We start from the raw sequence: 57,312 nt of genomic DNA, 5'->3' as shown, positions 1-57,312 counted from the left end.
CCGTGACCTCGACGAAGTATGAGGGCAGGGGGAGAGTATACCGGATTATCCGCGAGACTGCATGATTTATCGTACCCTCTCATGAGCGTTTTTGGTTTTCTGGACAAGATAAGACTACCCGTATTGTGCGGGTTGGTCAAAGATTATAGCCTGTGCTGGCGCTGAAGACGGTGGTCCGAACCGATGGTTATCATACTCTCATCCGCGGATTGGTTACCGCCTGACCATATTCGATGTGGGCTCGCCTCTCTCTAAGGCCGGATATTTATCCCAGGGTACGCCGAGGGTTCCCCTATCAATGGCCGCCATCTCCAGCGTCCTACACAGGCAGAATGTCTGATGGATCAGGCCGGAAGGGGTGTTTTGCGGGCGATGTCCCAGATGAATCCGGCCAATTCACGGGCAATGGCCGCCAGTATCCGTGGCTGCGGCTTTCCCAGGCGTGCCAGATGACGGAAGCGGGCACACAGGCGGGTCTGCGCCTTCCAGCCAATGTCGCGGATCTGCTGAGGCAAGTGTTGCGAGCGCTTGAGATATGGCTGCCCTTCCTTGGGCGGATGCCGATATGACCAACCCGCCTCGACCAGCATGGTCCGGGCCAGAGCGTTTCCGGCCTTGGTCAGGCGTCCGCGCCTTGTGCTGGAGCCGCTGGAATGCTCGCTGGGGACGAGGCCAAGCCAGGCCATCAACTGGCGTGGATTTTCGAACCGCGCGATATCCCCTATTTCGGCAACAACTGTCGCAGCAATAATGGTGTTCACCCCGCGCAGCGCCAGAAGAGCATCGACGACAGGACCAAAATGCCAGTCCTTGATTGCGGCCTCGATTGTTCGGTCCAAGGTTGCAACTCTCGCTTCAATCTGAGCGATCACGCGCTTCATCTCTTCGAAGGTAAGTTGCTGGTGCGCAAAGCGAAACCGCCGCAATTCAGCCAGCCAACGCCGGTGACGTAGGGTCCAATAGCTGCCAGTTTGATATCGCAACCCATGGCGCAGCAGGAAGCTCAGTAACTGCTGCTTGGCCACTTTCAGAGCCTCCATCGCCTGGTGACGGGCGCGGATCAAATCCCGCATCGCCTCCTGCTCTTCGTCGGGCGTCCAGATCGGGCTCAGCTCCCCTGCACGCCACAATCGTGCTAGCATTTCGGCATCGCGACGATCTGTCTTGATCCGGTCGCCCGCCTTGCGCGGGATCATCGCAGGGGCAACAACCGCGCACTCGAACCCAAGCTTTGTCAAATGGCGATAAAGGCCATAGCCACATGGCCCGGCCTCGTAGCAAAAACTGACAATGCTGCCAGAAACTGTGAGACTTCGGGTCAGGCGAATCACAGACTCTGCGGTGTTCGGAATAATCCCGAAAAACCGCAGTTCCCCGTCGCGGCAATCCTCTGCGATAGCCACCGCAATCGTGTCAGCGTGGACATCCAGGCCAACATAAACCATTCTGTTCATGTGCGTTCCTCCTGCGAACAGTTCGTAGCTCGTCAAGAAGACCATGCGGATGACGCCCGCGCAAATCGCTCATCTGGTCTCAGTCGAGTAAGCGGTAATGAACCTCTGTCGGCTTGCAGTCCGCCCCGTTGATCGGGATCATGTCCTGAGGGCAGGTAGACATGACCACGACGCAGTCAATTGCAGCGCGCAGCGTAACAAAGTCTCCCGGTTTGCTGAGTGGCTCGCCCCAGATGATCTTGCCATCGGAGCCGACCGGGATGTTCATCCACAGGTTCAGCGGAGCCGGGCAGTCGGGCGCGCGAAGACCCAGCTGCGCCAAGGCAGCATGCAGATTGTCAGTACAATTGTCATGATACTCCCGGCACCCTAGCATGGCATAGCGGTGCACATCGCAGGCTGCGATGATGGTGTCATGGCGCCCGGGTGAGGTGTCCTCTTCCAGAAGCAGGATCGGCCGCCGTCGGTTTGTCGTCAGTGCATCACCTTTTGCAGGAAAGATGCCCTGGAGCGTTCCGTGCAGATGCTCCATCGACATGAATTCGGACAGGTCATCGGCATTGAAGCACCAAGTGTCCACAACCTGTTGGCCGTGTGTATTGATGATTTGAATGGCTTTTCCTTTGGCAACGCAAACTGCTCGGCCGCGTCGTGCAGGTACCACTTGAAGATCTGTTGTCACGTTTTGCATCCTCTGCCATCGGCGTCGTCATTGTTTCGGTCGGCAAAGTGTCGCGTCCGATGTAGGGATGGTCAAGACACAACCGGGATCCTTGGTCATCGTAGCGAAACGTTTTGCTCCCCATTTTGTTGACGGCCAGTGCCAACAGGGCCTCGTCATGTAGCCAGTCTTTTCGCCTTCAAGTCGGCGAAGGTCTCGCCCGTCTCTGCGAGGACGGCATTCGCGCCGGTGAATTTCTGCCAGCGCTCGATGGCGACATCTACATAGGCCGGGTTCAATTCGATCCCGAAGCACACCCGGCCGATGGTTTCCGCCGCGATCAGCGTGGTGCCCGATCCCATGAAGGGTTCATACACGGCTTGGCCCGGGCTGGAATTGTTCAGCATAGGGCGGCGCATGCATTCCACCGGCTTTTGCGTGCCGTGCACGGTGGTCGCGTCTTGGTCCTTGCCGGAAATGTGCCACAGGGTGGTCTGCTTGCGGTCCCCCGCCCAATGGCCCTTGCCGGTCTTCTTCACGGCATACCAACAAGGTTCATGCTGCCAATGGTAATCGCCGCGGCTGAGCACAAGCCGGTCCTTGGCCCATATGATCTGCGACCTGACGGCGAAACCTGCCGCCACCAAGCTCTCGGCCACGGTGGTGGCATGGAGCGCGCCATGCCAGACATAGGCCACGTCGCCGGGGAACAACGCCCACGCTTCCCGCCAATCGGCACGGTCGTCGTTCAGCACCTTGCCGATGCGTTTGGTCTTGGCCGCGCCCGCCTGGTTGCGCCAGGAGGGGTCATATTCCACGCCATAAGGCGGGTCGGTCACCATGAGGAGCGGCTTCAGATCGCCAAGCAACCGCCCTACGACGTCCGAGGACGTGCTGTCACCGCAGATCAGCCGGTGCGACGCCAGCTGCCAAAGGTCACCCGCCAACGACACCGGCGTGATCGGCGGTTCCGGAATGTCGTCCTCGCCCTCGACGGCACCGCCGTCCACCTGATCAGGATCACGCAACAGGGCGTCCAAATCCTCGTCGGTGATGCCAAGCAGTGACAGGTCGAAATCTTCGGCCAGCAGCCCCGCGATCTCGTCGCGCAGCATCGCCTCATCCCATTCGCCCAACTCGGTCAGCTTGTTGTCGGCGATCCGGTAGGCCCGGCGTTCAGCCTCGTCGAGGTGGCTGAGCCGGATCACCGGCACATCCTTCAGTCCGAGCATGGACGCCGCCAACACCCGACCGTGCCCTGCGATCAGCTCACCATCGTCCGCCACCATGCAGGGCACCGTCCAGCCGAACTTCGCCATGCTGGCGGCGATCTTGGCCACCTGATCGGTGCCGTGGATCTTGGCATTGCGGGCATAGGGGCGCAGCCGATCAATCGACCAGGTCTCGATCTGGCTTGGCGCAAAGACGAGGTCCATCGGCGATTCTCATTTGGGGCAGGCGGACGTGCCGAAGCGCGCTGGGCGATGCCAACGGCTGAAACGGGATCCGCGATATGGTAAAAACGAAAGCGCCCGCGAGGGCTATCCTCCGGGCGCAATTCTTCGATTATCAAGGGGTAGATCAAGGGGGGCAGCTTTGTCAACGAGAATTTTGCCTTAGACTCAAGGCGTTGTCGTCAGTGCAGGCTGTCGCGCCGCAAGGGAGCTTCGCATTACTGTGCTGTATAACCGCCATCGACCAGATGATACGATCCGGTGATGAAGCTGGCGCGGTCCGAAAGTAGGAAGACGATCAGCGCCGCGACTTCCTCGGAGCGTCCAAGCCGGTTCAGTGCGTGCTTGCCCTCAAGGAGCTTCAGCGTCGCTTCATCAAGCGCATCTGCCACGAGCGGCGTTCGGATGAAGCCCGGCCCCACCGAATTGACACGGACGCCACCGGCTGCATGCTCGAGTGCTGCGCTCTTGGTCGCGCCAAGAACACCATGCTTGGCGCTGACATAGGCACTAGAATTGGCAAAGCCCACAGAGCCGAGGATCGACGCCACGTTGACGACTGCGCCACCTCCCGCCTTCTCGATCTCTGGAATGGCAAAACGCATGCCATAGAAAACGCCGGAAAGGTTGATGTCGATTTCTGACATTGCGACGGGGGATCAGCACGCCCTGCTGGCCAGTCAGACCCACAGCCTTGCAGGTGTCGAAGAAGCCCTCGATCTTTTCGTTGACCCCGCCAATCGGCTGAACCTCGCCCATCTGGTTGATCGACCCGGTGATGGCTAGAGACTGCGAGATCGGTATTCCCGCAAGTGCCGACAACAGCGCACAAAGCTCGGCGGCCGAGGCGCTGTCGCCTTCGACCCCGCCATAGGTCTGCTCGAACACCAGGCTGGCCCAAAGGGAAAGTGGCACGTCGCCCGCGTAATGCGTGGCAAGGTAGGAAGACAGGATCAGCACGCCCTTGGAGTGGATCGGCCCGCCCAGCTTTACTTCGCGTTCGATGTCGATGACCTTGCCGGTGCCCATCCGCACCCGGGCCGTAATGCGCACCGGCAGGCCGAAGCTGAACATACCGCTGCTGGTGACGGTCAGGCCATTGACCTGACCGACCGTGCTGCCCGAGGTGGCCACGATCAGCGTGCCTTGGTGGATCATCTCTTGCAGCCGCTCGCGCACCCTGTCGACGCGATGCTCTGCCGCCGCGCGGGCGGCGGCGATCTGGTGGGCGTCAATGACGGGCTCGCCGCTGGATGCGGTCAGAAAGTCAGCCTCGCGCAACAGATCCCAAAGCGCCCCGATCCGCAGCGACATCCGGCCCTGATCGTCGGCCGCCCGGGCCGCGGCGTCGATCAGCGCTGCAACCCCGTCGCGGCTGACCGGCCGAAGGCTGTTGCGCTTGCAGGCCCCGGCGACCATGCGGGCGAACAGCCCGACGCTTTCTGCGGTTCGGGGCATGTCGTCGCTGAAATCGGCGGCGAGTTTGAAAAACCGGCTGAAGTCGGGTTCATAAAGGGTCAGAAGCAGCTGCACCATCGCGTCGCCGACCAGCACCACCCGCACTTGCAGCGGGATCGGCTCTGGCTCCAGCGTGCTGGTCGAAATCAGGCTCAGCATCTCGGCGAACGAGGTGATCCGGATCGCTCGGGTTTCCAGGCAGCGCTTCAGCGCCTCCCAGGCCATAGGTTCGCCAAGGACGCGCAGCGCATCAAGGATCAGATAGCCGCCATTCGCCCGGTGCAGCGCGCCTGACCGGATCAGGGTGAAATCCGTGACCAGCGCGCCCATCGTTGAAATGTGGTCCACCTTGCCGACCAGATTCGACAGCGAAGGCAGCGGCTCGGTGATGATCGGCACCCCGGCCGTTGTCGCGGGATCGTTGGACACCATCACATTGACGGCGTAGCGGTGAAAGGTCGGCTCGTCATGAATGCGGACCCTGGCTGCTGGAAAGGGCCCCTCTTGCTGGCCGTTGCCTTCCCGCAAGAATATCTCTGCATTCTCGATCAGGTCGGTCCGCAAGGCGGCCAGGTACGGCTTGAGCGCCTCGATGGCTCCGAAGGCCTGCAGCGCACCCTCAAGGGCTTCGTCCACCGCCTGCTCGGCCATTTCTGCATTCAGCAAGGCAACAGCCGCCCGGTGGTCCTTTTCCAGCCGCGGAATCGACTTGAGGTATTTCTCAAGATCCTTCTCGGTCAGGCTGACTGCGTCTTCGATTGCCTTGCGGTCTGCGTCCGACAGGCTGGCAAAGTCATCCGGCTTGATCACCTCGCCGTGGCGCAGGCCGGCGATCGCAAAGCCCATCGGCGTGCGCATGATCGTCACGTTGCGGTCTTGTGACTTCTTCACCACCTTTTCAAAGGCATCCTGCTTGCGTGTGGAAAGCCGCTGCTCGAACGCGTTTCGGCGGGTCTGGTATTGCTCGGACTCGAAAAGCGCGGGGATGTCGGTGGCAAGGTCGTCCACCAGTGCTTCCAATGCCTTTTGCAGGGGCCGTGCTGTGCCAGGCGGCAAGGCAATGGCCTTTGGACGATCCGGGTTGGCGAAATCGTTCACATAAACCCAATCGGGCGGAACTGGCCGCCCGGCCGCCTCGACCTCAAGCAGGGTCTGCACGGCGGAATGCCTGCCTGCGCCGACTGGACCCAGGACAAACAGGTTGAAATCCGCATGTGCGATACTGGCCGCAAGTTTGATCGCGCCCAAGGCACGTTCTTGGCCGATCAACCCCGGCAGCGGCTCAAGGGTTGAGGTGTCGTCGAAATCCAGCAGCGCGGGGTCACAACAAAGTTGCAGATCCGCCACCGTCAGCAGCAAGGGCGCTGACACTGTTTCCTGGTCAGCCGCGCGGTCACTTGATTTTCGGGCCATTCCAGATGCCTTTGCTATTTTTTCTCGCCCAAACCCGCGTGTGGCCTGATCCCAAGGTCAGAGCCGCCTGATGGCAAGTCTAGTGAAGCGCCGATCAGGCGACATTGACCTTGATCAACGGGGAAGGGCCCAACCTTGAGCAAACCTTTGCAACCGCGCGACCGTCAACGGCAGCGTCAGTCTGCCTGGCCGCGATCAGGGGCGCCGCCAGATCGGCAGACCTGACCCAAAGGTTAGCGCGCATCGGTTGATACCGGTCAAGGCAGAGGCCGCCAAAACGATGGAATGTGCAGAGTGGACCCGTCAGCGAGGCAAGGAATCCGATATGTCCAAAACCATTGGCGACGCGCAAAGCGAGGTGATCGACTTCCTGCAGTCAGGCAGGGCATTTGCCGCCCCCGGCCCCGTTGAACACGTTCAGACCCATTGTGCGCATGTCTTCCTTTGTGGCGATGTTGCGCTGAAGATCAAACGTGCCGTCCGTTATGACTACCTTGACCAGTCCACGCCGGACCTTCGCCATGCCCTGCTGAACCGCGAGTTGTCGCTGAACAGGCCAACCGCACCGATGATCTACCGCGACGTGGTTCCGGTCACGCGGGCCTTGGATGGCGGGCTTGAACTGAACGGGGCCGGGCCAGCGGTGGAGTGGGCGTTGCGGATGCGCCGGTTTGCTGCCGATTGTGAAATGACGGCGGTCGCCGCCAGCGGCAGGTTGACCGACGCGGTGGCCGAGGCGCTGGGGCAGGCAGTCCGGCAATTCCACGCCACCTGTCCGGTGCTGCAAGACCGGGGGGATGATCTCATCCGCGACATTCTTGCCGAACTGGGGCGTGTGCTGACCCCGCTTGCGGAGGACGTCGGTGGCGGTCTGGTCGGTGCCTTTCTGGATCGGTCGCGGCAACATCTGTCCACCTTGGCCCCGATCTTGCGGGACTGCGCGGCGCAAGGTCACGTCAAGCGGGTGCACGGTGATCTGCATCTGCGCAACCTGTTGCTGATCGAAGAGCAGCCGGTGCTGTTCGACGCGCTCGAGTTCGACGAACGTCTGGCCACCTGCGACGTGCTTTACGATCTTGCGTTCCTGCTGATGGACCTTTGCCATCGTGGCCTTGTGCGGCAGGCCAACATCGCGATGACCTCCTATCTGTTGGCGGCAAAGGGGGCCGAAGACACCGGGCTGTCGGCGCTGCCGTTGTTCCTGTCCGTGCGCGCTGCCATTCGGGCGATGGTGCTTTTGCAGACCGATCAGGCAACTGGCCAAACCGGGGCGTCCAGTGATGAGGCCCGGCTCTATCTGACGCAGGCGGTCGGGTATCTTCACTGGGCAAGGCCGGTGCTGATTGTCGTGGGCGGGCTTTCCGGCACCGGAAAGACGGTTCTTTCGCGCGATCTGGCCGCGGCCATCGGGGCCTGCCCGGGGGCCGTGCATCTGCGCACCGACACCGAACGCAAGGCTGAGGCAGCCCGTGTCGATTATGCGCCAACCGCGCGCGGGGCGATCTATGACCGGATGCTGGCCCGCGCCGACACCATGCTGACGGCGGGCCGAAGCGTCATTCTGGACGGCACCTTTCTGGATCAGGCACAGCGCGGTGCTGCCGAGGAGCTTGCCGCGCGCCTTGGCGTCGGGTTTTGCGGACTTTGGCTGACGGCCCCGCAGCCCGTTCTGATCCAGCGGGTGACGTTGCGCCGGGGCGATGCATCGGATGCCGATGCCGCCGTGGTGATGGCGCAAGCCGCTACGGCGCAGTCGGTGGATGTCACTGGGCGCTGGGTAAGTCTCGACGCCAACGGCACAGGCGAAAAAACAAGGGCCGCAGCACACGCGGCCCTTGAAAGCGTCCTTGGCACTGTTGGGGATGGGACAGTGAAAGCCTAGGCCGCTTTTACCTTGATCTTGCGCTCATTCTCGATTGCGGCTGCGGACTTGGGCAAGGTGACCTTCAGCACCCCCTTGTCAAACCGGGCCTCGATCTTGTCGGCATCGACATTGGCGGGCACGCGGAAGGATCGCTGGAAAGACCCGAAGCTGCGTTCGCGCAGGTGATAATCGTCGTCATCCTCGACGCGTTCGGACGACTTTTCCCCCTTGATCGTTACCATGCCATTCGACAGCTTGACCTCGATCTGGTCCTCGCTCAGGCCCGGCAGCTCGGCCTGCAACTCGTAGCCGCCGTTACGCTCGACCAGATCGACCGCCGGTATAGCCACGCCAAACGCGGGCCAGGCACTCGGGGGGATGGTGGGCTTGCGCGACCACGCATGACGAAGGTCCGGCCATTCGAAATCGGTCATCAAGCGGTCGATCTGATGGCGCAACGCGCGCAGCGGCTCCCAATCCGGCATCGGCGCGCCGACAGCAGGGGCCGGTTCGCGCTTTACCTCAATCTCGGTTTTCTTTTCGGACATCTGAGTTCCTCCAATTGGCGGTTTCAAACTGGAATCATCTGGCCACAAACTGGCGTACAGGTCATTGACTGGCGTCAATGGCCAGGCTCAGCTTCCGCAGTTGCAGACCGCACTGCCAGAGGCTGGCCCCATAAGGTCGTCCAGACGGCTGCGCCGCTCGACAATCCCGCGGACCATCCTGTCAAGGCCGCCCTCGATCTGGCCAAGCGCCATCAACTGCTTCAGATCAAGAATTCTGAAATGCGAAGGATCCTTGATCTCGATGACACCGCTTTCGGACAGTTTGCGGTTGATCCTGCAAATCGTTTCGACGGTCGTTCCCAGAAGGTCTGCGATATCGGCCCGAGGCAATTGCATCGAGAGGATCGTGGTGCCATCGGGAAGCGGGTCACAAGGCATGAACCGGGTGGACATCGCCAGAAAAGCGGCGAACCTTTCATCAGGGCTCAGCGCACCCAGTGACCAGGTCAGCCAGTGCAACCGATCAAGCTGATCCTGCTTCTGGCGAAACAGCTCGGCACGCAGCTCGTCGTTCCCGTTCAGGATTGCATCGAACGCCCGCCGGTCAATGCGGCACAAACCGCTTTGCGTCACGGTTTCGACGCTGACCCCTTCCCGAAACTCGCCTTCAAAGCCGACGACTTCTCCGGGCAGGAAAAGTGACAGGATCTGCCGCCGTCCATCATAAGCATGGCATTGCAGCCGCAGGATGCCGGACCTGATGAACCAGATATCCCTACTGGGGGCGCCCCCCACAATCACTTCACTGTCGGCTGCCCGGTCTTCGCGATGTCTTGCATTGCCGCACAGCATCGAGGTTCCGGTCGGCAGGCTGCATCTCACCCGTCTTGCTGTCTGTCGCATGTCAGCCAAGACAGAAGCAACGGTACCCTCACCCGAGTGGTCCGTCACAGTGGACTGGTATTCCATCACGCATCCCCAGTTCTACAAGCACTGACGCAGCAGGACATGGCAGGCCCACCACGTCGAAACTGCATTCGACGAATCAGCAAGCGAGCACAGACAGAGAATCGTCCGAACCTGCCAAATCAAGCGTAAGCATGTGAGCCTGTGGCGCATTGATCGACGTCAACGATAACCGATGACTACTGTATTATGGTTAAACATCAGTCTCAGGAACGGTGCATTTCCCGCGGCTACGCATCAATCCGCAGTAGAGGGTTCGGAAATGCCCAACCAAAAACAAGCTGATCTTTCCCTGAAGGCCAGCATCGGCCAAAGCAACGGTTTGCTGGAAAAGCTACTGGAGGTTTTGCCGCAAGAGGTGACCGCAAGGCTGTTGGAACTTGCGACGCTGCGGGATGTCGAACTGGGCGAGATCGTTGTCGAACGCGGCGTGCATTCCGAAGAGATCGGCTATGTGCTGAACGGAATGCTGTCGATGGTCCAGAACCTGGAGGACGGCAAGAAGCACATCATCGGACTTCTTGTGCCGACCGACATTTATGGCCGAATATTCGATGGGGCGTCCAACTACCGGATCGAGGCTTTGACCCCGGTCCGGACGCTGTCCTTTCCGCGCGGGCTCTTCGAGCAAGTTCTACGCGAGAACCCAGACGCTGAACGGCTGTTTCTTGTGCATCTACTGGACGAAATGGACGCCGCAAGGGAATGGCTGTTGCTGATCAGCGGCCGCAAGGCTGTCAATCGTCTGGCATCTTTCCTGACGATCCTGCTGCGGCGATCACAGTTCAAGAAGGATGGCAATCCCATGCTGGTGCATGTCCCCTTGGCACGCAAGGGTCTGGCGCATTATCTGGGGGCCAGACCGGAAACCCTAAGCCGTGCCTTTCACGAGTTTGGACGCAAGGGTATCTTGCGGATCGTTGACCCCTATCATTTCGAGATCATTGACAGACCGGCATTGTTGGCCGCCGCAGGGGAAGATCTGACGCTTCAGAACGAACCGGGCCGCATCAGGTAGCGCGCTTTGCGACCATCGCGGCTTCGGTCACCCCGACGCCAGCACCGCAGGAAAGCGATGCCGATGCTGTCTGTCAAAACCTGAAAAGCAGCGACTTCCGCCCGAACGGCAGTCTATTCCTGAATCGACTGGATATAGAGCGCAAGTTCCAGAACCCGGCCGCGCACGATTGCTTCAGTTCCGAGGATCGCGCCTTCACCGTTCGCTGCTGCGCGATACCGGTTCCCGAATACTGGCATGGGGTTTCCGTGCCCTCGTATCACCGCACGTCCGTCAATCGACTGGATCACCTTGAGCAATGGAAAGGTGCCATCATTGCGTTTCGCGATTCCAGTAAGGTCCGGGACACGATCCTTGAACATCGTTGCGATCTCGCCATTGCCGTCGGCCTTCTCGCCGTGACACGCCGCGCAGGCGACAAGATATTCCTCTCGCCCGGCCGCGTACTCATCGGATGCATCCTGAGCCAGAACAGCGGTCGCACACAGCACACCGGTCGCAGCCAAAATCCAAGATCTGAACATGGTTCTTCCTTTCCCGAAACGTTAGCCACATCCAACGATATGGTTGATTCAGATTAGGTCCTGCTCCGGGCTTCGCATTGACGAAGCGCAACGGGACAACGCTCTTCCGACCTCATCAGAAGTTGACGTTCGTCAATGCCGACGACCGGTAGCCGCGTCAGCATGAGCCAGTTCGCCAAGTTCCGGAGGAAGTCATGCCGACAGCGCCCTTTGCACGTTTTCTGCGCCGTCTGATCCGACGCGGGAACCTTGCGGTGATCATTGGATCTGGCCCCGAGATGGCATTTGGCAACGGCGAGGGGTCAAAGGTCACGCTTCATATCAAGGATGCCGCCGCAGTGCGCCGACTGATGCTAGACCCTGAACTTGCGTTGGGGGAAAGCTACATGGACGGCTCGCTTTCCATTGACGGGGATGATCTGCAAGGTTTGCTTGCGATAGTCGTCCGCAACTACGGGAATGGGGGTGACCTGCCCGCCGCAGCGCGCGTCCTTGCCGGGCTGCGCCGCATCCGCAGGCGGCTGGATCAGTCCAATCCCGAAACCGACGCCCGCCGCAATGTCATGCATCACTATGACCTGACACCGGCGATCTATGATCTGTTTCTAGATGCAGACCGCCAGTATTCCTGCGCCTATTTCGCCGACCCCAGCATGTCTCTGGAGGCGGCGCAGGCTGCCAAGAAGGCGCATATCGCCCGCAAGCTGCTGATCTCGCCGGGGATGCGGGTGCTGGATATCGGCTGTGGCTGGGGCGGGCTTGCACTGACGCTGGCCCGTGACTACGGCGCGCAGGTAACCGGCATCACCCTGTCGCAAGAGCAGCTCGCCATCGCGCGCGACCGTGCCAAAGCCGAAGGTCTGACGGATCGGGTTTCTTTTGAGTTGATCGACTATCGGGCCATGACCGGGCAGTTTGACCGGATCGTGTCGGTCGGCATGTTCGAACACGTCGGAGCCCCGAACTTCGCCGCCTACTTCACCATCGTTCGCGACTGCCTGCGTGAAGATGGCGTGGCGCTGATCCACACCATCGGGCGCACGGCACCGCCGAACGCAACAAACCCGTGGATCGCCAAGTACATCTTTCCGGGCGGCTATGTGCCGTCACTGTCCGAAGTGGCCGAAGCGATCCAGGACGCTGGTCTGAGGATTGGCGATATCGAGTGTCTGCGTCTGCACTACGCCCAGACGCTGCGGTGCTGGTTCGACCGGTTCACTGCCAAGGCGGACACTGCCGCTGCCTTGAAGGATCAGCGCTTTGTCCGGATGTGGCGTTATTATCTGGCGGCATCAGAACAGACGTTCCGGCATGGCCCGCAGGACGTGTTCCAGTTCCAGCTTTGCCGCAGGCCCGATGCCGTCCCGATCACGCGCGATTATCTGTACACTCCTTTGGTGCAAAGTCTGGCCAAGGCGGCAGAATGAACGCTCCGGCCCTTGTCCCTACAAAGGGATATCATCGTAGCGCCGCCCCTTTGGCTTGGCCGTAAGCCCCGCCGCAGTCGCCTTGGTCATCAGATCAAGCATCTTTGCCGCCTCATCGGCGTATTGCTTCTGCGCGGCCGTAAAGAACGCGGCCTGGATCTTCCGCATTTCCTCCAGACTGGTGCAGGCCAGCATCGCTTGCTGCGTCTCGATATCCTGTTGCATGCGGTCCCAGACAAACCGAACCGCTTCGGTTCCCATGTCCACCCAGGCCTGAACAGCAGCCGAACCGGCCGCCATGGGAAGGCCGATCCCAGCCATGCCTGACTGCGGGGTTCCGGTCGGCGCGTCGGTCTTTTCCTTCTTTGCGGGCATTTCGTTTCCCTTCCTTTGGTGTTGCGAGCAGGGTCAAGTGCGTGTCCATGAATGGTACACGTTGGCAGCGCTACGATCCAAGACAACTGGTTTGCTGTCGTCCGACGTCGTTCAACGGCTTAGCCCGGTGGGATCAAGAACCGGGCTGATCGCCTGCCCGTTGTGCATCCGGGCCAGGCATTGCCCGATCATGGGCGCCACGCTGATCTGGCAAAGCCGTGGGCCCGGGGCAGGGGGCGTGATCGGCCCTGTCGTGTCCGTGACGGTCAGCGAGGTGATTGCAGCGCCAAGCAGCCGCGTCATGGCCGCCCCGTCCAACAAGGCATGCGTCGCCATCAACCGCACCGAGCGTGCCCCCCGCAGGCGGCAAGCCTCGGCCGCGCGCAGCATCGTCTCGCCACTTTCGATCATGTCATCCACGATCCAGACATCGTGATCGGCCACCTCTCCGGCAAAAAGCTCTCCACTTGTAACGCCCCCGGACCGGTGCTTTTCGACCACGGCAAAGCCCGCAGGCCTGTTGCAAACCAGTTCCACGGATTGCCGCAGCCGCTCGGCCCGTTTTGCGCCGCCAAGATCGGGCGACAGGATGGTGACGGGGGCATCGCCCGCGCGATCCATCACCGCAGCCGAGAACAGCCGAACTGTGTCAAGATTGATGGTCCGGCAGCGAAATCCGTTCTGAAAGGCCGCAAGGTTGTGCACATCGACCGTGATCAGCGTGTCCGTGCCGACGGCTTCGAACAGTTGCGCCACATAGCGCGAACTGACCGGATCACGCGCCTTGGTGACCCGGTCCTTGCGGGCATAGGGCAGGCATGGCACCACGGCGGTCACCCGCACCGCGCCGTGATCGCGGCAGGCGGCGATGAAGAACAGCATCCTGACAAGGTGATCGTTCACCGACAGCCCGCCCGTCGCATGCAGGGCCGCGATGACAAAAACATCACCGCCACGGACGCTGACCAGAGGCCGCAGCTTGTGCTGCCCGCCCTTGAAGTCGCGCGTCTCTACCGCACACAGGGGGTGGCCAGCGACCTGCGCAATGTCGCCGCCCAGTGGAAGATGAGGGGTAAGATCGAAAATCAGCATGACAGCTGGTCTGGCACGCCCCGCAAAGTGGTTCATTGACGGTCGTCAATGCTGGCCCGCTGGCTGAAGCAGAGACTGCGTGGTGCGTCGGGCACTGGCTTGTCGTTGGGCAGCCTTGTGCCGCCCGTCAGAGCGCCATTCACATAAGGGGGCTTCAGATGAAAACCACCGGCATCACCACAATCGACCATGCGCCGCAGGTCGTGGCTGAATGGCTGAACCAGCTGCAAGAGGATCTGGGGTGGCCAGACCGCAGCCGGGCCTACCTTCTGCTGCGCGAGACGCTTCATGCGGTCCGCGATTTCCTGACCGTGGACGAGGCAGCCGATCTTGCCGCCCAGTTGCCGCTCTTGATCCGTGGCATCTTCTTCGACGGCTGGATTCCGGCAAAGACGCCCGCCAAACTGCGGACAGTGGACGATTTCCTTGATCGGGTAAGCAAGGCCTTTTCAGGCGACCCTCTGGCCGAACCCGCTGTGGCGGTCGCTTCCGTTTTTTCGGTTTTGCGTCGGCAGATCAGCCGGGGAGAGTATCGTCAGGTCGCGTGGGCCATGCGAAAACCCTTGCGCGATCTGTGGATGTGATGACCGCCCCGGCAAGCTGCGCCAAGGGGGTTACGCTGGGCGACAAGGTGGCGTTCCTGACCCAAATGCCGGGTGTCGTTCAGGTCATCGAGACGCATATGGCCTTTGTGTTCCTGACCGCTGACTTTGCTTTCAAGCTGAAGAAGCCCGTCAGATTCGGATATTTTGACCACCGCACTCTGGCCGCCCGCGCCACCGCCTGCGCTGAAGAGGTGCGGCTGAACCGGGCGCTGGCGGGGGATGTCTATCTGGGCACTTTGTGCCTGGTGCAGGCACAGGCGGGCCTTGCCCTCTGGGGCGATGGTCCGGTGGTCGACTGGCTTGTCCAGATGCGACGGTTGCCCGCAGACCGCATGCTTGATGCGCTGATCACGGCCCGGCAGCAATCACCGTCGGAAGCCGAGCTTGCAGCCGTGGTTGCACATCTGGCGCAGTTCTATCGCCAGCAACAGACGGCGCCCGTGCCAGCGGGCCTCTACCTTGCCCACCTGCAACGAGAGCAGGCGATCAACTCGGAAAACCTGCACCGGATGGCTGGGTTCTTGCCGGATATCCCGCTGGCTCTGGTCACCACGGATTTGCAGAATCGGATCGCGCGACTGGGCGCCGAAATCGTGGCGCGCGAAAAAGCCGGGCTGGTAGTCGAAGGGCACGGGGATCTGCGGCCCGAACATGCGTGCCTGACCGCGCCGCCGGTGATCTTCGACCGGGTGGAAACCGCGCTGGAGTTGCGGGTGATCGATATCTTCGACGAAGTGGGCTACCTTGCCGCTGAATGCACGCTTCTGGGCCGGCCTGATCTTGGCCTTTGCCTGATGCGCGGGCTGGTGGAAGCAGGCTTTGCGCCCCCCTCGCAGGATCTTCAGACCACCTTTGCCATGTTCCGGCTGGTCACGCGGGCACGGCTGGCGCTGGATCATCTGCGCGATCCCGACCCGCGCACCCCTGACAAATGGCCTGCAAAAGCACGGATCTACCTGACCGAAGCCAGCCGCCTGTCAGGGTGCGCGCCCGGTCACGGCGGACCCTGATCCTGCCGCGGCAAGGATGGCGCGCACGTCCTCATCGCAAAGCTGCGGAAAGTGGGTGTAGTGCTTGCCAACTGCGGTGAATGCGACGGGCGCCGACAGGCAGACCACCTCGTCGGCAAGCTGCGCCATCTGGTCCAGCGTGTCGGGCGCAGCAACTGGTGCCGCGACAACGACGCGCAGCGGGTGATCGGCCCGGACCGCCGCAATGGCCGCCCGCATCGTGGCTCCGGTGGCGATGCCGTCATCAACAACGATCACCACCTTGCCGCGTAACGCCCCCGGCTGCAGACGCGTCCCCCAAAGTTCGCGGCGGCGCGCCAGTTCCGCCCGTTCCGGTGCCGCCTGCGCCTCGATCGTTGCGGCATCAATGCCGTAAAGGCTTACCAGTTCGGCATTCAGGACCCTTGTCTGCCCTTCTGGGCCTGCGATGGCACCCAAGGCCAGTTCTGGGTTCCCCGGCATCCCGATCTTGCGCACAAGGACAATGTCCAGCGGGGCCTTCAGGTCCCGCGCCACCTCATCCGCCACCGGCAAGCCGCCGCGCGGCAGGCCCAGAATGATCGTATCGGGCCCGGCAAGATGCCCAAGCGCGCGCGCCAGTTCACGTCCCGCTGCCCGTCGATCAGGAAATGTCGGACCCATTCTCCAACTCTCGTGAAATCGCCTCTGCCAACTCTTGCGCCGAATGGTGCAGCAGGTTCTTCGGCACCTCGCGGATCACCAGGCCCGCCAGCGTCTGCGGCATCATCTGGCGCAGGTGCCCCAGCATGTCATGCTCGGCAAAGATCGCCAGCCTGTCGAAGTCGCCAGCGCGGCGGTGGCTTTCCAGCAATGAGATGACCTGTCGGATGAACTCCTTCTGGTCTTCGGCAACCGGATCGCTGGCATATTCGATGGCAGACCTGCGACCGCCGCCCATCGATTGGAATGAGCGCCCGGGCTTGTCTGACATGATTTCGCGCAGGTTGCGGGCTTCGGATCGCAAGACCAGTTCTGCAGGTGTGTCATGATCGCGGGTAGAAAGGCCGCGCAAGATCCGACAACGTGCGCCATTGATCACCAAAGCCCATGTCTTGGAAACGTCCTTTTCCATGATGTTTCTCTGCTCCGACCCCAGATGTCCCGTATAGGTTGGCATGGCCCCCTCGGTGGGTGCATTGATCGCGGTCAAGAGCATGACGCCATAGATGCAACATCCTGGCTCTGCCCGTGGTCCCTTCGGCAGCACGCCTTTGCCGATCTGATCGGGCTGGATCAGTTAGGGTGCAGCACTTGGCGAGGGATGTTGCTGACGTTCCATTTCAGTCAAGCCATCTCGTGCGCGTACAGACCGCGTGAAAGCGTGGCTGCCGATCCTCGCCCCCTGAAAGGCCGGATGGTGTTCATGTCGATTGCCAAATCCAGACCCGCGGGCCTTGCAAACCCCGATTTACCGATCGACCAGCTGTTTGAGGCCGTGCCCCCAACCCAAAGGCTTCAGACCCCTGGCAGGACCGTGCAATCATTGGCGTCAAGCGTCTGGACCGGATCATCTGGACCGCAGGTCTCGCCGCTGACCGGATATGTGCTCTCGGCACAACCCGCGACCCAAAGCGTCATCATGACGAGCGTAAGCTGCAGAAATCGTTTCATGATCCTGGTTTCCATTCCGTGACCAACTGCCATGCGCGCAGTCAGGCTCGCTCAGAACCGCGCGCATTTCATTGACGGCCATCAAGCGTCTGAACGAAGCGTCGCCATGCAATCCTTCTCAGCCCTTGATGACCTGTGTCAACGACAGACGCAGTCCCGCGCCCAAGACTGTGCCTGAAGTGCCGACTCGGGGTGCCCTGGTTGATCTGGGCGCTTTGGGGCAGTCGCAGCGACCTTTCATTGGCGCACCGAGAGGGAAGATGACCTACGCAGTTATCAGGAAAGCAGTTCAGCAAACGGGCGTCAGCCAAATTCCGACCGGCTGGGATGCCGCCCGTTCGCGGCTGCAGGGCCTGCCGGGTGGCGGGTTGAACATCGCGCATGAGGCAGTGGACCGGCACGTCGCAGCGGGCCATGGCGCGCAAGCTGCGCTGATCTGGCTGGGGCGCGAAGGCGCGCGGCGGGTCATGACCTACGCCGATCTGGCCGCCGATGCCGCCCGCTTTGCGCAGGTGCTGGGCGCCCACGGCATCGGGCCGGGGGAACGGATGTTCCTGCTCTCGGGTCGGGTGCCCGAGCTTTACGCCGCCACGCTGGGCGCCCTGAAGGCAGGCGTGGTGGTCAGCCCGCTTTTCGCCGCTTTCGGGCCGGAACCGGTGCGGGCGCGCATGGAGATCGGCGGGGCAAGCGTGCTGGTCACCACCGAGGCGCAGTATCGCCACAAGGTCGCCGATTGGCGGGCGGGGATGCCGTCGCTGAAGCTGGTGCTGATCATCGGCGACGCTGCACCGGAAGGCTGCGTGGCGCTGGGCCCGGCGATGGCCGCCGCCCCCGCCACCTTTGACACCCACCCGACCTTGTCCGAGGACATGGCACTTTTGCACTTCACCTCGGGCACCACCGGGCTGCCGAAGGGCGTGGTGCATGTGCAGGAAGCCGTGGTTGCCCATGCCGAAACCGGGCGGCTGGCGCTGGATCTGCACCCTGGCGACATCTACTGGTGCACCGCCGATCCCGGTTGGGTGACGGGGATGAGCTATGGCATCATCTCGCCCCTGTGCAACCGCGTGACGATGGTGGTCGACGAGGCCGAGTTCGACCTTGACCGCTGGTATGGCATCCTTGAGCGGGAAAGGGTGCAGGTCTGGTACACCGCCCCAACCGCGATCCGCATGATGATGCGCGCGGGGGATGCGGCGGCCAAGGGCCATGATTTCAGCGCGTTGCGGTTCCTGGCCTCAGTGGGGGAACCCCTGAACGCGGAATGCGTGATCTGGGGTCAACAGGTCTTCGGCCTGCCGTTCCACGACAATTGGTGGCAGTCCGAAACCGGCGGCATCATGATTGCCAATACGGCGGACATGGAAATCAAGCCCGGCGCGATGGGCAAGCCCTTGCCCGGGATCAAGGCGGGGATCGTGTCACGTGACGGCGACACGGCAACCGAACAACCCGACGGAACGATTGGCGAGCTGGCGCTGCGGCCCGGCTGGCCGTCGATGATGCGGGCCTATCTGGGCCAGCCAGAACGCTATGCCAAATGCTTTGTCGGCGGCTGGTATCTGACCGGCGACCTCGCGATGCGCGACAGTGACGGGTATTACTGGTTCGTCGGGCGGGCGGATGACCTGATCAAATCCTCGGGCCACCTGATTGGCCCGTTCGAGGTGGAAAGCGCATTGATCGAACACCCCGCAGTGGCCGAGGCCGCGGTGATCGGCATCCCGGACAAAACTGCGGGCGAGGTGGTCAAGGCCTTCGTCACCCTGAAGGCCGGGTATGAGGCAGGTGAGGCTCTGGAGCGCGAATTGCGGGGCCATGCCCGCAAACGCCTTGGCCCCGCCGTCGCCCCGCGCGAAATCGTGTTCCGCGACAGCCTGCCCCGGACGCGGTCGGGCAAGATCATGCGGCGGCTTTTGCGCGCCCGCGAACTCGGTTTGCCAGAGGGCGATCTCTCGACGCTGGAAGGGGATGCGAAATGACCAAGGTCAGGCTGGACCACGCCCATGTCAGTGGTCTCTTGCGCGGAATGATCCGCATCCGGCGCTTTGAAGAAAAGTGCTATGAGCTTTACACGCAGGAAAAGATCCGCGGCTTTCTGCATCTTTACGATGGCGAAGAGGCGGTCGCGGTCGGCATCGCAGCGGCGCTGGAGCAGCGCGATCGCGTTGTCTCGACCTACCGCGAACACGGCCATGCGTTGGCGCGTGGGCTAAGCATGGAATCCGCACTGGCCGAGATGTATGGCAAGGCCACCGGCTGCGCAGGCGGGCGCGGCGGGTCGATGCATCTTTTCGATGCAGAGACGAATCTTTACGGCGGCAATGCCATCGTCGGCGGCGGCCTGCCGCTGGCGGCGGGCCTGGGTCTGGGTGACGTGATGCAGGGCCAGGACCGGGTCACGGCCTGTTTCTTCGGCGATGGCGCGCTGGCCGAGGGTGAGTTTCACGAGGCGATGAATCTGACCGCGCTGTGGAAGCTGCCGGTTCTTTTCGTGCTGGAAAACAACCTTTACGCCATGGGCACGGCGGTGGCGCGGGTTCAGGCCAACACCGACTTTGCAACGCGCGCCGCCAGCTATGGCATGCCCGCCGAAAGCGTGGACGGCAACGACGTGGTGGCGGTCGAGGCAGCGGCCCGGCGGCTGGTCGAGGCGATCCGCACCGGTGGCGGGCCGCAATTTCTGGAATGTCGCACCTACCGCACTCGCCCCCATTCGATGTTCGACGCCGAGAAATACCGCGAAAAGGCTGAAGTTGCCGAATGGCGCAAGAAAAGCCCGATCACCCGGTTCCAAGGCTGGCTTCTGGACAACAACCTGCTGCATCAGGATGAGGTCGACGCCATCGAGTTGGAGGTCGAGGCGCAGCTGAGAAACGCCGCCGCCGCCTGCGAACAGGCCCCTTGGGAACCGGTGGAGGATCTGACCCGCCATCTGGTCGCTGCCAATCGGCCCGCGCCGCCCGTCACATTGGCCCCCAATACCCTGACCGACAGCACCTACCGCGACTGCTGTCGGGCGGCGATCACCGAGGCGATGCTGAAGGACGACCGCGTCTTCATGATGGGCGAGGATATCGGCGCCTATGGCGGCTGTTATGCGGTCTCGATGGGTCTGCTCAAGGAATTCGGCCCTGACCGCATCCGCGACACGCCGCTGTCCGAATCCGCCTTCACCGGGGCGGGGATCGGGGCGGCGTTGGTCGGCATGCGCCCTATCGTCGAGATCATGACGGTGAACTTCTCGCTGCTGGCGCTGGACCAGATCCTGAACACCGCCGCCACCATCTGCCACATGTCCGCCGGGCAGTTCGGCGTGCCCCTTGTGATCCGCATGGCCACCGGCGCCGGGCGGCAACTGGCAGCCCAGCATTCCCATTCGCTCGAGGCGTTCTTTGCCCATATCCCCGGCCTGCGGGTCGTGGCCCCTGCCACGCTTGAGGATGCGCGGGGCATGCTGGCGACCGCGCTGGAAGACCCCGACCCGGTGATCATTCTGGAACATGTCATGCTGTACAACATGACCGGCAAGATCGCCGCCAACGCGGGCGCGGTGGACATCGACCATGCGGTGATCCGGCGACCGGGGCGCGAGGTGACGCTGATTTCGTGGTCGAATGCCCTGTGGAAAGCGCTTGAGGCTGCCGAGGCGCTGGCGAAAGAGGGGATCGAGGCCGAGGTGATCGACCTGCGCAGCCTGCGTCCGCTGGACGACGCAACCATCATGGCCTCGGTCGACCGCACCCGACGCGCGGTGATCGTGGATGAGGGTTGGCGCACCGGCTCGCTGTCCGCCGAAATCGCGGCGCGCGTGCAAGAGGCGTGTTTCTGGCACCTTGATGCGCCGGTTGCGCGCGTTTGCGCCGTCGAAGTGCCGGTGCCATACCCCAAGCATCTGGAAACCGCCGCCCTGCCGCAGGTCGCCGACATCATTGCAGCGGTCCAGGCGCTGCCGGGGGTGATGGCATGAGCATCTTCACCATGCCCTCCCTCGGTGCCGACATGGAGGAAGGCAAGCTGATCGAATGGCTGGTCAAACCGGGCGACCGGGTGGCGAAGGGCGACATCGTCGCGGTGGTCGAGACCCAGAAGGGTGCCATCGAGATCGAGGTCTTCGAGGCGGGCGTGATCGCTGCCCTGCTGGCCGCGCCGGGTGAGACCCTGCCGGTGGGCGCACCGCTGGCGCGGCTTGGCGAAGCCGATGAAGGCGTTCCCCCGACCGCCGCCCCGCCCCGGCCAGATGCCCCCAAAGCTGCCGGGCCGCCCGTGGCTGAAGTGGCAGGGAAACCCGTCGCCGAACCGGTTGCCGCAGCATTGCCGGTTGGCGGCGCACCCCTGCTTGCCTCGCCCGCGGCGCGCGCCCGTGCGGCAGAATTGGGGCTGAAACTTGGCGCCGTTCACGGATCAGGGCCGGGCGGTGCGGTTCTGTTGGCCGACGTCGAACGTGCAGCCATAGCCCGGCCAGCGCCCACTGCGTCGGGAATGGACAGCCGCCCGAAGGGCAAGCCCGGCCTCGACATGGTCGAGATGCGGCGGGCTATCGCAACCGCCATGACTCGCTCGAAACGCGAGATCCCGCATTACTACCTTTGCCATGAGATTGACCTGCAATCCGCACAGGACTGGCTGACGGCCCATAACGCGGACCGCGTTCCCGACCAGCGGCGGCTGATGGGCGCGCTGCTGGTCCGTGCCACAGTCAGGGCGCTTGCCAAGGTGCCAGAGTTGAACGGTCGCTTCGAGGCCGAGCCCTATGCCCCCTCGGCCGCCATCCACTGCGGGCTGGCTGTTGCGCTGCGGGGCGGCGGGCTTATCGCCCCCGCGATCCTTAATACCCAGGACATGGACCTTGATGCGATCATGACCGCCATGCGCGACATGGTCGCCCGTACCCGCACCGGTCGTCTGCGCAACAGCGAGATTACCCAAGGCACGATCACCGTCTCATCCTTGGGCGAGACCGGGGTGGATGCCTTGGTTGGCGTGATCTACCCGCCGCAGGTGGCGCTGGTGGGCTTTGGCGCCCCGCGCCTGAAACCGGTGGTTTTCAAGGGCGCGGTCCAGCCCCGTCTTGCTGTAACGGTCAGCCTTGCGGCTGACCACCGGATAAGCGACGGCCGCCGCGGCGCGCAGTTTCTGGCCGAGATCGACCGCTTTTTGCAGGAGCCCGAGAGCCAATGACCCCGTCCGATCTTCGCGCAGCCTTCCTTGACGAGCTGACCACCATCGCTCCTGATCTTGACGCAGAAAGCATCGGGGACGATGATCGCTTGCGCGATGACCTAGGGTTGGACTCCATCGACTTTCTGAACCTTGTCAGTGCATTGCACGAAAGATTCGGCCTGCCGATCCCCGAGGCGGATTATCCAAGGCTGGCCACCCCCGCAAAGGCCGTGGCCTATCTGGCCGAAATGCTTGCGCTCTGATCGCCACAGGAAGAAAACGCCCATGGACCGCAACCAGCAACTCCACCTGTGGTATTTCGTGGCGGCCTTCATGGGCCTTCTCCTGGTGCAGACCTGGCTGTCGCAGGCCACTGTCACCGAACGTATCCCCTACAGCACCTTCCTGGAGTATCTGGAAGCCGACCGCGTTGCCGAGGTCACCGTTCGGGCTGAACAGATCGAAGGGCGCTATCTTGATCCGATCAACGGCCACACGCATTTCATCACCAATATCGTTCCCCCCGAACTGACCGAGCGGCTGGAACAGTCAAAGGTGGAATTTGACGGGACGGTGCAGAACACCTTCCTGTCGATGCTGTTGTCCTGGCTTGTGCCAATGCTGCTGATCTTCGCGCTGTGGAGTTTCTTTTTGCGCGGGGCGATCGAAAAGCAGGGGATGGGCGGGATGATGAGCGTCGGCAAATCCCGTGCCAAGGTCTATGTCGAACGCAATACCGGTGTCACCTTCGACGATGTGGCAGGGGTCGACGAGGCCAAGGCCGAGCTGAAAGAGATCGTCGATTTCCTGAAGGAACCGAAGAAGTTCGGCCGCCTGGGCGCGCATATCCCCAAGGGCATCCTGTTGACCGGCCCGCCTGGCACCGGCAAGACGCTGTTCGCCCGTGCGGTCGCGGGCGAGGCTAGGGTGCCGTTCTTCTCGATCTCGGGCAGCGAATTCGTTGAGATGTTCGTGGGCGTCGGTGCCGCGCGGGTGCGCGACCTTTTCGATCAGGCGCGAAAGGCTGCACCCTGCATCATCTTCATTGATGAGCTGGATGCCCTTGGGCGTCGGCGCGGTATCGGTGGCCTTGGTGGCGGGCATGACGAGAAAGAGCAGACACTGAACCAGCTTCTGTCGGAACTGGATGGCTTTGATCCGCGTGAAGGGATCGTTCTTCTGGCCGCGACCAACCGGCCCGAGATCCTTGACCCCGCCTTGATGCGGGCCGGTCGCTTTGACCGGCAGGTCGTTGTGGACCGCCCCGACAAGGCCGGCCGCGCCGCCATCCTGCGCCTGCATCTGCGCAAGGTGAAGGTAGGCCCTGGTCTTGATATCGATGAGGTGGCGGGCATGACCCCGGGTTTCACCGGGGCGGAACTGGCCAATCTGGTGAATGAGGCCGCGATCCATGCCACCCGGCGAGAGGGCGAAGCCGTCACCATTGCCGACGTCACCTCTGCCCTTGAACGGGTGGTTGCGGGGATGGAACGCAAGGGGCGGCTGCTGAACGCGCGCGAGCGTGAAACCGTCGCATGGCACGAGATGGGCCACGCACTTGCCGCAGCGCAACTGCCGGGAGCCGATCCGGTGCGCAAGGTTTCGATCATCCCGCGCACCATCGGGGCGCTGGGCTATACCATAACAAGACCGACCGAGGATCGTTTTCTGATCACCCGGTCAGAGCTGGAAAACCGCATGGTGATGTTGCTGGCGGGCCGCGCGGCAGAGCAGATCCGCTTTGACGAAATGTCCACCGGGGCCGCTGATGATCTGGTGCGCGCCACCGACATCGCCAAACAGATCGTCACCCGATTCGGTATGCACGAGGTGCTGGGGCAGACGGTTCTGGAACCCGACCGCGGCGGGTTTCTGGGCGAGGACCGGGTCAGTTTCACCCCGCGCGACCACTCCGAGGCGACAGCCCGGGAAGTCGATCTCGCGGTGCGCGGGTTGCTGGACGCTGCCTATCAGCGGGCGATTGCCCTGTTGACGGCAGCCCACGCCGACCTTGAGGCCGGGGCCCGGCTTCTGATGGACCGCGAGACGATCACGCCGGCTGATTTCCCACCTCTTGAGCCGCAGAAGGCGCGCGCCGCTTGAAACGCAAGCGCACTTGGCCACATCCCGGGCCGCATGTGGCGACCATCGCATGAATTCAACTGTGGACGAGCAACCTTAGACGGCCACCGGCGACGCGGCTGACCTGTGCTGTCTGATTGCGCGATGCGCGTGGTTCAGGGTGTGGCGTCTGTTTTGAATCCATTATCTGTGGATCCTCCCCCGGTCGACCGTTGGCGTATCCCCAGGGGGCGTTGACGGTCATCAATGCGCCCACTGGCCCGGCGTCCGATCCTGTTGGCGGATGGCCAGACTTCAGGGGCACGGGACTTGCCGTGGTTCCAGTTGATGATGGCCTCGCACGACAAGCCAGTGGTGCTTGGGCCTGTTTCAGAAAGGGGAAAGCGATGTTCGGATTTCGAAAACTGACTGCGGTTGCGGCGTTGCTGGGCAGTGTATTTGCAAGTGGTGCCTGGGCCGAAGGCACGGTTGAAGTGCTGCACTGGTGGACTTCGGGCGGCGAAGCCAAGGCGGTGGGAGAATTGAAGAGCGCGTTTGAGGCGCAGGGCGGCATCTGGATCGATTCACCGATTGCGGGGGGCGGCGGCGACGCTGCGATGACGGCCCTGCGGGCGCGCGTGGTTGCCGGCAACCCGCCGACGGCAGTGCAGCTGAAGGGCCCCGGCATCCAGGAATGGGCCGGCGAGGGTGCGTTGAACGATGTGCAAGCCGTGGCGACGGCCGAAAACTGGGACAGCGTGCTGCCGCCGGTTCTGGCCGAGATCATGAAATACGACGGCAAGTACGTTGCAGCACCCGTGAACATCCATCGGGTGGACTGGATCTGGGCCAGCCCGGTGGCGCTGGAAAAGGCTGGCATCACCGAGATGCCGACGACGTGGGAAGAGTTCAACGCCGCCGCCGAAAAGCTGGAAGCGGCGGGTCTGGTGGCCTTGGCCCACGGCGGCCAGCCCTGGCAGGACGCCACCGTTTTCGAGGATGTGGTCCTTGGGGTCGGCGGCCCCGACTTCTACCGCAAGGCGCTGGTGGAACTTGACCCTGCGGCCTTGACCTCGGACACGATGGTGGCTGCCTTCGACCAGCTTCGCACCCTGCGCGGCTTTGTGGATGACGGCTTTTCCGGGCGCGACTGGAACCTTGCCACCGCCATGGTGATCCGTGGCGAGGCGGGCTTCCAGATCATGGGCGACTGGGCCAAGGGTGAGTTTCTTGCCGCCAGTCTGGTGCCGGGAAAGGACTTCTACTGCATCCCCACCCCGGGCGATGGGTTCGTCCTGAACTCGGACAGCTTCACCTTCTTCAAGGTTGCGGGCGACGAGAACCTGAAAGGTCAGCAGGTGTTGGCCAGCCTGATCATGTCTCCTGTGTTCCAGAAGACCTTCAACCTTGCCAAGGGGTCAATCCCCGCACGGACGGACGTCGCACTGGACGACTTCGACGATTGCGCCAAGCGGTCGCATGAGGATCTCTTGAAGGCCACCGAGGCTGGCGCGCTGGTGCCATCGATGGCGCATGAAATGGCCATCCCGCGGTCGGTCCGGGGCGAGATTCTGGATGTGGTGACCAAGTTCTTCAACTCGGACATGTCGTCGAAGGATGCCACGACTGCACTGGCTGACGCGGTTGCGCGCGCGATGTGACAAGGCAAGACTCCGGGGCCGTTCAGCGGCCCCGGGGATGCCACCGGATGGCAAGGAATGTCAGCATGGGCAGCAAGTTGGGGCGCGCGCTTGAACGGCGGTTGCCGCTGATTGTGGTTTCGCCGCTTTTCGCGGCAAGCCTTGTCTTCGTATATGGTTTCATCCTCTGGACGGTGTGGATCTCGTTCACGAAATCGCGAGTTTTGCCGACCTACGACTTCGCCGGACTTCTGCAGTACGAACGGCTGTGGAGCACCCCGCGCTGGCATGTGGCCCTGTCCAATCTGGTGATCTTCTGGGCGCTGTTCGTCGTCCTGTGCCTGGTCATCGGGACGCTTCTTGCCATCCTTCTGGACCAGCGCATCCGCATCGAGGGCGTGATCCGCACGATCTACCTCTACCCTATGGCATTGTCGTTCGTGGTGACGGGAACGGTGTGGAAGTGGATGCTGAACCCCGGCCTCGGGTTGGAACATGTGATGCAGCAGGCCGGGTTTGAGGGTTTCCGCTTCGACTGGCTCGTGAACCCAGATTTCGCGATCTACACCGTGGTGGTTGCCGGGGTCTGGCAATCCTCGGGCTACGCGATGGCGCTGTTTCTGGCGGGTCTGCGGTCGGTCGATGATGAACTGCTGAAGGCCGCCGCGATTGATGGCGCCGGGCCCTTGCGTATCTACCTGCGGATCGTGCTGCCGATGCTGCGGCCGGTGCTGATGTCGGTGGTGATCATCCTCAGCCACCTTGCGATCAAAAGTTTCGATCTGGTGGTCGCGCTGACCGGGGGCGGGCCCGGCTATGCCACCGACATGCCCGCGACTTTCATGTATGCCTTCGCGTTTCAGCGCAGCGAGTTAGGCCTTGCCGCCGCAAGTGCCGTGATGATGCTGATGACCGTGATCGCGATCATCGTGCCCTATCTTTATTCCGAGCTGCGGCGCAGATGAAACAGGCATCCGGCATCGTCAGGCCGAAGGGCTGGTGGCAAACCCTGCAGCGGCTGTTTCTGTTCGCTGTGCTTGGCCTCTTCTGCATCTACTACCTTGTGCCGCTGTTCGTGATGGTTTCAACCTCGCTGAAGTCGCTGGCCGAGATCCGCGAAGGCACGCTGCTGGCCCCACCCCGCGCGATCAACGGCGAGGCTTGGGCCAAGGCGTGGAGCACGGCCTGCGTCGGTGTGCGCTGCAACGGCCTGGCGCCCTATTTCATGAACTCGGTGCTGATGGTGGTGCCGGCGGTCCTGATCTCGACCTTCCTTGGCGCGCTGAACGGCTATGCCCTGACCAAATGGCGGTTCCGCGGTGCGGATATGATCTTTGCGCTGATGCTGTTCGGCGCATTCATCCCGTTTCAGGTGATCTTGTTGCCGATGGCCCGCACCCTTGGCGAACTTGGGCTTGCCGGCACGATCCCCGGGCTTGTCTTCGTCCACACCGTCTACGGGTTGGCCTTTACCACACTGTTCTTCCGCAACTTCTTCATCGGCGTGTCAGATGGCATCGTGCAGGCAGCCCAGATTGACGGAGCAGGGTTCTTCGGCATCTTCTTCCGCATCGTCCTGCCCATGTCGATCCCCGCCATCGTGGTCACGGTGATCTGGCAATTCACCCAGATCTGGAACGACTTTCTCTTCGGCATCGCCTTCACCGTCGGCGAAAGCAACCCGGTGACCGTGGCGCTGAACAACGTCGTCAACACGTCGACCGGGGTGAAGGAATACAACGTCGACATGGCCGCCGCGATCATCGCAGCGCTGCCGACGCTGGCCGTCTATGTGCTGGCGGGTGCGTGGTTCGTGCGCGGCCTGTCTGCCGGAGCGGTGAAGGGATAACAGATGGCGGGAATTTCCTTGAAAGGCGTGCGCAAGAACTTTGGGGCGACCGAGGTGATCAAGGGCATCGACCTTGACATCGAACAGGGTGAATTCGTCGTGCTTGTCGGCCCGTCTGGTTGCGGCAAGTCCACGCTTTTGAACCTGATCGCCGGGCTTGAAACCCTTAGCGCCGGTGACATCCTGATTGGCGGGCGCACGGTCAACGACGTGCCGCCGCGTGACCGTGACATTGCGATGGTCTTTCAGTCCTACGCGCTTTACCCGACCAAGACCGTGCGCGACAATATCACCTTCGGCATGGAAACGCGCGGGGTACCAAAGGCGGCGCAGGCGGCAGCGCTGAAGGAATTCGCGGGGCTTTTGCAGATCGACCACCTGCTGGACCGCAAGCCGGGGCAACTGTCGGGCGGCCAGCGCCAACGGGTGGCGATGGGGCGCGCGCTGGTCCGCAAGCCCGAGGTGTTCCTGTTCGACGAACCCCTGTCGAACCTTGACGCCAAGCTACGTATCGAGATGCGGACCGAGATCAAGAAGCTGCACCAGCGCCTTGGCAAGACCGTGGTCTATGTGACCCACGACCAGATCGAGGCGATGACGCTGGCCTCGCGCATCGCGGTGATGGACGAAGGTCATATCCGACAGCTGGCCGACCCCGAAACCGTTTACGAAGACCCGGTTGACCTGTTCGTGGCAGGTTTCATGGGGTCGCCCCCGATGAACATGCTGGCCGGTCGGCTGGTCCGCGACGGCGGCATGGCCGTCCTTTGCGATGATGGCCCAAGCCAGATCCGCTTTCCGCTGCCCGACCGGATCGCGGGCCGCGTGGCCGGGTCCGAAGGGCGCGACGTCGTCCTTGGCCTGCGCCCCGAGACGATCTTTGCCGCTGGTACCCAGCTTCCCGGCCCGGACCGGTTTCTGTTCGAACGCCCAGTGGTGGTGGACGAACCGACAGGGCCAGACACGATGATCGTCTTCGAAATCGGCGGACAAGACCTGATCGCCAGAGTCCGGCCAAAAGACGCACGGCCGCCCGGGGCACCCTTCCGCTTCGAGGTTGAGATGGACCGCGCCAAGCTGTTCGACGCCAGGACCGGACTAAGGCTGTAAAGTGGGCGCAACCTGCATTGGCTGGCCACACGGCGCACATCCGCAAAAAGGTATCTGCCAGCAGGGCCAATCAGGCGATTTTGGTGGCCGCAGGTCATCTGACCATTCTGGCACACGCCCCTTATGGGGCGGGGGCGACATCCACCGCGAAGGGGCCCTTTTCCCCGTCCTGTTCGCGGAACCGCAGCCGCGCGCCCAAGGCAAGGTCGTCCCAGGCGCCGGTTACAAGACCGTCCTTCTGGAAATAGACCTCGCGTCCGTCGTCGGCGCGCACGAAACCATATCCCAACTCCGGCTCAAGCTCGACGATCTCGCCGTGCAGGATGACCGGGTGATGTTTCACCTCTTGCCCGCCCATGATCCTGCTGGTTTCCTTGATCCGCTTTTCCAGTGCCGTGAATGTTGCATTCACCGCCAGGATGATATCGTCCGCAGCATGGCCGTGGCGCACGATGCGCGCCACGTCAAGATCCGGGCCCGGTACGTCAAGATGCAGACGGACATCAAAGCCCCGGGCGGCGTGCCTTGGCTTTTGCGGGGCATCCAGTGTGATGCGCAGCCCCACCGCCTCGGGACAAAACCGTTCGACCGCTTCGATACGCTTGTGGATGATTTCTTCGACAGCCTCTGACCGCGGGACATTGCGCCAGCTGATAATGGGTTCGCGCTGCATCATTTGTTCCGGGCTTCAGGGGTGATGGTCGGCAACGGCGTTGACGACCTCGCCCAGCAGTTGCCGTGGCATGGCGCCGGCGATGTCTCCAAGGCTCAGCATCCCGACCAGCCGCTTCCTTTCGTCGATCACCGGCAGGCGGCGGATCTTCTTTTGCTCCATCATGTGAAGGGCATCCTCGACGGTTTGGCTGGTCAGGCACCAGACGATACCCGGCGTCATGACCTGTTCGACCGTGGTGTTGCCTGGATCGCGCCCTTCGCCGAGCACCCGCAGTGCCAGATCGCGATCGGTGACCATGCCGATCAGGCGGTCGTTGTGGCCCACCGGCAGCGCGCCGATGTCGCCCTCTTTCATCCGGCGCGCAACCTCGGCGACCGGTGTGTTTGCCTCGACCCATTCAGCGGGGGCATGCATGATCCTGGCGATTTCCATCTGACGTCCTTTCGTTGCTTGCATCTTCATCCGCTCATCCCGTTCGGATCGAGGGCCGATGCGGTGGTCTGCCTGCCATGAACCAAGGCCAGACGCTGGCCGGTCATCGGTGCGACGCTAAGCGTTCAGATCCTTTGGATGTGCGTATGGTGCTGACGTTGCGCCACCCGGGCACTGCCGTCATTGATGAACGTCAACAAGCCGGACATCAGCGGCACGTCGCGGGCACCAACGTGGGCGCGGTGACAGGGCACCCCGCCAAAGTCGGGTTTGTGCAGCATTCGGCTTCAACCCTGCGCCCGTCCGGTGGGACTGACCAAGAGAGCCTCGCATTCTGCCTCGCGGCCGCGCACGACGCGCTGACCCGCCAGTGGGCCGCGCGTTTCGGTCACGATGGTGCAGCTTCCTTCCGGCTGGCCGTCCTTGCGGAAATACACCACCAGCCAATCCTGGGTCTTGCCCAGTTCATGCGCGCACGCCGTGTTCGACCACATCAGCGTCAGGTGCCAGTCGTCGCGCCGGGCGTGCATCACCGGTAGCCAGGCCTTCACCTCGGGGTTGAAGCGCTTTGGGGCGATCAGTCGCAACTGCCCCGCGGCGGCCTTTGCGCGATAAATCCGGTCTGCGTCAAGCAATAGGCTGACCGGTGGCGGCGTGACAGGCCCCAGGCCGCGCCGTGCAGTTCTGATGCGGCCAAGGCGTTCGTTGACCTGCGACAGGATCAACTGCCTGCGGCGGCGACCAATGCCGGGAATGGGACGCCCACCGGGTTGCAGGGCGATTTCCAACTCTTCCAGCGTCTCGATATCCTCGTCATCGGCCAGACGCCTGGCAAGGATGGTGCCGATGCCGGGAAGGGTCATGAACAGCTGTGCGGGTGCTGCGTCGCCTCGCAGGCGGTCAAGCTGCGACCAGCGGCCCAGGGTCAGCATCTCGGCAATGGCAGCCGCGATTCCGCGTCCGATCTTTGGTTGGGCGATCAGGCCCGCAACACCTTCGCGCGCAAAGATGTCGCGCAGCGCGACGGGCAACGCGCCGACATGATCGGCCGCCTCCTGAAAGGCGCGGACGCGGAAAGCGTCGTCGCCCTGATGTTCCAGCAAGGCGGCATACTCCTGCAACCGCGCCGCGATGTCGGCGTTTTCGAGGATTGGTCCCTGTACGGCTGTGTCATCCATCTTGTGTCCGATGTCCCGACGAAGGGCCGCTACGGAAGGGCAAGCAGGACGGGAGTGCCCTGCCGTTCGACTTCGATCAGGATCGGATCGTCGGGGGCGGCTGCGGTCACGGCATCGCGGAACTGGTCGATCCGGTCCACCTTGGTGCTGCCCACGGCAATGATGCGATCCCCCACCATCAGGCCCGCGCGGGCGGCACCGCTGGCCGGTTCGACGGCTGCGACCATGCTCCCGCGCTGATCCTCGGCAAGCGCCAGCCCTTGCAGGCGTGACGGCTCGGCTTCCCCGCTGGTTCTCAGGCGTTGCTGTGTCAGCGTCTGGTCCTTGGCTGCCAGAACGGCCTCTACCATCATCCGCTTGCCGTCGCGGGCGATGTCCAGCGTGATCTTCTGATCCGGTGATCGCAGGCCGATCTGATAGCGCAGGGCCGCCGGATCGGTGACCACCACCCCGTCCAGCGCAACGATCACGTCGCGGGGACGCAAGCCAGCCGCCTCGGCAGGGCCACCCGGCATGACCTGCGCCACCAGCGCGCCGCCCGGGGCGTCGAGGTCAAGCGCGCGCGCCAAGCCCGGCGTCACGTCCTGAATGAAGACACCCAACTGACCGCGCCGCACCTGCCCGTCGCGCACCAACTGGTCGGCAATCGCCATTGCCATATCCACAGGAATGGCAAAGCCGATCCCGGCCGATCCCTGTGACGGGGTCAGAATGGCGGTGTTGATCCCGACCAACTCTCCCGCCAGATTGACCAGCGCCCCGCCCGAGTTTCCGGGGTTGATCGACGCATCGGTCTGGATGAAATTCTCATACCCCTCGATCCCCAGGCCCCGGCGACCAAGGGCGCTGACAATACCCAGTGTGACCGTCTGCTCCAGCCCGAACGGGTTGCCGATTGCCACGACATAGTCCCCGACCCGCAAAGAGGACGACTGACCGATCGGGATCTCGACCAGCCCCTCTGGCGCAATGCGCAGCGCGGCCACGTCGGTTTCCGGATCGACCCCCACCACCTTTGCATCCCGTTCGGTGCCATCCATCAGCCGGACCGTGATCTGCTCGGCATTCGCCACGACATGGGCATTGGTCAGCAGCAAGCCTTCGGCCGCATCGACGATCACGCCGGACCCGGCCGCCTGGAAAGGTTGCTCAGCTGGCGGAAGCTGTCCGAAGCCCTCGAAGAACTGACGAAAGAACGGGTCAGCCAGCAACGGCGTGGTGTCAGACTGACTGGTGCCCGTGACCGCGATGCTGACGACCGAGGGAACGGCCCGCTCGACCATTGGCGCCAGTGTGGGGGGCGCGAAAAGGCTGGTTTCGGCGGCAATGGGGGGCGTTTGGGCCGCCACGACAAGCAGCAGGGAAAGGACGTGAAAAAACCGGATGCTTGTCATGCTAGGTCACTCCTTCAAGCGATGCCGTCAGGGCAGCTGCCCGGCGGCCATGGGTGCAAGGGCGGTCGTCATCGGGCGTGTCCTGATTGCGCCGCCCGGAAATCTGGCGGCGGCTGATCGAAGGGCAGCTCTGTCGGGATCGCAGGTTCGTTTTCGGGCGGGAAATCTGCGGGGGATTCAGGTGGCGTGACGGGTGGGGTCTCTGACGGGGTGTCGCCTGGCGCCTCAGAGGGGCTATTGCCGGGCACCTCGGTTGGTGGGCGTCCCATCTCATGGGCCGGGAAGAAGTGACGCAGAGGCGGTGTGGGGTTGGATGGCTGCAAGGCTGTTGACCCAATCAATGATTGCAGACGCACCTTCAGTGCAATTGCGCGCCCGTGCATTGATGGCGATCAATGAAGCCCCGCAAGTGGCGCGCAGAATGGTCGCGCATCTTGCAAAAGGACTGTGCCATGCGAGCTTCATTCCGCGCCGTAATGCTGCTTGGGGCGGCCTCCTGGGCGACAGCCAGCGTCCCCCCGCTTGGGGCCGAGACGGCGCTGCAGACGAACGGCACCGACACCTTCATCGCGGTCTCTTCCGGCATGCCGGAATTGCAGGCCCCGGGCGATATCTTCGCCTCGGGCGGGGCGGTGGTGACCAAAGGGCGCGTGGTGGGCGATGCCCATGTGGCGGGCTTCAACCTTGATCTGGAAGCAGAGGTGGCGGGCGATCTTTACGCCGCCGGTGCCACTGCGACGCTTCGAGCGCCGGTGGGCGGTGATCTGTCGATGATGGGCTTTTCCTTGCGCACCGCTGGCACCGCCATCACCAAAGGCAACGCCCGGATGCTGGGCAGCACGATCACGATTGATGGCCCCGTCGGCGGTGCGCTGGCCGCGACCGGCGGCGAGATAACCTTGAACGCCGCCATCACCGGGGATGCCCTGTTGCAGGGCGGCAGCATCACCTTTGGCCCCATGGCGCGCATCGCGGGCAAGCTGACCTACTCCGCCCCCGAAGCCGTGACCATCCCGCCCGAGGTCATTCCCGCCGCGCGGGTGACCTATCACCCGACCCCGCCCCTGATGGACCAGTTCGAGCACATGCGCGATTGGGGCGACGGCTGGGCCGGCCGCGACATGCCCGCACTTCCCGGCACGTTTGCCATCGCGACGGCGTTCTTTGTCACGCTGGGGTTTCTGATCCTGCTGGGTGGGGTGCTTCTGGCGCTGGCCCCGCAGCGGGTCGAGGCGCTGCGTCGGGCGGGAACCTTGCGACCCGGGCTGATGGTACTGCTTGGCGTGCTGGGCATCGCCACACTGCTGGGGATGGTGCCCGTTGCGGCAATGACGGTGATCGGCCTGCCCTTCGTACCGATCGTGCTGCTGGCAATCCTGCTGGTCTGGACGCTTGGCTATGTGTTCGGGGCCTATGTGGTGGCGTTGCGTTTGTATCTGGCCTTTGGCGAGCAGAAAGATCCGGGACTGGGGCTTCGGATCGCACTGCTTGGCTGCGGCGTGCTGGTATTCTCGCTGCTGAACTTTGTGCCGGTGGTGGGCTGGATGGTGAACTTCGTGTTGGTGCTATTCGGCATCGGAGCTCTGTCGAGTGGCGTGTTGCGCGTTCTTGCGGCCCGCATCCTGCACAAACCGGCGGCAATCGAACCTCGGCCCCCAACCGTTGCAGTCGGTTGAAGTGAGGGTAGCCGGAGCAAAATCAACCAGACGCTTTTGCAGCCAAGTTGCATCTGCAGGAACTTCTTCAGGCGCACGACCCAAAGCTTTGGCGACACGGCGCAGCCCGGATTGAATATCCCGCCTGCGATCGTGAGAGAGATCGGAATGCTGCGCGGCCTGCGCCATAACTTCAGAGAACATCGGCGTGCCAACTCGAACGAAGGCCGTCTGCAGTCGTTTAGGGTCTATTTTTGACATCGGGAAATCTACCTCTGGTCAGTGTTGGTCTCGGGTGGACAGGACCGGACACAGCGTCCGATTCGGGAAGAGTGTAGCACAGAAAATCAGACACTTACGGAGATGGGGTATTCCCGACACATGCGTAACGCGTTGAATTATATAGACATTGATGGTCAGGAGAGATCACAGCCGCTGTGCGCGGCGATAGATTGCATGCGCGCCTTGGGTGACGCGAAGCAGGCGGCCGCCGGGGCCAACCCGCAGCGCTTGCAGCAACCCCACATCAATCGCGCGGCGCACCGTCTTCTCAGAACAAGCGTCCAAGAGTGCCACCTGTGCGACCGTCAAGAGGGTGTCGAGTGTGTCAGTCTTCGTTGAGGAATTTGCGGACATCTTGGGTCTCTCCTATTGCTGTTTGATTATTGGGCAGAGCTTCACGGGCAGCCTGACGTGCGAACAACTGGACCAGCGCACGAAATGCTGGGGGCAAATCGGGCTTTGGAACGACAGACGGGGCAGGGTGATTTGGCTGGTCAACGTTAATGTGCGGACGCATTGCGATCCACCCATGAAACCAGGATATTGAGTTGATTAAGGCCGTTCAACCGAAACAGGTTCCTGCGATTTGGATCCTGAGAAAGCCGACTTGCGCTATTTGCGGATGACTGACCGCAGTTGCTTGGAGCATCCATGATATGGCTTTCGCCAATCTACCTTATCGATCCATGCTCCGAATTTGTTCCGGTAAACTAGTGATCCTATGGGTTGTGGGTGTGCGTCGCCTTGACGGTGATCGCGGTGTTTACTGGTGCTCAGCGGCTCAGGTCATCCAACGATACGGTGAATTTGTGGCTCACACCGGCTTCGATGACGAGTTCACGGCGCAGATTTTTGCCGATGGTGCCCTTGATCTCGTAGCGAAAATGACCGTGTTCGAGCCCATCGTGAATGAGGCGCTCAATGCAATCAAACAAACGCCGTAGCTCTGAGCTGACGCTATCGCCACGTACCGCGTGATCATTAGGCGGAGTCATCGCCGTCTCCTCAAATTTTGCCGAAAGGTTTGAACAAGTCAGGCGGAACGGAACGTCGTTGCGAAGTGGAGCGGACATTTTATTCATCACCTTGATCGAAAAGGCGCTGAGAAATGATGAGGATCTCTGTCTGGGTGATAGTGCGCAAGACGCGCATTCCCCGTCCGGCAGCTACACTGCTGCCAGAGTCGGAGGAAACGCTGCGGGTCTCCAATTCTTTAATCCTCTCCAAACCTTCCAACGTCCTCGGGCGCATTGAATAAAGTTCTTCGATCTCCGCTGCACCAGCAAGGTCGAGATATTCAGTTGAAAATATAGGCAGCTGGATCGCACCTGTACGGCGCGAAGAATCGATCGATACGCTAAAGTACGGGCCATAATAGGTAGGTGTGCTAAACCCCTGAATGAGGGTGCGACCACTTTGGATACGTTCGTGATCTGAATGCAGCTCGAATAGCTTTGTCAGCACATCTTCCAGGATATGATCGTCGTGCAGATCTACGCGTGCGATAAGGCCGTCAATTGGAAAGACGTCTTTCGTTTGAAGCATCCGAATGAACTCAAATTCTTCGACTACCCGGCTTGGAGGCTCACCCGTGAGAAGTGCCAGGGAAAGCCGTGCGCCGTCACGAACAGTCATATGGGGTGCGTTCACGCCCCGGGCACCAGAGGTCAACCAGCCAGCCTCACGCAGCGCACGCGCGACGACAACGACCGTGGCCTCGGGAACGCCGAACGTTGATGATATGAGGCTGATGAGGGGTCCAATACGCATGACAGCTATATGTGCTGTACGCAGTTAGGTGTCAATGTCTATCTGTGTATAGCACAAATAGGTGTGGGGTACTCTGCGAATAGCCCGAGGCCACAAAACACACGGAAATGCTGAGAAGGGATCTGGGCTGTTGTCGGCATGCGCAGCAGCGTCGATCAAAATCCAGCATCTTTGCCCGTGAATGCCTCTTTCATTCGTCGAGGGCATGAGCTTGGAAAAGCGGCAAGATGACCGCGCGCTGGCATGACAAGGGTACCGCGACGAAGATCCGGACCCGTTTGATGGCCACCTACGCCGAAAAGGGGCTGGCAGCGATGAATCGGGCGCTATGCCTGTCCGAGGATTACTTCGTGTTGGAGCGCGACGCCTTCCTGCGCCGCTGGATGTCTGGGCGGGCCAAGGAAATCCGGCTACAGACCATGGGCACGTCGTGGCGCATGATCGTCGTCCCGCTGGACAACCCGATGCAGGCGGAAATTGTCCTCAATGACCATGAACAGGCCAACGTGCTGGCGCGTGCGTTGTTGGATCAGAGAGAGGTTTACGTATCCAAAGTGATTTGGACTGGGGCCGCGTAACCCACTTCCATATCGTCTATTAGATATTGCACGAGCGGTTGACGGAATTTAAAAGATCGCTGGCCTGTTTGATCTAGGCCATAGTCGAGCTGAATGCCGCGTTTGCGCGTCTGATCGTCGCTGCTGGTTGTATCGCTGACGGTGACCTTCTTGATTGTCTGCCACTGCATATCACGTTCATTGCCGACAAAAGCTATTTGCTCGTTGAGTGCTGCGGCGGTGACGCGGGAGAGGACAAAATCGCCATAATGGTTTTTGGAATGATCATAGGCGCGCATGTGCGTCCGCCCGACGATTTTAACGATTGCGTGGGGAGTAACGATGCGAGTGCTCGGGCCACTGCGTGAGTGATAGGTTATTTGCAACGCTTTTTTACTGCGAATAGAGTGTATAATCGCGCGTAAAATCCAGGGTTCTGGTTCGCGCCGTGGGATTTCGACATTGAAATAACTGGTGCCGCCGAAATTATCCTCGAGCCAAGTCTCAAGGCTCGGCATGCGCGAAAATAGCGGTTTGGCGGGGAGGGTTGTCTCAGGGGTAAGTTTGCCACCATGAATTCGGCTTGCAGCATTGCGCGCAAAGGTCACAGCGCCCGCTGCTTCATAGATATTTAGAAATTCTGCTTGATGGCGGGAGGCGCTCGGTTCGGACAGGCCGAAACGCTGGCAGTAAACTGCTTTCTCAGAGGAGCCAAATGTGCCGCCGTAATGCAGGCACGCTTCTATCCAGCCGAAAAGCACATCTTTCCTTGCCATAGAATAAAATCTTTCGTTTTGAAACTTTCCTGACTTTGGCAGGTAGTTGTTGTTGACCTGTGGTATTTTACAGTTAGGGTTCTCGCAACCTTAAAGTGAGTTGTGTAATGCTAGAGTATTCCCACCCGGATGTGCCTGACGTCCCAAAAAAAGAAGCGCTGCTTTCCTTCAAGCCAACTGGACGACCTCTCACTCTGCATGAGGTTTATGATGAGTTCTTACTGATGCGCGGTGCGCTCGATAAGCCGCTCACAGCAGCAATAGCCAACACAATCACAGAGAAAAGCGGGAGCCATTTGCTGAAACTGGTGAGCCCGCGCGTCGATGGCGACCATGCCGTTTTGCGGATTGATCCGCCGAAAGCGAACCGCAAGGCCTCGATCCTGCCCTCGGTGAACGCGCCGGATATTCCGTTTTGTAAGGTAGTTTTTCGGCCGCTTGAACTGGCGGGTCATGGGCCGATGAGCGTGATGGATCATATCCTGAATCCGGTCGATTTCTCTGCTTTGGTGCTTGCGGATTTCGGGCGAGTCTTTGGAGAGGATGTGTTGAGCGCGCTGCGGTCAGGGCTTTTGTCGCCCGCAAGGGTGCCGCTGAAACTCGGAGCAGGGGAGTTTCCGATTGTCTTTATCCCGCGTCCGGGTGGAGGAGATTTGCAGATTACGCCCGTTTCGCCCGCGACGGCCTTTATGGGTATCAAAAGGGTTGCAGATGCGTATTTCCTACCCGTGACGGCCGATCTGGCGCGCGCGCCGCGCGGGCGCTGGGTCAAACAAGCGATCAGCTCCAAGCCGCAGAATATTTCCGGCGCAATTGGCGGGCCGCGGCTGCGCTTTCTCGCCACCATGCCGCCGGTGATGCAGCAGGCCGAGGCGGAGTTGCATCGCTTTGTGCAGGGCGGGGCCTTCCCGCGCTGGCGCGACGACGATGTGGGCGACTGGGTGTTGCGCTATGGCGAGATGTTGGCGGCGCATATCATATTCAACAATTCCGACACCCGTGCAGCCCTTGATCGTACCGCTGATCGGCTGATCCGCGATGCTCAGGGGTTTATCGCCGAAACGATGGCCGAGGCGGCGCTTATTGCGCAGGAGAAAGTGCTGATGCCCGCACAAGTGGCGCAGGTTTTGATCCGGCGCAGATGGAAAAAGGATGCGCAGGACCGCGCTGTCAAAGCGGTTTCCAGCCCGCATTTTGAGGACAGGCTGCGCAAATGCCGCGACAACGAGGAGGGGGCGCAATGAGCGCGTTTCGGGATCTCTATGTCGTCAAGGATCTGCGCGCGAGCCGCGTCAACCTGATGATGAACGACTTCGCGGCTGGCCTGCCGAGCCCTTTGTCCTTCCTCGGTCTTGCCGATCTTTTGGTGCGCAATCTTGGACTTGCGCCCTGGAGCGCACGGGTTCTGCCGATCTTGCATCGGGTGGATATTTCTGAGGGTCGCAGCAAACCCGAGATGGAGAATAAATCGGGCATTTTTGAGCCGATTGAGACGATGGAAGATCTGGTCGGTTCCGTTCAGGTCTCGCTTTTGTTGCATCTGCCCGGCTGCGAGAACGAGAGCACCTTGCGCGCGCAGCTGCAAGGACGCCGAATTGCGGGCGGTTTGATCCAGAATGACCGGATCGATGTGCAGGAGGTCACCGCAGATGGGTCGGCCTTTCGCGGGATGAAACGCGGCTTTGCGATGCTGCGCCCGGAACAGGCCGAGCGGCGTTACATCACTTCGGGCGACACGACCCCCGAGCAGCCGGGCCTTGCACAACTCGCGTCCCTGCTCTTTCCGGCAGAGCGGCCCGAGGGGTTCGGTTGGATCGTGCCTGCGGCGGTGGGCTACCGGTTGCTGGAAGATCCGCTGACCGTTCCCGCGCGGATCCGCACGCGCAGCAAAGAGATCCCGCATGTTTTCGCAGAGCCCGTGGCGGGGATCGCAGAACTGGTCTCGGTGCGGAACAAAAGGCTTACGGGCCTGAGCAATGCAGCCCTAGGCGCGCTTATGTGGACATGGGAGGCGCGGGGCGATCTGGTCCTCGGGCATCCCGATTATCACCCTGTTTTTTCCGATCATTCTGAGGAGCTTATCACGCATGGCTAAATCCGCCTCCCCCCTCTCGCTCGAAACCGGCATGCTCGCCTTCGCGCGCTCCGTTCAAATCACCGAGGGACTGTTTTACGCCACGATCTCGGGAAAACCGGAGATTCAGACCCCAATTGAGATCCTTGAAAAGGGCGTGCGCGGCCAGACCTCGCAAGACAATGCCAAGGAGAAAGCCGGTCTGAGCAACCCGCAATCGGTGGAATATGCGATCGTTCCGCAGGGCCATGACGGGGTGCGATTGCGCTTTTCGGCGCGGTTCATGCCGCTTTCGCTGCGCCCGCATGCCTGCAACAATACCGATGTCGGCGCGGCATATGAGCGTCTGGCGCGGGCCTATCAAGTGCGCGGCGGCTATTCAACGCTGGCGTTGCTTTATATTTGGAATATTGCCAATGCGCGGTTTGCGTGGCGCAATCGGTTCCAATCCGATGCGATGACGGTCAAAGTTGAGAGCGACGCGGGGGCGCTGGTATTTGATCCGGTCCGCTTGTCGCTCGATAAGCCCGCGACCCGCGACGAGATGCTTGGTGCGCTGGTGCAGGGCGGGTCGGCAGAGTTGAATGTGTTGATTGCGGGGGTGGCCGAGGGGCTCTCGAATGATCAGCAGGCTGCCTTTGGCATCAAAGTCGAGTGGAACGCTTCGATGGAGCCGGCACAAGAGGTATTCCCCTCGCAAGAATATGTGCGCGATGAAAAGGCCGATAAGCAGCTTAGCCGTGTATTCGCCAAATTGCCGACCTTTTATGCGGGGCGCGAGTTGGGGCAGGCGTCGATGCATTCGCAAAAAATCGGCGCCGCGCTGCGCCATATCGACATCTGGCATGGCAGCGAGGCACATGACGCGCCGATTGCGGTCAACCCCTATGGCGGCGTGCAGGAGACAAGCGCCGTGCTGCGCGATCAGAAATCGAAGCGATCTTTCTACGATCTGCGCGCCAAGGCCGAAGCGCTGATCTTGGGGCTGGAGGCGCCCACGCTGGACGGCGAAATCTCGGGCGATGCGCATTTCGTGATGGCCAACCTGATCCGCGGCGGCGTCTTTGGCGCAAGCGGCAAAAAGGCGGAGGCGAACGGATGAGCACTTTAAACGCGGGGCAGGGGCTTTGCATGGCGCAAGTGCGGCTGTTGATACGGCCGGTGCGCGCAGCGATTGAGCTGGGCGCAGCGGGCGATGTGCTGGCGGCCGCGTTGCGCGCGGTGCATCACGCCAACCGCCATGGCTCGCCTGAGGATTTCATCGCCATCGCCTTTCCGCAAATGCGGATGGGCCGCGAGACGATGCTGCCAGGAAATGATCTAGAGTTGCTTGGCTCGGAGGCGTCTTTGGCGGGTTTGCTCGATCTGGATGGGATAAAAACCCTACAACGCCGTGGGATGATCGAGCCGCATGAGATTGCCGAGAGCTTCGCTGAATTGGGGCAGGAGGGGGCGGCCTATGTACGCGATCGGGCCTGCGAGAAGCATACCGCAGGCTGGCTCCGGCGCAGCGCCGCGCGGGCTGAACGGCGCGCGAAGCCCCTCGGAAAACCGGTGAAACCGCGCTCTAATGACATAAAATCCCTAGTGTTACAGCATGGTGAGACGGTTTTGCATATCCGCGAGTTCTTGGGCGTTTACGGTGTCGCGCCGCTGATGGTTTCGACATATGGGCTCTCAGGCGCGGCGCATCCTGCGATCCTGCCGGTTTATCCTGACGCACTGAGAGAGGCGTATGATGCAGCATAAGGGCGGTCCGCGCCTTTTGGTCACGGATCGGGAGGGCGCTCTCTATCTTGAGCGTGCCTCGGTGCATGTCGAGGGCGACCGCGTTGTTTATCACATCACCGACGACGCGCATCGCCGCGAATTTAACATCCCGCATGTCAACCTCGCAGTGCTGTTTCTCGGCCAAGGCACCTCGATTTCGCAGGCCGCTATGCGGCTTTTGGCCGAGGAGGGGGTGCATCTCGCGGTCACGGGGAGCGGCGGCGCGCCGCTGCATATGGGCAGCCTCACGACTTATAGCGCGACCCGCCATTTCCGCGAATTGTTGCCGATCTATCTGGAGCCCGCGCGCTCGCTGCACGCCGCAGTCGCGGTGATGAGCGACCGTTGCGAGCGGATGCGAAAACTCGGAGGGGCAGGGGCGCAAAAACATCTGCGCCAGCGCGATACGGCTGGGTTAAACGCGCTCTGCGCGCGCTTCGAGAGCAGCCTCGACGGGGTGGCGGATATTCAGCAATTGCTCGGTTTTGAGGGGAGTTTTTCCAAGGCCTGTTACGCGGAGTTTTCGCGCTATGCGGGCTTTAGCAAAGACGCCCCGTTTAAGCGCGATGCGGGGGCAGGAGGGATGGCAGCCGACCAAATCGCGCGAGTTAACCGGCTGATTGATCACGGAAACTACCTTTGCTACGGGATGGCAGGGGCAGCACTTTGGGCGCTCGGCATCCCGCCGCATCTTTCGGTGTTTCATGGAAAAACCCGTGCCGGCGGCTTGGTCTTTGACCTTGCTGACAGTTTCAAAGACGCGCTTGTTTTGCCGCTCGCTTTCGCCTTGGCAAAGGAAAAGGATGTGAAAGAGGCCGAGGCCCTGTTTCGCGGGCGGCTCATCAATGCCTTTAACGACCGAGAGGTGTTGAAACTGGCGATTGCGACTGTGGAGCGGATGTTAGAAGCGAGCCGCGATGCGTGAGATTATCGCGGTTTGTCGCTCGGAAAAACGCGCGCGCGACCATGTTGCGCGGGTGCTGGATCGATATTTCTGGCGTATTGGCGACCGGACATGGCGTGGCAAGGCCACCAATGCCTGTTTGGATCGGGTGGCCAAAGAGCTGCGAAAACGCGCCACGCGCAATACAGCTGTGGTGGTGCATGAGATCCGCAGCAGCGCCGAGAGCCGCAAGCCGATCATCCGCATCGGCGCGCGTAATGCGTTCTCGGAGGAGGGGGTGGTGCCGGTGTCTTCGCATCCCGCAGAAGTTCGCGAGACTGCCGCGCGCAGCCAAGCGGCGCGGTCCTCGGTGGCCGTGGTGGCGGTTGCTGCGCTGTTTCATGATCTCGGCAAGGCGACGGTGCTGTTTCAGGCAAAGCTACGGCGGGCTCTAAACGGGGGCAAACCCGAGGCAGATGCACTGCGCCATGATTTTTTTTCAGCCGCGCTCTGGGATCAGCTTTTTGGCGGGCTGGGGGATGCGCCTTTGATTTCGGCTTTGCAGGCGCTGACGCCTGAGCAGATCGACCAAGCCTGTGGTGCGGTGCAAGCGCCTTTGCTAGCGCTGTTCAGTGCGGAGCGCGCGGGTAAGACCACGCCATTGCCTTTTGCATTTCTCAAACGCGAAGGCGCGCTCGCGCATCTGATCGGGTTGTTGATCCTGACCCATCACCGCCTCCCCAGTGCGAATAGCGATCACGTAACTATGTTGCCCGAGCGCCACTTTCGGACCGATAGCCCGCTTACGACGGAGGATCTCTGCGTGGCGGCTGGCGAGCCGTTTTGGCACGAAGCATGGTGGCTGCGCGCCTTGCAAACCGAGGCCGGACGGCTAACCTCAGATACCCCGATTGCCAGCGCCGATATCGGACTGCGGGCGGCGCTGATGTTCGCCGATCACTACGGTTCCTCGCAGAAAAAGCCCTTGAACGATATTCCAGATCATCTTGGCAATACCAAGCCAATAGAGGGGCAGGTTTTCCCGGCCGATAGCCTTTCGTGCCATGTCCACCGGGTGTATCGCTACAGTCGGTTTGCACATGAATTGCTGTATGCGTTGCGTGATCGTTATCCCGCTCTCGACGAGGCCGCTTTGCCGCCTGCGGTGGCGCTGCCCGAGGCTTCTGATGTGGCGCGATTTGCGTGGCAAACGGAAGCCGCGCGGGCCGCGCGAAAGCTCTGCTCGAGCCGCGAGGGCGGGTTTTTCGCCGCTATACTCGCCGGAACTGGCAGCGGCAAAACCCGCGCCGCACCGACGATTTTGGCCAATGCGGCGATGGGCGACCGACGCGCCGAGCGGCGCTATTTCCGCATGAACCTTGGGCTTGGTTTGCGTGTTTTGGCCACGCAATCAGCGCAGGACTATGTCCGCGATCTGGGCTTTGCGGCGCGGGATATTTCCGTGATGGTTGGCGACCCGCCGCTTGAGTTCGAACCAAAGGATGAGCTGCAGGCGGATGGCTCTGAGAGCCTGATCAAACTGCCGGAATGGCTACGCGTAGAACACCCCGAGACTCGTATCCCGCAAGAAGGCGATGAGGCCGAGGCCCTCTGGCTCGCGGGGCTCTCGCTCGACACAGATCGCGGTCTGCCTGCCTTCCTTTCCAGAATCCTAGAGGATCAAAACAGCGACGCCGCGGGTTCCAAAGCCGCCGCCAAGCGGTTCGTGCAAGCGCCCATTATGGTCGGCACGGTCGATCATTTGATGGGGGTCGCAGCGCCGACCAGCCCGCGGTTTTTGTTACAAAGCCTGCGCCTGATGACCTCGGATCTGATCCTTGATGAGGTCGATCAATATGATGGCGAGGATCTGGCCGCAATCGCGCGGTTGGTCTATCAGGCGGGGGCAGCGGGACGGCGCGTAATGGCGATGTCCGCGACCCTAACCCCCGATATCGCCGAGGCGTTTTATCTGGCATATAGCAAGGGATGGGCAGAGCACGCCCGCGCCACGGGGGCCGACCCGCATATCAACCTCTTAGTTACGGGCGATGCCCCCAATTCAGTTTGCGCCAATGGCGCGGACGAGGACATCACAGTGCTTCTACACCGCTGTCGCGCGGCACTTCTGGCGGGGATCGCTCAGGCGCCCACTTTGCGGCGCGGTGCGGTTTTGCCAAGCTGCGAGAGTTGGTACGAAGTGGTCGCGCAAGTCGAACACGGTGCCACGCGGCTCCACAGCGAGACCGCCGTTGAGCTCGAGGGCCTGCGCGTTTCGGTCGGGCTGGTGCGGATGACCCGTATCGCCCATGCAACCGCGCTGGCGGCCCAGCTCCGGTCCGGCGATCTGGGCGGGAGGTTGCGGCTCATGGTCTGCCTGCATTCGCAGATGCCGCGCCTGCATCGCGCCTATATCGAGGCCCGTTTGAAGCGTGCTCTGACCCGTAAACTGCACGCCCCTGACTATGACCCGGAGGCCAATCTACTTGCGCTTTGCGTAGAGTTTGGCCTATTTGACCGCGCCCGCGCGCTTGGGGCGCGAGACATTGAGATTCTGGTGGTGACGACGCCTGTGATCGAAACCGGCAGTGACGTGGATTTTGATTGGGCGATCTTAGACCCGATTTCGACCCGCGCGATCGTGCAAACTGCAGGCCGCGTGCGGCGGCATCGGCCCGCTACAGGGCGGGGGGCGAATGTCCTGATCCTCGGGCGCAGTCTGATTGCGATGGAAAGCGGTGTGTTGGCGCGCCCAGGGGTTGAAACGGAATGCGCCCGCGAGACCAAGGTCAGCGCGACAGAGGCGCTGCGCATATATGACAAGAGGTCCTTCGCGGCGCTTGCGGGCGGGGTGAGTTTTGATGTCATCACGGCGGCGCCGCTCTTGTCGGAGGTGCTGCCCTTCCCGCTGCGTGATGCAGAGGCGGAGATGCGGATGAAAATGCTTTCAACCGAGCCGCGCGCTCCGCTGGGTAAGTATCTTGCCCATCCGAACGCTCGCTGGAACCTAGAGATGACCCGCACCCGCAAGTTTCGCCGCTCCGACGAGAGGGAAATTTTATATACCCAGCGCCGAGCGCGCGCGGGGGAGGCGGATTGGTTCGTAAATCTAACTCCTGCGCTACGCGGGAGCGCTTGGATAGCGCCGATGCAGTTGGCCCGCCCCGCTCTGGCCACGCAGTGTTTGTTTACCGATCTGACACCGCTCGGCTGGGCCGCGCTGACGGGTGGCGGCACAGATATGACCGACAGCGATCTGAAAGAGCTGCTCCGCGTCTCGATCCCGTGCTTCGGCGACGGGCTAGAGCCAGAGCTATCCTATACCGATTTCACTGGCTTTACACGCGGCACCGAAAAGGATCTTTTTGCACCCTTCGGAAAATACTTGTAATAACAAAGCCCTGGATATGCTCTTTGACAATATGGTATAAAATAATTCAGCGCGTAATGCGTTGAGATCACGCATTTTTTTTTGCAAACAGGCACAGTTCCCCGCCGGATAGGCGGCTGAGAGATTCATGTTCAGCCAAATGCCAGCACAGCACCAGTTCCCCGCCGGATAGGCGGCTGAGAGACCCGATACCGCCCTAGCCGCGCGGCTGGCAGAGTTCCCCGCCGGATAGGCGGCTGAGAGACGCAAACAACACCCCGATGGCGTTCCGCATGGGTTCCCCGCCGGATAGGCGGCTGAGAGACAAGCCGTATTGGCCGCATCGAAGGCAATATCGTTCCCCGCCGGATAGGCGGCTGAGAGAAGCCAGTAGCGGAAGGATTGAGCGATCATGCCGTTCCCCGCCGGATAGGCGGCTGAGAGACATCGCGTGGCTATGTTTACGCCCGCACCGACGTTCCCCGCCGGATAGGCGGCTGAGAGACTTTGATAATAGCGCGGATTTTCGCCCTAAACGTTCCCCGCCGGATAGGCGGCTGAGAGAGTCGATGCGTGGTAGTTCTGGCGCTCATAGATGTTCCCCGCCGGATAGGCGGCTGAGAGATATTGAATAGCGTCCTATGTTACGCATCCGTTGTTCCCCGCCGGATAGGCGGCTGAGAGAAGCATGTCTGCCGCAGATCGCGCGCTTGGCGTGTTCCCCGCCGGATAGGCGGCTGAGAGATGACCTATCAATCCGGCATGGTCAGCGACTTTGTTCCCCGCCGGATAGGCGGCTGAGAGATTCAACAACGCGCGCCCAAACCCGGTTCGCCCGTTCCCCGCCGGATAGGCGGCTGAGAGAAGCATGGTATCCAGCTTGCGCAGTGCGTCTTGGTTCCCCGCCGGATAGGCGGCTGAGAGATCATTAAAAATGTCGGCGGTTTCGATGATTGCGTTCCCCGCCGGATAGGCGGCTGAGAGAATCTGCGCCACCTCTGCTGTCAGGGGCGCGGTGTTCCCCGCCGGATAGGCGGCTGAGAGATGCATGATGGGCGCATATTCCCCAGCATGTCCGTTCCCCACCGGATAGGCGGCTGAGAGATGCGGCAGCGCATCGCAGACCCAATCATAGGGGTTCCCCGCCGGATAGGCGGCTGAGAGATGACCAATGGTTGAGAAGGCGGCCCTGATATCGTTCCCCGCCGGATAGGCGGCTGAGAGAAACAGCCGGGGCCGCGTCTGAGATTTCATTCGGTTCCCCGCCGGATAGGCGGCTGAGAGATGTTACGATGGCGTCAAGACTGCGCAGGAAATGTTCCCCGCCGGATAGGCGGCTGAGAGAACAGCGCGGGCCTCTGCTGCGTCTAGGGCTGCGTTCCCCGCCGGATAGGCGGCCGAGAGATCAACGCCTGTGGCATTTCCGGCCCCGGTTGCGTTCCCCGCCGGATAGGCGGCTGAGAGATACAAAGGGTCGGCGCGTTGAACTGGACGGCAGTTCCCCGCCGGATAGGCGGCTGAGAGATTGTTTATGTATATTCTAATGACACAAAGGAAGTTCCCCGCCGGATAGGCGGCTGAGAGAATCAGCGCAGCGTTTGACGACGACCGCACCGAGTTCCCCGCCGGATAGGCGGCTGAGAGAAATCTGAAACTGACGACAGACCAGACAATCGAGTTCCCCGCCGGATAGGCGGCTGAGAGAGTTCATCATGCCGATTGCGCGGGTTAGGGGTGGTTCCCCGCCGGATAGGCGGCTGAGAGAAGATGCACTTGCCCTTCGTGAATTTGTTATTTGTTCCCCGCCGGATAGGCGGCTGAGAGATTGGGCGCGCAGTTTGCGCAGAGCCTCGTTGAGTTCCCCGCCGGATAGGCGGCTGAGAGATATGCGCTGTTGATGCAAATCGTGGCGGTGCAGTTCCCCGCCGGATAGGCGGCTGAGAGAATCATGGCACACAAAGCAGGTCGCTCCGGCGAGTTCCCCGCCGGATAGGCGGCTGAGAGAGTGATCGTCACGCCGCCGCCCGCATTTGGCCCGTTCCCCGCCGGATAGGCGGCTGAGAGATATAGATGCCGCATAGGCGGCTGAGAGACGATGGACGTTGGCGATGCAGAGCGCGCTCGCGTTCCCCGCCGGATAGGCGGCTGAGAGATCGGTCAGTGCGGCAATGCGGGCGGTTGCCTCGTTCCCCGCCGGATAGGCGGCTGAGAGAAGATAGGGTTCCGCTTGCGCGCAGATACGTTCGTTCCCCGCCGGATAGGCGGCTGAGAGACAATACGCGGCGATCAGGCCGAAGCTGTTTTCGTTCCCCGCCGGATAGGCGGCTGAGAGACAGCTTGCCGAGCGTGATGCGGAGTTGGCGCGGTTCCCCGCCGGATAGGCGGCTGCGAGATGTTGGGCGGTCAAACCCAACCTTCCGCTGTTGTTCCCCGCCGGATAGGCGGCTGAGAGAAGAAAAAACAAATGATGGATATCGAGCGCTCTGTTCGCCGCCGGATATCTGTGACCAACTTCGTCCGCGTCTCAGGCGCTCCCCGCTCGTGGATGCGCTGGATAAGGGCGACCATCATCCCATCCAGTTATAAGGAGATGTGGCCCCAGGCGCGGTGGCCACCAATCTTTGCGGGCATGACTTGCTTGACAAATAATGATTGCAGGGTGCGAAGACGGCCCAATCGTGCGTCAGAGATATCACAATATTTGCGCCATAAATCGCTCAACAACTTCCGTTGTCCACTCGGTTGCTTTGACTTGGCAACCAGTTTTTTCTCGTCTAAAGATTACGTATGGGGATTGGCCAAGTTCAAATGACGCTCACATCAGTTGACAAGGAGCCTGTTGCGAGCTGGCCACTCGGCGACGGCGCCTTACCCGTATCGCTTTTCGCTGACGAGCATCTTCGAATAGCGATTTTTGAATACCTTCCAATTTTTTATAAATGTGCCGCAGCGACAATTAGGCAGGGCCTGAAGGTTCATCTTAAGCGCACCGTCCCAAGCGAGCTTCGTCTCGCCGGCGCTGACCTGACGACGCGTGATCAAGTTATGTCGTCTCTATTCGCTAATCGTCCCGCAGCACGCGACCGAGCATCGGAAATCAATTTTTCTTATGAGGAAAGTTACAAACAGCGGGGACGGATCGAAAAACGTGAGCGCCCGCTGCCGCCCGTTGCGTCTTTCGCCCTTCTCATGTGGAAGGCATATCTCAAGGCACCTGAGATGGCCGAGATGCACGGCTGGCTTATAGGTTTCGGCATTCCGATGGAGGTTCTGGGCGACGGGGTCTTTCTCACTTCGGAGGGTCTCGCGAGAGCCGTCACCGATGTGACTTGCCCCGTCGAAGTTGAAAGTCTCTGGCTGGCGCGTTCGATCGTACTATTCGCAGCGCTTTTGCCCAAAGACGAGAGATATCTTTTGCTCAAAACTGCAAAAGAGTTTGGCTGTTCGCCCATAGCCGAGGCGTATTTTCCAGAAATCGGAGCTGGAGTATCCGGTGTGGACTCCCGCGAGACGAAATACGACGTCATCACATCTCCGCGCCTCCGACGGCCAAGACTCCTGCCGCCAATATCGGTGGAAATTGGAAGCAAGAGCGCTTCACCTGATGTCGCGCGGCAAATCGAGGCGCTGAAAGCGGCCGAGTTGGCAATGATGAATTGTAGGCTTAGCGCCGAATTAGCCCTGCGCATCGATCCTGCGATCGCAATAGATGGTCCCTCCGAGTCCTGGGATGTAGTTACCAAAGCAGTTGCAGATGCGCGTGATTCAGCTGCACTATTTGCGGAGTTACATACCGCCCGCATCGATCAGCGCAATTGTGTTATATACGGTCTAGAGGCAAAGTTCGGTTTGCTTTTCACCGCCGATTGTCCGGAAATGGGTGGGTCCACAGATAGCCTTGTGGTCTCGCTCGGCGAACTCGACGCACTAAGTATGGCACTGGACACTTTAGATCCCGCCTCCCCCATTTTTACGACGTTACGCAGAAACTTAGTGTCGCCCCTGACGACCGAGATGCTGTGGGACCTGGTGTTATTGGCGCACCGAGACGCTTTAGCTGCAAATGCACGCGCCACTTTTCAGGATGAGGTCGCGACCTATTGTGTGATCGCCTCAACTGCGGAGATCGCGGCATTTCTTGCTGGTATCGATTGTCAGGAATTGCGTGCCTTGCTGCCCGGCTTGATCGAACCACCATGGAACGTGGCCGGCGCTATTCTTCTGCGCGCAACGCTGGATGTGTGCGGGGCCGGGCAGTCGGAAATGGTTGCATGGATCCTATCCGTTCCGCACGACTTTCGACGGACGCTGCTGCGGTTCGTCGATCCGACATCGTCGCTTTTCGACGTCGAACACGGGGTTCGTCGCTTAATCGCCGTGGAGCGGCTTCGGGATATATTTGAGTTCGGCCCTCTCGCGCAAATTAGCGATCCTGCTTCGGGATTGAGCGACGTTGAACTAGTGGGGCGGTCAGTCCATGGATTGATCGAATTAGTAGTGAGCAATCTTGATATCTTGACCAGCGGTGCCGACATTGTGCGTGCATTACGGGTCCCAATCCAAAAGGCAGAAGCCTGCGAGTGTTTGATAAGGTTCATTCATGCACCAGTGACCTTGAACGGGAACTTTCGTCGACTCCGCGAAAGAGCGCGTGAGCTGCTCCTCGTCCCGCTCCTCGACAGTGACCGACCTAATGTCCAAAGGGCTGCGCAACTTTCGACAGCGATAGCGTCTGGGCAGAGCCTAGAAGACGTGATCGCTTCGTTCGAAAGTGAGCGCCCCGACGAGCGCCTCGAAGCCCGTCACCGCGAGCAGCTATCACGCTATCTACATCAAGCGGGGCTTGTCCTCCACGACTTCCTGAGTGAGGCGAACGAGAGGCCCAATGCACGCCGCCGAAGCTTTATGGCCACTCTGCGAGAGATTCGGAATAAGTTGCGCTCGGTTGGTGAAGTCGGAACCGTCGAATGGCTCGAAATCGAGGTGGCAGCGATGCTCGACGGAGAGGAATATGCCTACGAAAACATGACGCTCATCGGTGATACCACACCAATTTCAACGCGTGCGTGGAACAGCTCTGATCGAGAATGGGCATCCAGCTTTCTCGACCTTCCCGAATTTCATGTTGATCTCTCCCCCACCTCATTCGAGCTTGCTGCAAGTGTACTTCACTGGAAGAGCGTTGGCTCTGTGCCAACTACGCGCGATATTGTCTGCTACCTCATCGATCGGCAGTTTTTCTGCCAGGCGTTGCGTGTCGCGAATGACGTGGGTGATGAAATTGCAAAGGATCTCGTGCGCAACGCTGCAGCTCCAGCTGTGCGCGCTCTCACGGCGCGCGCCGAAGGTCTATTGAAGTGCAACAATCAGGCCCGACATTGTTCTCCTTTCGACTATGGAGAATTCGACACCGCGCTCGCTAGCCTAGACATCGAAGCAGCTGAAGAGATACTCGACAAGCGGCAACATTATCTAAATCAAGACGAAGGGATTTATGTCGCCGACACGCTGGACACGCCCACGAACGCGCTTCGCATCAAGTTGATTGATTGCCTCCGTCGCGCAGGGTTCAACGCAGCCGACGACGAAATTTCAATTGTCGAGCTTGAAGCGATGTGGGCGGATGTCATGGCGATGCGGGATAAGGAGCGCTCGCATCTCATCGCTGTTTCGTCGGCGCTAGAGAAGTACGCTACAATGCACCCGGAGTTGGCCTCCAAACTGGTTGACTTTATCGAAGCAAGTCAAGATCCTTCTTGTTGGCTACACGAGGCTGTTTCCGCCAATTTCAAGACATTGGTGCAGGAAACTACCCCCAAACTCGTGAACTGGGTAATCAATTCCCCAAGCTTTCGCAATGAAGAGCGGGCCGCCCTTGTCGCGCTAACCACATGGTATTGCGATTTCGTCCTTGAACGCTCGCTGTCGCTCCACAATGAAGACGATAAAGATGTCATTCAGTCAGGCGTTGATCGCATTCTCGAGGTGGCAGTAATCGTTGCGGAGGCTCAAAAACCTACTGACTGCCTCGCCCAGTTGGCGGAAAGCGGGGAGAGCGAAGCGCTCTTTCCGTCGATCTATGACGCTTCCGCTGCGGCCGAGAATACAGATCACGAGCTCAGCGGGACATCGAAACCGAGTTTATCGGATGGACACTTGGGAAGCAGCGCGTCAATGACAGCGGATAGCCCGCTGCCTGAAGCGCTACTTGGTGCGTTGCGAACCAATGACTGGCGTACGGCAGTAGACGTCTGCGAGAGCATCGCACGCGGGGCTAACGCTGTAGAGGCGGACCGTCTGCGTCTTATCGGACACGCCATCGAGGCGCTACTGGACGAGCAGGCACTTCCGCCCACCGACCGAGCGGACACGTTTCCATCTTCGGCGTCCTGGCTGTTCGGTCAAGGTGATGGCGCACAATATATCAACGAGTCAAGCAGGATGGAACTGGCTTTTAGGCTACTCACGGGTGCAGTGGCATCTGATAGCGGTCAGGAGATGCCGCGGGCGCCCGATTTGGGCGGATCTTGGTCGGAGCTGCTTGGTAGGGCGTCGCCGTTCCGCCGGATGCTGTCAGTCGGCCTGCCTTCGCGAACGGGACGCGTGTTGGAAGCGCTTATATCGGGAATGATCGGGCTTCCCGTGGCCGAGCGGCTATGGGATGCGGCAACTAATCTTAGTGAGCCGCAGAATTACCGCACGCCGCTCCTCAACCTACTGAGCGATCATGGCGCGCACGAGGTGATCATCAAGCTGGCACAGCGGTATGAACCTGCGATTGCCCCGAGGCTAGCCCAATTATTCGAACTGCGGGCAGTGGCGCAGAACCGACCTGATCTCCTGCCTGTTGCCCAGTCAGTGGCGGAGGATGTTGCTGGTCATGCAAGGGGTGCCCCCTTTCGCGCCTTCGTTAAAGGGCTGCCTAGCGCGGCGCAGGTAGTAAAACCCAAGCTGTATGTCACGGTGGACGGGTCTGTGCAGCTCCGGCCATTCAGTGATGGAACAAGTGAAATCGAGGTTCCAATAATCGTAACGCCTGAAGGATTGGTGCCAACTAAGCTGTTTGCAAAGCTGTTCGTGGAGGACGACTTAACCTTCGCGGACGGCAGTCGGCTAAAGGAGCTTTCACGAAAGCCGATCTATTTCGCAACCGACTTTGCTGTCGGCATCAGCTTCGGCCGCAGCTGGTTTGAAGCTGACGCAGTTCACCGCGACACTGTCCGGATACGGATAGAGGCAAAAACCGTCACCGACGAGCTTGTTCAGGAAGACGCAGTCTGCACAATCCGTCCGCTGGATCGCGCCAAGACTGGTCGCCATCGTCTCGACACCGAGACTCTTCTAGAGCTTTACCCTGGCGTCGCAAACAATCCGGTGGTCGACAAGTCTTTCGTGGGTCGAATTGATGAGCTCGAGCGACTTCATCAAGTTCTAGTAGCTTCGAAAAATCCAAGCCCAGTTTTGTTGACTGGAATGCGGCGTGTCGGCAAGACATCTCTGCTTTACGCGTTTCATAAGCGTTACAGCCTTGGGCGCAACAACGGAGCAATTAGCATTTATCAATCGCTGGCGGAACGTAAAGTCGAGTTAGTTAGCCTTGATCACACAGTGGCCAGCGTCTTTTTTAGAGCAATTACGCATGGCTTGGTGCGTCCCAACCTGCCTGCGGAAGATAGAAACTATGCGTTATGCGCCATCATCCGACAGCGGTTCAACAATGACTGGAAGGCAGCCCGGAGTGCGATTCAGGAGTGCTATGACGAAGAGAGCCTCTCCAGTTCGTTGATGATTCTATCTGAGCGGCTTAGAGAATGGACCGGTTCGAACTCGCGCTTCATCTTTTTAATTGATGAGGCGGAGGCGCTCGTCGCGCCCTACCAAGCAGGTGGCAGGAAAAAGATTGAGTTAGAGCAGTTTTTGCAAAGCCTGCGCGAAGTCTCGCAAACGACAGGGTCAATTGGTCTTCTCCTCTCCGGCAGTAATCATATAAACGTGTTCGCTAGGGAGTATAAGAACGCTTTCTTCGGAAGCAGCCAAGCGATCGAGCTGGAAGGATTCAACGACGTCAGCACCGCTTCAAAAATTGTCACACCGGGGGGGGTGGAGCGTTTCGTTCAGTTCGAAGCGTCAGCAGTGGAATATGCTTGGACGCTTTGCGCTGGGATGCCACAGTTTCTCTGGCAGGTAGGCGCAACTACGGCTTTTCAGGTTCGAACAGGCTCCGCGACACGTAGCGACATCCGCGCAGCCGTTGGGATGTTAGTTGGACCTGAACGAATAAAGCTTCCCTACAAGCCTTACGAAATCTTAGAGCCGATTGACAACATTCTGTCACTTGAAACGCCAAAAGAGCGCGATCTTCTTTGGATGCTGCTCTACCGGGTGGCGCAGGCAAGCTCACTTGCAGCTCAAGACGCCGCTATCCCGTTTGTGATTGATCAGTCGTTGCTTGGAGCCGATGATCAGGCCGGGTGGAGACGACGCATACGGGGGTTGGTGGATCTAAAAGTTCTGCGGATGGAATCCGCGGCTGCCGTCCGTTTCCAAGTGCCCTTGTTCGCAGAAGGGTTTCGTGCTCCCAAGAACTGGCAAGAATTCAACGTTCGCCAACAGCAGGTCGGATTATGAGAGCTGATTGCGACTGGTTTGCGCAGCGGGCCCAGATGATATGGAAAGCACGGCCCGGTCGCTCCATGCTGGTGATGGTGCCACAAGGCTGTGATGAGAGCGGAACGACTAAGCTAGTGCGCGGCTGGGTAGAAGAGAATTTCACCTTGCCTTCTGGCTACGCAAATCACCGTCCGATTTTTATTGACCTTGTTTCAGATGGCCTCGAATCCAGTGCGCATTTTGCTTGGACGATTTCCCAGAAGATTTCACGTCAGTTGCACATAAACATTGAAGGACACAGCGACGATTATCCTACCGATATACTTCAGTACGCCATTGAGGCCGCAGCTGGAGCCGGCGCTTTTCCAATCCTAATGATTCAGCGGTTCCACGCTTTCGCGCATCTCCACGACGGCGGAATGACATCAATGCTATCTCGGCTTCGGACTTTGGAAAGCGATGCCCAGCTTACCACTCTTGTCTTCTCTCCCATCAGCTATCACGCAATTCGGCGGATGATGGACAGCGAGCAGCCGTTCCTTAATTCGGTATATGGAGATATGCACGACGAGGCGGTGATGACACCGCTAAAACGTGCAGACTTTATTGCAGAAGCTGACGCCCGTGGAATCGCCCCCGCTACAGCGCACAGACTTTTCGGATTGGGTGGAGGGCCCGACTCTATCTTTTTGGCATTACTGGATTTACATGCCACGGACAAAAGCTCGCTAGTGAGCCGATGCGCAGAACGTGCGGGACCAGCGATCGATAGTTTCTTGGATCGAGCTATACAACGAGATGCTGAAACTGACCAACTCCTCGCAAGTTTGGCATTGGGGCGATTGAATCCAGCGCAGGAGGCTTTTCTTCTAAGCCATCCGCTCGGGGCTTTTTTGTGGAAATGTAATCGGACAGGCGAATTGATTTGCTCAAGTCCAGTGATGGCACAGCGGATACTCAGCAAGAATCTTCCTGTTTGGTCGCAGTATCATAAATGTCTTTTGGCCGCAGAAGCCGGAGACTTTGCGGGTGCTGGGATGATGGCCGAAAATTTGTCAGACAACCACCCGCGCCTAGTCGTTTTCAGGGAACTTGTATTGTTGAGGAGTGCTCTGACCGCAGTTCCTGAGCGCGGCCTCATGGGGCTCGATTGGCGCAAGGCAGCTGCGGCAGTCAAGCGCCTTGAGCCATTTGCGACAACTGCGGCTCGAAATTTTCAAAAATGGATTGATGTCGTAGGCGCCTCCTTTCGTATAGTCTTGCCGGACTCTGGTAGCCAAAGACTCCAAGCTGATGACTTAACGCGGCGCGCATCGGATCTGCAGGTCAGGCTCCTCCTTCTATTCATGTTCGACGGAGCGGTTTGTTCGGCGCCGTTCTTGTCTGAGCCATCTGCACGCGTTCATTTGCTAGTCAACGTACCCGAGGCGATACTGCAAACTATTGCCGCAGGTTTTTGTAATATTGATTTCTGCCGTCCCCCAGCTTCGCCGCCGATCGCTGATTACGACGCCTACTTCGGAAGCAAAGAACAGTTCATTTTTCCTAAGATGTCACAGAAGATGACGCTCACCGCATTGTTGGTAGTGGTTCCAACACTGCTGGCGCAATTGGAAGTTAAAGGCGTTGTGACGCTTATCGATCCGGATGTGATGCGGTCACTTCAACAGAAACTTGTTGACGCTGTGCGCAATCCAGCTTCCCATACGATCGTAGATTTTCTTCAGAAAGATGCGGCAATGCTGGAACAGCTCTGCCGGGACTGGATTTCTGAATGGTGTCGGATGGAGAATATAGCTTCAACCAGTGAACTGCCGATCCGCATCTTGGCACCGGATGGGGAGCGATTACGCGCACTACTTTTGGGAGATGACCACCTTTTATTCGAGCTTGAACATCAATGTTGAGGGCAGTGGACGCTTTAGCCTGCGAGTGTTGTAATGGTTAGACGAAAAGTCGAAGCATTTCGTGGTAGCTGATTGTGTTTTCTGATCTAGCCTCAAACGCCATGTCGACGCGCATAAGTCGATTTGGCGCGGACGGTGCCAATAGAAGTTGTTAAATGTTGGCTGTCGTGGATATGAAAAATGCGCGAAATCAAACGCTTGTCTTTCAAGCTATTGAAATTAATAACAGTCGGAATCGCCATGGTTTGGCTTACAAGCTGAAGGTCGAAGGTACCAAAGTAGGGGACTTCAGAATAGCGTTTGTCTGAGAAAGGATGCCATTCGTTCGGTGTAAGCCAAATCCTGTCCCCGCAACCAAAAAACTATACAACACAATCAAACACTTAGCCTCGCACTCGCGGGGCCGTTTGCATTTGAACCGCAGAATAATTGCCGCGTCCGTTGCCGCGTTCAAAACTTGTCTGAATTCCCACAAGGCAGCATTAAAGTCGTAACCGGGGGCCACACCTGCGTCACCGTTGCGAAATCCGCGCTATGCGGAGCCTCTTCACGGGTTGGCGGGTAATCCCCCCCGAAAGTAAGGGGCTGCATAAGTAGAATTTTCTCGGTAATATGAACGAGGAGATTCCGAATGAAGACAAGCAGATACACTGAGGCGCAGATCCTCGCGATCCTGCGTCAGGCTGAAGGCGG

47 protein-coding genes and 1 CRISPR repeat array (1 of these 48 only partly in view) are annotated in these 57,312 nt (G+C 60.6%); of the genes, 25 read left to right on the top strand and 22 right to left on the bottom strand.

Annotated features, from left to right (window positions below; genetic code table 11):
• Nucleotides 1–65, top strand: the final stretch of a protein-coding gene (locus Q7V03_RS20640) for a DUF3489 domain-containing protein (RefSeq protein WP_304927470.1). Its footprint begins 481 nt before the window's first position; only the last 65 of its 546 coding nucleotides appear in the window; its start codon lies off the left edge, out of view; it ends in the stop codon at nt 63–65.
• Between the two features lie 279 nt (nt 66–344).
• Here Q7V03_RS20640 and Q7V03_RS20635 read toward each other — a convergent pair whose 3' ends face one another.
• The 5 genes from Q7V03_RS20635 to Q7V03_RS20615 form a co-directional block, all read right to left on the bottom strand.
• A complete protein-coding gene (locus Q7V03_RS20635) occupies nt 345–1,454 on the bottom strand; it encodes an IS110 family transposase (protein ID WP_304927469.1) in 1,110 nt (369 codons plus the stop codon).
• 79 nt (nt 1,455–1,533) lie between these two features.
• Nucleotides 1,534–2,145: a DUF1989 domain-containing protein gene (locus Q7V03_RS20630; protein ID WP_370651181.1), complete on the bottom strand. Its 612-nt coding sequence runs from the start codon at nt 2,143–2,145 to the stop codon at nt 1,534–1,536.
• A 146-nt stretch (nt 2,146–2,291) separates the two neighbouring features.
• The gene (locus Q7V03_RS20625) at nt 2,292–3,551 is read right to left on the bottom strand and encodes a site-specific DNA-methyltransferase (RefSeq protein ID WP_304927467.1); all 1,260 of its coding nucleotides are present in this window, start codon (nt 3,549–3,551) and stop codon (nt 2,292–2,294) included.
• Nucleotides 3,552–3,787: 236 nt separating this feature from the next.
• On the bottom strand, nt 3,788–4,174 hold the full coding sequence (locus tag Q7V03_RS20620) for an SDR family NAD(P)-dependent oxidoreductase (RefSeq protein WP_370651180.1): 387 nt from the start codon (nt 4,172–4,174) through the stop codon (nt 3,788–3,790).
• Nucleotides 4,080–6,125: a Lon protease family protein gene (locus tag Q7V03_RS20615; protein WP_370651179.1), complete on the bottom strand. Its 2,046-nt coding sequence runs from the start codon at nt 6,123–6,125 to the stop codon at nt 4,080–4,082. Before Q7V03_RS20615 ends, Q7V03_RS20620 begins: the two co-directional genes overlap by 95 nt.
• 640 nt (nt 6,126–6,765) lie before the next feature.
• Here Q7V03_RS20615 and Q7V03_RS20610 point away from each other — a divergent pair.
• Nucleotides 6,766–8,322 (top strand): AAA family ATPase, encoded by a 1,557-nt coding sequence (locus Q7V03_RS20610; protein ID WP_304927466.1) that lies wholly within the window; start codon nt 6,766–6,768, stop codon nt 8,320–8,322.
• On the opposite strand, the gene Q7V03_RS20605 is transcribed toward Q7V03_RS20610, so the two are convergent.
• Entirely contained in the window at nt 8,319–8,852 is a 534-nt protein-coding gene (locus Q7V03_RS20605) for an Hsp20/alpha crystallin family protein (protein WP_304927465.1), read from the bottom strand. The two genes, Q7V03_RS20610 and Q7V03_RS20605, sit on opposite strands and share 4 nt — an antisense overlap.
• Before the next feature lie 87 nt (nt 8,853–8,939).
• Complete coding sequence (locus Q7V03_RS20600; protein ID WP_304927464.1) at nt 8,940–9,782, bottom strand: Crp/Fnr family transcriptional regulator; 843 nt, start codon at nt 9,780–9,782, stop codon at nt 8,940–8,942.
• A 259-nt stretch (nt 9,783–10,041) separates the two neighbouring features.
• Here Q7V03_RS20600 and Q7V03_RS20595 point away from each other — a divergent pair, with 259 nt between their 5' ends.
• Complete coding sequence (locus Q7V03_RS20595) at nt 10,042–10,797, top strand: Crp/Fnr family transcriptional regulator (RefSeq protein WP_304927463.1); 756 nt, start codon at nt 10,042–10,044, stop codon at nt 10,795–10,797.
• 113 nt (nt 10,798–10,910) lie between these two features.
• Here the strand turns inward: Q7V03_RS20595 and Q7V03_RS20590 are convergent, their stop codons facing one another.
• Nucleotides 10,911–11,321, bottom strand: a complete 411-nt coding sequence (locus tag Q7V03_RS20590) for a c-type cytochrome (RefSeq protein ID WP_304927462.1) — start codon at nt 11,319–11,321, stop codon at nt 10,911–10,913.
• 194 nt (nt 11,322–11,515) lie between these two features.
• Between Q7V03_RS20590 and Q7V03_RS20585 the strand changes: the two genes are divergently transcribed.
• A complete protein-coding gene (locus Q7V03_RS20585) occupies nt 11,516–12,748 on the top strand; it encodes a cyclopropane-fatty-acyl-phospholipid synthase family protein (RefSeq protein ID WP_304927461.1) in 1,233 nt (410 codons plus the stop codon).
• A gap of 18 nt (nt 12,749–12,766) precedes the next feature.
• On the opposite strand, the gene Q7V03_RS20580 is transcribed toward Q7V03_RS20585, so the two are convergent.
• Both Q7V03_RS20580 and Q7V03_RS20575 read right to left on the bottom strand, forming a co-directional pair.
• Nucleotides 12,767–13,123 carry a phasin family protein gene (locus tag Q7V03_RS20580; RefSeq protein ID WP_304927460.1) on the bottom strand — a complete coding sequence of 119 codons (357 nt, stop codon included), beginning with the start codon at nt 13,121–13,123 and terminating at the stop codon, nt 12,767–12,769.
• Nucleotides 13,124–13,234: 111 nt separating this feature from the next.
• On the bottom strand, nt 13,235–14,215 hold the full coding sequence (locus Q7V03_RS20575; RefSeq protein ID WP_304927459.1) for a ribose-phosphate pyrophosphokinase: 981 nt from the start codon (nt 14,213–14,215) through the stop codon (nt 13,235–13,237).
• Nucleotides 14,216–14,373: 158 nt separating this feature from the next.
• On the opposite strand from Q7V03_RS20575, the gene Q7V03_RS20570 reads away from it, so the two are divergent.
• Both Q7V03_RS20570 and Q7V03_RS20565 read left to right on the top strand, forming a co-directional pair.
• The gene (locus Q7V03_RS20570; protein ID WP_304927458.1) at nt 14,374–14,799 is read left to right on the top strand and encodes a DUF2267 domain-containing protein; all 426 of its coding nucleotides are present in this window, start codon (nt 14,374–14,376) and stop codon (nt 14,797–14,799) included.
• Nucleotides 14,799–15,830 (top strand): hypothetical protein, encoded by a 1,032-nt coding sequence (locus Q7V03_RS20565; RefSeq protein WP_304927457.1) that lies wholly within the window; start codon nt 14,799–14,801, stop codon nt 15,828–15,830. The genes Q7V03_RS20570 and Q7V03_RS20565 overlap by 1 nt, the downstream gene beginning before the upstream one ends.
• On the opposite strand, the gene Q7V03_RS20560 is transcribed toward Q7V03_RS20565, so the two are convergent.
• From Q7V03_RS20560 to Q7V03_RS20550, 3 genes are all read right to left on the bottom strand, one after another.
• Nucleotides 15,798–16,472 carry a phosphoribosyltransferase gene (locus Q7V03_RS20560; protein WP_304927456.1) on the bottom strand — a complete coding sequence of 225 codons (675 nt, stop codon included), beginning with the start codon at nt 16,470–16,472 and terminating at the stop codon, nt 15,798–15,800. The genes Q7V03_RS20565 and Q7V03_RS20560 overlap by 33 nt on opposite strands.
• Nucleotides 16,453–16,923, bottom strand: a complete 471-nt coding sequence (locus tag Q7V03_RS20555; protein WP_304927455.1) for a host attachment family protein — start codon at nt 16,921–16,923, stop codon at nt 16,453–16,455. The genes Q7V03_RS20560 and Q7V03_RS20555 overlap by 20 nt, the downstream gene beginning before the upstream one ends.
• Before the next feature lie 383 nt (nt 16,924–17,306).
• Nucleotides 17,307–17,462, bottom strand: a complete 156-nt coding sequence (locus Q7V03_RS20550) for a hypothetical protein (RefSeq protein ID WP_304927454.1) — start codon at nt 17,460–17,462, stop codon at nt 17,307–17,309.
• 260 nt (nt 17,463–17,722) lie between these two features.
• Here Q7V03_RS20550 and acsA point away from each other — a divergent pair, with 260 nt between their 5' ends.
• From acsA to Q7V03_RS20505, 9 genes are all read left to right on the top strand, one after another.
• Nucleotides 17,723–19,444: an acetate--CoA ligase gene (gene acsA, locus Q7V03_RS20545; RefSeq protein ID WP_304927453.1), complete on the top strand. Its 1,722-nt coding sequence runs from the start codon at nt 17,723–17,725 to the stop codon at nt 19,442–19,444.
• On the top strand, nt 19,441–21,432 hold the full coding sequence (pdhA, locus tag Q7V03_RS20540) for a pyruvate dehydrogenase (acetyl-transferring) E1 component subunit alpha (protein ID WP_304927452.1): 1,992 nt from the start codon (nt 19,441–19,443) through the stop codon (nt 21,430–21,432). Before acsA ends, pdhA begins: the two co-directional genes overlap by 4 nt.
• On the top strand, nt 21,429–22,643 hold the full coding sequence (locus Q7V03_RS20535) for a dihydrolipoamide acetyltransferase family protein (RefSeq protein WP_304927451.1): 1,215 nt from the start codon (nt 21,429–21,431) through the stop codon (nt 22,641–22,643). The genes pdhA and Q7V03_RS20535 overlap by 4 nt, the downstream gene beginning before the upstream one ends.
• Nucleotides 22,640–22,888 carry an acyl carrier protein gene (locus tag Q7V03_RS20530; RefSeq protein WP_304927450.1) on the top strand — a complete coding sequence of 83 codons (249 nt, stop codon included), beginning with the start codon at nt 22,640–22,642 and terminating at the stop codon, nt 22,886–22,888. Before Q7V03_RS20535 ends, Q7V03_RS20530 begins: the two co-directional genes overlap by 4 nt.
• 22 nt (nt 22,889–22,910) lie before the next feature.
• Nucleotides 22,911–24,728, top strand: a complete 1,818-nt coding sequence (gene ftsH, locus Q7V03_RS20525) for an ATP-dependent zinc metalloprotease FtsH (RefSeq protein WP_304927449.1) — start codon at nt 22,911–22,913, stop codon at nt 24,726–24,728.
• Between the two features lie 365 nt (nt 24,729–25,093).
• Complete coding sequence (locus tag Q7V03_RS20520) at nt 25,094–26,347, top strand: ABC transporter substrate-binding protein (protein WP_304927448.1); 1,254 nt, start codon at nt 25,094–25,096, stop codon at nt 26,345–26,347.
• Between the two features lie 65 nt (nt 26,348–26,412).
• On the top strand, nt 26,413–27,291 hold the full coding sequence (locus tag Q7V03_RS20515; protein ID WP_304927447.1) for a carbohydrate ABC transporter permease: 879 nt from the start codon (nt 26,413–26,415) through the stop codon (nt 27,289–27,291).
• Complete coding sequence (locus tag Q7V03_RS20510; RefSeq protein WP_304927446.1) at nt 27,288–28,175, top strand: carbohydrate ABC transporter permease; 888 nt, start codon at nt 27,288–27,290, stop codon at nt 28,173–28,175. The genes Q7V03_RS20515 and Q7V03_RS20510 overlap by 4 nt, the downstream gene beginning before the upstream one ends.
• 3 nt (nt 28,176–28,178) lie before the next feature.
• Nucleotides 28,179–29,285 carry an ABC transporter ATP-binding protein gene (locus tag Q7V03_RS20505; RefSeq protein ID WP_304927445.1) on the top strand — a complete coding sequence of 369 codons (1,107 nt, stop codon included), beginning with the start codon at nt 28,179–28,181 and terminating at the stop codon, nt 29,283–29,285.
• 121 nt (nt 29,286–29,406) lie between these two features.
• Here Q7V03_RS20505 and Q7V03_RS20500 read toward each other — a convergent pair whose 3' ends face one another.
• The 5 genes from Q7V03_RS20500 to Q7V03_RS20480 all read right to left on the bottom strand — a co-directional run bounded on the left by Q7V03_RS20500 (nt 29,407) and on the right by Q7V03_RS20480 (nt 32,965).
• A complete protein-coding gene (locus Q7V03_RS20500; protein WP_304927444.1) occupies nt 29,407–29,961 on the bottom strand; it encodes an HPF/RaiA family ribosome-associated protein in 555 nt (184 codons plus the stop codon).
• Between the two features lie 12 nt (nt 29,962–29,973).
• The gene (locus Q7V03_RS20495; RefSeq protein WP_304927443.1) at nt 29,974–30,423 is read right to left on the bottom strand and encodes a CBS domain-containing protein; all 450 of its coding nucleotides are present in this window, start codon (nt 30,421–30,423) and stop codon (nt 29,974–29,976) included.
• Nucleotides 30,424–30,518: 95 nt separating this feature from the next.
• Nucleotides 30,519–30,674 (bottom strand): hypothetical protein, encoded by a 156-nt coding sequence (locus tag Q7V03_RS20490; protein WP_304927442.1) that lies wholly within the window; start codon nt 30,672–30,674, stop codon nt 30,519–30,521.
• Between the two features lie 6 nt (nt 30,675–30,680).
• Nucleotides 30,681–31,571 (bottom strand): DNA-binding protein, encoded by an 891-nt coding sequence (locus Q7V03_RS20485; protein WP_304927441.1) that lies wholly within the window; start codon nt 31,569–31,571, stop codon nt 30,681–30,683.
• 29 nt (nt 31,572–31,600) lie between these two features.
• Entirely contained in the window at nt 31,601–32,965 is a 1,365-nt protein-coding gene (locus tag Q7V03_RS20480) for a Do family serine endopeptidase (protein ID WP_304927440.1), read from the bottom strand.
• Between the two features lie 452 nt (nt 32,966–33,417).
• Between Q7V03_RS20480 and Q7V03_RS20475 the strand changes: the two genes are divergently transcribed.
• The gene (locus Q7V03_RS20475) at nt 33,418–34,641 is read left to right on the top strand and encodes a hypothetical protein (RefSeq protein ID WP_304927439.1); all 1,224 of its coding nucleotides are present in this window, start codon (nt 33,418–33,420) and stop codon (nt 34,639–34,641) included.
• Nucleotides 34,642–35,046: 405 nt separating this feature from the next.
• Here the strand turns inward: Q7V03_RS20475 and Q7V03_RS20470 are convergent, their stop codons facing one another.
• The 3 genes from Q7V03_RS20470 to Q7V03_RS20460 form a co-directional block, all read right to left on the bottom strand.
• Nucleotides 35,047–35,256: a DNA-binding protein gene (locus Q7V03_RS20470; RefSeq protein WP_304927438.1), complete on the bottom strand. Its 210-nt coding sequence runs from the start codon at nt 35,254–35,256 to the stop codon at nt 35,047–35,049.
• Between the two features lie 419 nt (nt 35,257–35,675).
• Nucleotides 35,676–35,984, bottom strand: coding sequence for a hypothetical protein (locus Q7V03_RS20465; RefSeq protein WP_304927437.1), 309 nt, complete (start codon nt 35,982–35,984; stop codon nt 35,676–35,678).
• Nucleotides 35,977–36,672 (bottom strand): hypothetical protein, encoded by a 696-nt coding sequence (locus tag Q7V03_RS20460; protein ID WP_304927436.1) that lies wholly within the window; start codon nt 36,670–36,672, stop codon nt 35,977–35,979. The genes Q7V03_RS20465 and Q7V03_RS20460 overlap by 8 nt, the downstream gene beginning before the upstream one ends.
• Before the next feature lie 227 nt (nt 36,673–36,899).
• Here Q7V03_RS20460 and Q7V03_RS20455 point away from each other — a divergent pair, with 227 nt between their 5' ends.
• On the top strand, nt 36,900–37,250 hold the full coding sequence (locus Q7V03_RS20455) for a hypothetical protein (protein ID WP_304927435.1): 351 nt from the start codon (nt 36,900–36,902) through the stop codon (nt 37,248–37,250).
• On the opposite strand, the gene Q7V03_RS20450 is transcribed toward Q7V03_RS20455, so the two are convergent.
• Entirely contained in the window at nt 37,214–38,005 is a 792-nt protein-coding gene (locus Q7V03_RS20450) for a WYL domain-containing protein (protein ID WP_304927434.1), read from the bottom strand. The genes Q7V03_RS20455 and Q7V03_RS20450 overlap by 37 nt on opposite strands.
• A 296-nt stretch (nt 38,006–38,301) precedes the next feature.
• On the opposite strand from Q7V03_RS20450, the gene Q7V03_RS20445 reads away from it, so the two are divergent.
• The 8 genes from Q7V03_RS20445 (at nt 38,302) to Q7V03_RS20410 (ending at nt 56,619) form a co-directional block, all read left to right on the top strand.
• Nucleotides 38,302–39,249 (top strand): hypothetical protein, encoded by a 948-nt coding sequence (locus Q7V03_RS20445; RefSeq protein WP_304927433.1) that lies wholly within the window; start codon nt 38,302–38,304, stop codon nt 39,247–39,249.
• Nucleotides 39,246–40,100 (top strand): type I-F CRISPR-associated protein Csy2, encoded by an 855-nt coding sequence (locus Q7V03_RS20440; protein WP_304927432.1) that lies wholly within the window; start codon nt 39,246–39,248, stop codon nt 40,098–40,100. The genes Q7V03_RS20445 and Q7V03_RS20440 overlap by 4 nt, the downstream gene beginning before the upstream one ends.
• On the top strand, nt 40,093–41,181 hold the full coding sequence (gene csy3, locus Q7V03_RS20435) for a type I-F CRISPR-associated protein Csy3 (protein WP_304927431.1): 1,089 nt from the start codon (nt 40,093–40,095) through the stop codon (nt 41,179–41,181). The genes Q7V03_RS20440 and csy3 overlap by 8 nt, the downstream gene beginning before the upstream one ends.
• On the top strand, nt 41,178–41,828 hold the full coding sequence (locus Q7V03_RS20430) for a hypothetical protein (RefSeq protein WP_304927430.1): 651 nt from the start codon (nt 41,178–41,180) through the stop codon (nt 41,826–41,828). The genes csy3 and Q7V03_RS20430 overlap by 4 nt, the downstream gene beginning before the upstream one ends.
• Complete coding sequence (cas1f, locus tag Q7V03_RS20425; protein ID WP_304927429.1) at nt 41,815–42,774, top strand: type I-F CRISPR-associated endonuclease Cas1f; 960 nt, start codon at nt 41,815–41,817, stop codon at nt 42,772–42,774. Before Q7V03_RS20430 ends, cas1f begins: the two co-directional genes overlap by 14 nt.
• Nucleotides 42,767–46,123: an HD domain-containing protein gene (locus Q7V03_RS20420; protein WP_304927428.1), complete on the top strand. Its 3,357-nt coding sequence runs from the start codon at nt 42,767–42,769 to the stop codon at nt 46,121–46,123. The genes cas1f and Q7V03_RS20420 overlap by 8 nt, the downstream gene beginning before the upstream one ends.
• Before the next feature lie 96 nt (nt 46,124–46,219).
• Nucleotides 46,220–48,610: direct repeats of the CRISPR family, unit length 23 nt; unit sequence GTTCCCCGCCGGATAGGCGGCTG.
• Between the two features lie 300 nt (nt 48,611–48,910).
• Nucleotides 48,911–54,730: an AAA family ATPase gene (locus Q7V03_RS20415; RefSeq protein WP_304927427.1), complete on the top strand. Its 5,820-nt coding sequence runs from the start codon at nt 48,911–48,913 to the stop codon at nt 54,728–54,730.
• Nucleotides 54,727–56,619 carry a hypothetical protein gene (locus Q7V03_RS20410; RefSeq protein WP_304927426.1) on the top strand — a complete coding sequence of 631 codons (1,893 nt, stop codon included), beginning with the start codon at nt 54,727–54,729 and terminating at the stop codon, nt 56,617–56,619. Before Q7V03_RS20415 ends, Q7V03_RS20410 begins: the two co-directional genes overlap by 4 nt.
• The last annotated feature ends 693 nt before the right edge of the window (nt 56,620–57,312 follow it).

It is taken from the genome of Cypionkella sp. (assembly GCF_030652235.1).
Lineage (GTDB): Bacteria > Pseudomonadota > Alphaproteobacteria > Rhodobacterales > Rhodobacteraceae > Cypionkella.
This window is presented reverse-complemented; position numbering and strand designations above follow the sequence as displayed.

What these genes read in the sequence shown, in the direction of transcription:
- Q7V03_RS20635 (WP_304927469.1), bottom strand. Translation starts at nt 1,454, where the DNA reads ATGAACAGAATGGTTTATGTTGGCCTGGATGTCCACGCTGACACGATT.
- Q7V03_RS20630 (WP_370651181.1), bottom strand. Translation starts at nt 2,145, where the DNA reads ATGCAAAACGTGACAACAGATCTTCAAGTGGTACCTGCACGACGCGGC.
- Q7V03_RS20625 (WP_304927467.1), bottom strand. Translation starts at nt 3,551, where the DNA reads ATGGACCTCGTCTTTGCGCCAAGCCAGATCGAGACCTGGTCGATTGAT.
- Q7V03_RS20620 (WP_370651180.1), bottom strand. Translation starts at nt 4,174, where the DNA reads ATGCGTTTTGCCATTCCAGAGATCGAGAAGGCGGGAGGTGGCGCAGTC.
- Q7V03_RS20610 (WP_304927466.1), top strand. Translation starts at nt 6,766, where the DNA reads ATGTCCAAAACCATTGGCGACGCGCAAAGCGAGGTGATCGACTTCCTG.
- Q7V03_RS20605 (WP_304927465.1), bottom strand. Translation starts at nt 8,852, where the DNA reads ATGTCCGAAAAGAAAACCGAGATTGAGGTAAAGCGCGAACCGGCCCCT.
- Q7V03_RS20600 (WP_304927464.1), bottom strand. Translation starts at nt 9,782, where the DNA reads ATGGAATACCAGTCCACTGTGACGGACCACTCGGGTGAGGGTACCGTT.
- Q7V03_RS20595 (WP_304927463.1), top strand. Translation starts at nt 10,042, where the DNA reads ATGCCCAACCAAAAACAAGCTGATCTTTCCCTGAAGGCCAGCATCGGC.
- Q7V03_RS20590 (WP_304927462.1), bottom strand. Translation starts at nt 11,321, where the DNA reads ATGTTCAGATCTTGGATTTTGGCTGCGACCGGTGTGCTGTGTGCGACC.
- Q7V03_RS20585 (WP_304927461.1), top strand. Translation starts at nt 11,516, where the DNA reads ATGCCGACAGCGCCCTTTGCACGTTTTCTGCGCCGTCTGATCCGACGC.
- Q7V03_RS20580 (WP_304927460.1), bottom strand. Translation starts at nt 13,123, where the DNA reads ATGCCCGCAAAGAAGGAAAAGACCGACGCGCCGACCGGAACCCCGCAG.
- Q7V03_RS20575 (WP_304927459.1), bottom strand. Translation starts at nt 14,215, where the DNA reads ATGCTGATTTTCGATCTTACCCCTCATCTTCCACTGGGCGGCGACATT.
- Q7V03_RS20570 (WP_304927458.1), top strand. Translation starts at nt 14,374, where the DNA reads ATGAAAACCACCGGCATCACCACAATCGACCATGCGCCGCAGGTCGTG.
- Q7V03_RS20565 (WP_304927457.1), top strand. Translation starts at nt 14,799, where the DNA reads ATGACCGCCCCGGCAAGCTGCGCCAAGGGGGTTACGCTGGGCGACAAG.
- Q7V03_RS20560 (WP_304927456.1), bottom strand. Translation starts at nt 16,472, where the DNA reads ATGGGTCCGACATTTCCTGATCGACGGGCAGCGGGACGTGAACTGGCG.
- Q7V03_RS20555 (WP_304927455.1), bottom strand. Translation starts at nt 16,923, where the DNA reads ATGGAAAAGGACGTTTCCAAGACATGGGCTTTGGTGATCAATGGCGCA.
- Q7V03_RS20550 (WP_304927454.1), bottom strand. Translation starts at nt 17,462, where the DNA reads ATGAAACGATTTCTGCAGCTTACGCTCGTCATGATGACGCTTTGGGTC.
- acsA (WP_304927453.1), top strand. Translation starts at nt 17,723, where the DNA reads ATGACCTACGCAGTTATCAGGAAAGCAGTTCAGCAAACGGGCGTCAGC.
- pdhA (WP_304927452.1), top strand. Translation starts at nt 19,441, where the DNA reads ATGACCAAGGTCAGGCTGGACCACGCCCATGTCAGTGGTCTCTTGCGC.
- Q7V03_RS20535 (WP_304927451.1), top strand. Translation starts at nt 21,429, where the DNA reads ATGAGCATCTTCACCATGCCCTCCCTCGGTGCCGACATGGAGGAAGGC.
- Q7V03_RS20530 (WP_304927450.1), top strand. Translation starts at nt 22,640, where the DNA reads ATGACCCCGTCCGATCTTCGCGCAGCCTTCCTTGACGAGCTGACCACC.
- ftsH (WP_304927449.1), top strand. Translation starts at nt 22,911, where the DNA reads ATGGACCGCAACCAGCAACTCCACCTGTGGTATTTCGTGGCGGCCTTC.
- Q7V03_RS20520 (WP_304927448.1), top strand. Translation starts at nt 25,094, where the DNA reads ATGTTCGGATTTCGAAAACTGACTGCGGTTGCGGCGTTGCTGGGCAGT.
- Q7V03_RS20515 (WP_304927447.1), top strand. Translation starts at nt 26,413, where the DNA reads ATGGGCAGCAAGTTGGGGCGCGCGCTTGAACGGCGGTTGCCGCTGATT.
- Q7V03_RS20510 (WP_304927446.1), top strand. Translation starts at nt 27,288, where the DNA reads ATGAAACAGGCATCCGGCATCGTCAGGCCGAAGGGCTGGTGGCAAACC.
- Q7V03_RS20505 (WP_304927445.1), top strand. Translation starts at nt 28,179, where the DNA reads ATGGCGGGAATTTCCTTGAAAGGCGTGCGCAAGAACTTTGGGGCGACC.
- Q7V03_RS20500 (WP_304927444.1), bottom strand. Translation starts at nt 29,961, where the DNA reads ATGATGCAGCGCGAACCCATTATCAGCTGGCGCAATGTCCCGCGGTCA.
- Q7V03_RS20495 (WP_304927443.1), bottom strand. Translation starts at nt 30,423, where the DNA reads ATGAAGATGCAAGCAACGAAAGGACGTCAGATGGAAATCGCCAGGATC.
- Q7V03_RS20490 (WP_304927442.1), bottom strand. Translation starts at nt 30,674, where the DNA reads ATGCTGCACAAACCCGACTTTGGCGGGGTGCCCTGTCACCGCGCCCAC.
- Q7V03_RS20485 (WP_304927441.1), bottom strand. Translation starts at nt 31,571, where the DNA reads ATGGATGACACAGCCGTACAGGGACCAATCCTCGAAAACGCCGACATC.
- Q7V03_RS20480 (WP_304927440.1), bottom strand. Translation starts at nt 32,965, where the DNA reads ATGACAAGCATCCGGTTTTTTCACGTCCTTTCCCTGCTGCTTGTCGTG.
- Q7V03_RS20475 (WP_304927439.1), top strand. Translation starts at nt 33,418, where the DNA reads ATGCGAGCTTCATTCCGCGCCGTAATGCTGCTTGGGGCGGCCTCCTGG.
- Q7V03_RS20470 (WP_304927438.1), bottom strand. Translation starts at nt 35,256, where the DNA reads ATGTCCGCAAATTCCTCAACGAAGACTGACACACTCGACACCCTCTTG.
- Q7V03_RS20465 (WP_304927437.1), bottom strand. Translation starts at nt 35,984, where the DNA reads ATGAATAAAATGTCCGCTCCACTTCGCAACGACGTTCCGTTCCGCCTG.
- Q7V03_RS20460 (WP_304927436.1), bottom strand. Translation starts at nt 36,672, where the DNA reads ATGCGTATTGGACCCCTCATCAGCCTCATATCATCAACGTTCGGCGTT.
- Q7V03_RS20455 (WP_304927435.1), top strand. Translation starts at nt 36,900, where the DNA reads ATGACCGCGCGCTGGCATGACAAGGGTACCGCGACGAAGATCCGGACC.
- Q7V03_RS20450 (WP_304927434.1), bottom strand. Translation starts at nt 38,005, where the DNA reads ATGGCAAGGAAAGATGTGCTTTTCGGCTGGATAGAAGCGTGCCTGCAT.
- Q7V03_RS20440 (WP_304927432.1), top strand. Translation starts at nt 39,246, where the DNA reads ATGAGCGCGTTTCGGGATCTCTATGTCGTCAAGGATCTGCGCGCGAGC.
- csy3 (WP_304927431.1), top strand. Translation starts at nt 40,093, where the DNA reads ATGGCTAAATCCGCCTCCCCCCTCTCGCTCGAAACCGGCATGCTCGCC.
- Q7V03_RS20430 (WP_304927430.1), top strand. Translation starts at nt 41,178, where the DNA reads ATGAGCACTTTAAACGCGGGGCAGGGGCTTTGCATGGCGCAAGTGCGG.
- cas1f (WP_304927429.1), top strand. Translation starts at nt 41,815, where the DNA reads ATGATGCAGCATAAGGGCGGTCCGCGCCTTTTGGTCACGGATCGGGAG.
- Q7V03_RS20420 (WP_304927428.1), top strand. Translation starts at nt 42,767, where the DNA reads ATGCGTGAGATTATCGCGGTTTGTCGCTCGGAAAAACGCGCGCGCGAC.
- Q7V03_RS20415 (WP_304927427.1), top strand. Translation starts at nt 48,911, where the DNA reads ATGACGCTCACATCAGTTGACAAGGAGCCTGTTGCGAGCTGGCCACTC.
- Q7V03_RS20410 (WP_304927426.1), top strand. Translation starts at nt 54,727, where the DNA reads ATGAGAGCTGATTGCGACTGGTTTGCGCAGCGGGCCCAGATGATATGG.